This window comes from Bifidobacterium sp. ESL0775, from assembly GCF_029395475.1.
GTDB lineage: Bacteria > Actinomycetota > Actinomycetes > Actinomycetales > Bifidobacteriaceae > Bifidobacterium.
Map to the genome: position 1 here is coordinate 749,729 of NZ_CP113917.1, position 57,671 is coordinate 807,399.

The 57,671-nt window shown below is 60.0% G+C and carries 46 protein-coding genes and 1 other RNA gene (2 of these 47 running past the window's edge); 40 read left to right on the forward strand and 7 right to left on the reverse strand.

The window, feature by feature from the left end:
* The 16 genes from dusB to OZX73_RS02610 all read left to right on the forward strand — a co-directional run.
* Positions 1–165, forward strand: partial view of a tRNA dihydrouridine synthase DusB gene (gene dusB, locus OZX73_RS02535; RefSeq protein ID WP_277150381.1) — the final stretch only. 1,149 nt of this gene lie to the left of the window's left edge; the window shows 165 of its 1,314 coding nt (coding positions 1,150–1,314); its start codon lies beyond the left edge, outside the window; it ends in the stop codon at positions 163–165.
* Positions 166–531: 366 nt separating this feature from the next.
* The gene (gene ftsZ / locus OZX73_RS02540) at positions 532–1,728 is read left to right on the forward strand and encodes a cell division protein FtsZ (RefSeq protein ID WP_277150892.1); all 1,197 of its coding nucleotides are present in this window, start codon (positions 532–534) and stop codon (positions 1,726–1,728) included.
* A gap of 24 nt (positions 1,729–1,752) precedes the next feature.
* Positions 1,753–2,238: a cell division protein SepF gene (locus OZX73_RS02545; RefSeq protein WP_277150383.1), complete on the forward strand. Its 486-nt coding sequence runs from the start codon at positions 1,753–1,755 to the stop codon at positions 2,236–2,238.
* Between the two features lie 6 nt (positions 2,239–2,244).
* Positions 2,245–2,523 carry a YggT family protein gene (locus OZX73_RS02550; protein ID WP_277150385.1) on the forward strand — a complete coding sequence of 93 codons (279 nt, stop codon included), beginning with the start codon at positions 2,245–2,247 and terminating at the stop codon, positions 2,521–2,523.
* 94 nt (positions 2,524–2,617) lie between these two features.
* Positions 2,618–3,886, forward strand: a complete 1,269-nt coding sequence (locus OZX73_RS02555) for a DivIVA domain-containing protein (protein WP_277150386.1) — start codon at positions 2,618–2,620, stop codon at positions 3,884–3,886.
* A 13-nt stretch (positions 3,887–3,899) separates the two neighbouring features.
* The gene (locus tag OZX73_RS02560; protein ID WP_277150388.1) at positions 3,900–4,466 is read left to right on the forward strand and encodes a signal peptidase II; all 567 of its coding nucleotides are present in this window, start codon (positions 3,900–3,902) and stop codon (positions 4,464–4,466) included.
* Positions 4,463–5,389: an RluA family pseudouridine synthase gene (locus tag OZX73_RS02565; protein WP_277150390.1), complete on the forward strand. Its 927-nt coding sequence runs from the start codon at positions 4,463–4,465 to the stop codon at positions 5,387–5,389. Before OZX73_RS02560 ends, OZX73_RS02565 begins: the two co-directional genes overlap by 4 nt.
* Positions 5,390–5,605: 216 nt before the next feature.
* Entirely contained in the window at positions 5,606–9,163 is a 3,558-nt protein-coding gene (gene dnaE, locus OZX73_RS02570) for a DNA polymerase III subunit alpha (protein WP_277150392.1), read from the forward strand.
* A gap of 201 nt (positions 9,164–9,364) precedes the next feature.
* The gene (gene hisD / locus OZX73_RS02575; RefSeq protein WP_277150394.1) at positions 9,365–10,762 is read left to right on the forward strand and encodes a histidinol dehydrogenase; all 1,398 of its coding nucleotides are present in this window, start codon (positions 9,365–9,367) and stop codon (positions 10,760–10,762) included.
* A gap of 212 nt (positions 10,763–10,974) precedes the next feature.
* Positions 10,975–12,138, forward strand: coding sequence for a histidinol-phosphate transaminase (locus OZX73_RS02580; protein WP_277150396.1), 1,164 nt, complete (start codon positions 10,975–10,977; stop codon positions 12,136–12,138).
* Positions 12,139–12,309: 171 nt separating this feature from the next.
* A complete protein-coding gene (gene hisB / locus OZX73_RS02585; RefSeq protein WP_277150398.1) occupies positions 12,310–12,912 on the forward strand; it encodes an imidazoleglycerol-phosphate dehydratase HisB in 603 nt (200 codons plus the stop codon).
* Positions 12,912–13,724, forward strand: a complete 813-nt coding sequence (locus OZX73_RS02590; RefSeq protein WP_277150400.1) for a hypothetical protein — start codon at positions 12,912–12,914, stop codon at positions 13,722–13,724. The genes hisB and OZX73_RS02590 overlap by 1 nt, the downstream gene beginning before the upstream one ends.
* Positions 13,725–13,796: 72 nt before the next feature.
* On the forward strand, positions 13,797–14,495 hold the full coding sequence (gene hisH / locus OZX73_RS02595; protein ID WP_277150402.1) for an imidazole glycerol phosphate synthase subunit HisH: 699 nt from the start codon (positions 13,797–13,799) through the stop codon (positions 14,493–14,495).
* Positions 14,496–14,640: 145 nt separating this feature from the next.
* Positions 14,641–15,369 (forward strand): bifunctional 1-(5-phosphoribosyl)-5-((5-phosphoribosylamino)methylideneamino)imidazole-4-carboxamide isomerase/phosphoribosylanthranilate isomerase PriA, encoded by a 729-nt coding sequence (priA, locus tag OZX73_RS02600; protein ID WP_277150404.1) that lies wholly within the window; start codon positions 14,641–14,643, stop codon positions 15,367–15,369.
* A gap of 207 nt (positions 15,370–15,576) precedes the next feature.
* A complete protein-coding gene (gene pgmB / locus OZX73_RS02605; protein ID WP_277150405.1) occupies positions 15,577–16,233 on the forward strand; it encodes a beta-phosphoglucomutase in 657 nt (218 codons plus the stop codon).
* A 143-nt stretch (positions 16,234–16,376) separates the two neighbouring features.
* The gene (locus OZX73_RS02610; RefSeq protein ID WP_277150407.1) at positions 16,377–17,714 is read left to right on the forward strand and encodes a glutamine synthetase family protein; all 1,338 of its coding nucleotides are present in this window, start codon (positions 16,377–16,379) and stop codon (positions 17,712–17,714) included.
* Between the two features lie 5 nt (positions 17,715–17,719).
* Here the strand turns inward: OZX73_RS02610 and OZX73_RS02615 are convergent, their stop codons facing one another.
* From OZX73_RS02615 to OZX73_RS02625, 3 genes are all read right to left on the reverse strand, one after another.
* Positions 17,720–18,598, reverse strand: a complete 879-nt coding sequence (locus OZX73_RS02615) for a hemagglutinin (RefSeq protein ID WP_277150893.1) — start codon at positions 18,596–18,598, stop codon at positions 17,720–17,722.
* Positions 18,599–18,740: 142 nt separating this feature from the next.
* Positions 18,741–23,078 (reverse strand): DUF3418 domain-containing protein, encoded by a 4,338-nt coding sequence (locus OZX73_RS02620; RefSeq protein ID WP_277150409.1) that lies wholly within the window; start codon positions 23,076–23,078, stop codon positions 18,741–18,743.
* Between the two features lie 177 nt (positions 23,079–23,255).
* Positions 23,256–23,888, reverse strand: coding sequence for a methyltransferase (locus OZX73_RS02625; RefSeq protein ID WP_277150411.1), 633 nt, complete (start codon positions 23,886–23,888; stop codon positions 23,256–23,258).
* A 367-nt stretch (positions 23,889–24,255) separates the two neighbouring features.
* Here OZX73_RS02625 and OZX73_RS02630 point away from each other — a divergent pair, with 367 nt between their 5' ends.
* The 5 genes from OZX73_RS02630 to OZX73_RS02650 all read left to right on the forward strand — a co-directional run bounded on the left by OZX73_RS02630 (position 24,256) and on the right by OZX73_RS02650 (position 29,943).
* On the forward strand, positions 24,256–24,423 hold the full coding sequence (locus tag OZX73_RS02630) for a hypothetical protein (RefSeq protein WP_277150413.1): 168 nt from the start codon (positions 24,256–24,258) through the stop codon (positions 24,421–24,423).
* A 143-nt stretch (positions 24,424–24,566) separates the two neighbouring features.
* Positions 24,567–26,003, forward strand: a complete 1,437-nt coding sequence (gene hflX / locus OZX73_RS02635; protein WP_277150894.1) for a GTPase HflX — start codon at positions 24,567–24,569, stop codon at positions 26,001–26,003.
* Between the two features lie 439 nt (positions 26,004–26,442).
* Positions 26,443–27,402, forward strand: coding sequence for an L-lactate dehydrogenase (locus OZX73_RS02640; RefSeq protein ID WP_277150415.1), 960 nt, complete (start codon positions 26,443–26,445; stop codon positions 27,400–27,402).
* Between the two features lie 348 nt (positions 27,403–27,750).
* On the forward strand, positions 27,751–28,689 hold the full coding sequence (locus OZX73_RS02645) for an AEC family transporter (protein WP_277150418.1): 939 nt from the start codon (positions 27,751–27,753) through the stop codon (positions 28,687–28,689).
* Between the two features lie 381 nt (positions 28,690–29,070).
* Positions 29,071–29,943, forward strand: a complete 873-nt coding sequence (locus tag OZX73_RS02650; RefSeq protein ID WP_277150895.1) for a cation diffusion facilitator family transporter — start codon at positions 29,071–29,073, stop codon at positions 29,941–29,943.
* A 180-nt stretch (positions 29,944–30,123) separates the two neighbouring features.
* Here the strand turns inward: OZX73_RS02650 and lexA are convergent, their stop codons facing one another.
* On the reverse strand, positions 30,124–30,885 hold the full coding sequence (lexA, locus tag OZX73_RS02655; RefSeq protein ID WP_277150420.1) for a transcriptional repressor LexA: 762 nt from the start codon (positions 30,883–30,885) through the stop codon (positions 30,124–30,126).
* Between the two features lie 109 nt (positions 30,886–30,994).
* On the opposite strand from lexA, the gene OZX73_RS02660 reads away from it, so the two are divergent.
* Both OZX73_RS02660 and nrdR read left to right on the forward strand, forming a co-directional pair.
* Positions 30,995–31,324 carry a LysM peptidoglycan-binding domain-containing protein gene (locus OZX73_RS02660; RefSeq protein ID WP_277150422.1) on the forward strand — a complete coding sequence of 110 codons (330 nt, stop codon included), beginning with the start codon at positions 30,995–30,997 and terminating at the stop codon, positions 31,322–31,324.
* Positions 31,325–31,359: 35 nt separating this feature from the next.
* Positions 31,360–31,818 carry a transcriptional regulator NrdR gene (gene nrdR, locus OZX73_RS02665; protein ID WP_277150424.1) on the forward strand — a complete coding sequence of 153 codons (459 nt, stop codon included), beginning with the start codon at positions 31,360–31,362 and terminating at the stop codon, positions 31,816–31,818.
* A 185-nt stretch (positions 31,819–32,003) separates the two neighbouring features.
* Here nrdR and OZX73_RS02670 read toward each other — a convergent pair whose 3' ends face one another.
* Positions 32,004–34,334, reverse strand: coding sequence for an AAA family ATPase (locus OZX73_RS02670; RefSeq protein WP_277150426.1), 2,331 nt, complete (start codon positions 34,332–34,334; stop codon positions 32,004–32,006).
* A 428-nt stretch (positions 34,335–34,762) separates the two neighbouring features.
* On the opposite strand from OZX73_RS02670, the gene mraZ reads away from it, so the two are divergent.
* From mraZ to OZX73_RS02730, 12 genes are all read left to right on the forward strand, one after another.
* The gene (mraZ, locus tag OZX73_RS02675; protein ID WP_277150896.1) at positions 34,763–35,260 is read left to right on the forward strand and encodes a division/cell wall cluster transcriptional repressor MraZ; all 498 of its coding nucleotides are present in this window, start codon (positions 34,763–34,765) and stop codon (positions 35,258–35,260) included.
* Entirely contained in the window at positions 35,260–36,354 is a 1,095-nt protein-coding gene (gene rsmH, locus OZX73_RS02680; RefSeq protein WP_277150428.1) for a 16S rRNA (cytosine(1402)-N(4))-methyltransferase RsmH, read from the forward strand. The genes mraZ and rsmH overlap by 1 nt, the downstream gene beginning before the upstream one ends.
* Entirely contained in the window at positions 36,351–36,869 is a 519-nt protein-coding gene (locus tag OZX73_RS02685) for a hypothetical protein (protein WP_348519461.1), read from the forward strand. The genes rsmH and OZX73_RS02685 overlap by 4 nt, the downstream gene beginning before the upstream one ends.
* A gap of 1 nt (position 36,870) precedes the next feature.
* Positions 36,871–38,670: a penicillin-binding protein 2 gene (locus OZX73_RS02690; protein ID WP_277150431.1), complete on the forward strand. Its 1,800-nt coding sequence runs from the start codon at positions 36,871–36,873 to the stop codon at positions 38,668–38,670.
* Between the two features lie 69 nt (positions 38,671–38,739).
* Positions 38,740–39,627, forward strand: coding sequence for a UDP-N-acetylmuramyl peptide synthase (locus tag OZX73_RS02695; RefSeq protein ID WP_277150434.1), 888 nt, complete (start codon positions 38,740–38,742; stop codon positions 39,625–39,627).
* 171 nt (positions 39,628–39,798) lie between these two features.
* Entirely contained in the window at positions 39,799–41,421 is a 1,623-nt protein-coding gene (murF, locus tag OZX73_RS02700) for a UDP-N-acetylmuramoyl-tripeptide--D-alanyl-D-alanine ligase (RefSeq protein ID WP_277150898.1), read from the forward strand.
* Positions 41,418–42,521 (forward strand): phospho-N-acetylmuramoyl-pentapeptide-transferase, encoded by a 1,104-nt coding sequence (mraY, locus tag OZX73_RS02705; protein WP_277150436.1) that lies wholly within the window; start codon positions 41,418–41,420, stop codon positions 42,519–42,521. Before murF ends, mraY begins: the two co-directional genes overlap by 4 nt.
* Before the next feature lie 54 nt (positions 42,522–42,575).
* Positions 42,576–44,078 (forward strand): UDP-N-acetylmuramoyl-L-alanine--D-glutamate ligase, encoded by a 1,503-nt coding sequence (gene murD, locus OZX73_RS02710; RefSeq protein WP_277150439.1) that lies wholly within the window; start codon positions 42,576–42,578, stop codon positions 44,076–44,078.
* A gap of 232 nt (positions 44,079–44,310) precedes the next feature.
* Entirely contained in the window at positions 44,311–45,474 is a 1,164-nt protein-coding gene (gene ftsW, locus OZX73_RS02715) for a putative lipid II flippase FtsW (RefSeq protein ID WP_277150899.1), read from the forward strand.
* A 51-nt stretch (positions 45,475–45,525) separates the two neighbouring features.
* Positions 45,526–46,692 (forward strand): UDP-N-acetylglucosamine--N-acetylmuramyl-(pentapeptide) pyrophosphoryl-undecaprenol N-acetylglucosamine transferase, encoded by a 1,167-nt coding sequence (locus tag OZX73_RS02720; RefSeq protein WP_277150441.1) that lies wholly within the window; start codon positions 45,526–45,528, stop codon positions 46,690–46,692.
* A gap of 212 nt (positions 46,693–46,904) precedes the next feature.
* The gene (gene murC / locus OZX73_RS02725) at positions 46,905–48,554 is read left to right on the forward strand and encodes a UDP-N-acetylmuramate--L-alanine ligase (RefSeq protein WP_277150900.1); all 1,650 of its coding nucleotides are present in this window, start codon (positions 46,905–46,907) and stop codon (positions 48,552–48,554) included.
* Complete coding sequence (locus OZX73_RS02730; RefSeq protein ID WP_348519462.1) at positions 48,554–49,924, forward strand: FtsQ-type POTRA domain-containing protein; 1,371 nt, start codon at positions 48,554–48,556, stop codon at positions 49,922–49,924. The genes murC and OZX73_RS02730 overlap by 1 nt, the downstream gene beginning before the upstream one ends.
* An 8-nt stretch (positions 49,925–49,932) precedes the next feature.
* Here OZX73_RS02730 and dtd read toward each other — a convergent pair whose 3' ends face one another.
* Both dtd and ssrA read right to left on the reverse strand, forming a co-directional pair.
* A complete protein-coding gene (dtd, locus tag OZX73_RS02735) occupies positions 49,933–50,418 on the reverse strand; it encodes a D-aminoacyl-tRNA deacylase (protein WP_277150443.1) in 486 nt (161 codons plus the stop codon).
* Positions 50,419–50,496: 78 nt separating this feature from the next.
* Positions 50,497–50,891: a transfer-messenger RNA gene (gene ssrA, locus OZX73_RS02740) on the reverse strand.
* Positions 50,892–51,357: 466 nt separating this feature from the next.
* On the opposite strand from ssrA, the gene OZX73_RS02745 reads away from it, so the two are divergent.
* The 5 genes from OZX73_RS02745 to OZX73_RS02765 form a co-directional block, all read left to right on the forward strand.
* Positions 51,358–52,188 (forward strand): aldo/keto reductase, encoded by an 831-nt coding sequence (locus OZX73_RS02745; RefSeq protein ID WP_348519468.1) that lies wholly within the window; start codon positions 51,358–51,360, stop codon positions 52,186–52,188.
* Between the two features lie 187 nt (positions 52,189–52,375).
* Positions 52,376–53,743 (forward strand): extracellular solute-binding protein, encoded by a 1,368-nt coding sequence (locus OZX73_RS02750; RefSeq protein WP_277150447.1) that lies wholly within the window; start codon positions 52,376–52,378, stop codon positions 53,741–53,743.
* Positions 53,744–53,840: 97 nt separating this feature from the next.
* The gene (locus OZX73_RS02755; protein WP_277150449.1) at positions 53,841–54,719 is read left to right on the forward strand and encodes a sugar ABC transporter permease; all 879 of its coding nucleotides are present in this window, start codon (positions 53,841–53,843) and stop codon (positions 54,717–54,719) included.
* Positions 54,712–55,623 carry a carbohydrate ABC transporter permease gene (locus tag OZX73_RS02760; protein ID WP_277150451.1) on the forward strand — a complete coding sequence of 304 codons (912 nt, stop codon included), beginning with the start codon at positions 54,712–54,714 and terminating at the stop codon, positions 55,621–55,623. Before OZX73_RS02755 ends, OZX73_RS02760 begins: the two co-directional genes overlap by 8 nt.
* Positions 55,624–55,714: 91 nt before the next feature.
* Positions 55,715–57,671 carry the 5' portion of a glycoside hydrolase family 38 C-terminal domain-containing protein gene (locus OZX73_RS02765; protein ID WP_277150453.1) on the forward strand. The gene runs 1,064 nt beyond the window's last position, so only the first 1,957 of its 3,021 coding nucleotides appear in the window; the start codon lies at positions 55,715–55,717; its stop codon lies beyond the right edge, outside the window.

Genomic DNA, 57,671 nt, shown 5'->3' on the forward strand with positions numbered 1-57,671 from the left:
GACCCGTCCATCACGTATCCAGAACGTATTACAGATAAGCCCCGCGGCCGTGTTCGCTACGCGAAAAAGGTCCACGTCCCTTACGGCTGGTTCGATTCGCGCACCACCACCCATGAAGAGCGCGAGCAGCTTTTCGGTGACGACCCCATGGATGCCAGTTACTGATTGATGATTAGTAAGAAATAAGTGTGGCGGTGCTTGGGGCTGGGATATACAATGTCCGACACGCTCCGGGCTGAGCCGTGAAGCAGGAAGCCCTGTGGGCTTCTTGTAGGCGAAGTGAGCGCGATGTATTGAGCGCGAAGGTAAAATCTTTGATTTTACACAGGCCGAGTCTTTACGGTCTGACATCGCATATCCCAGCCCCAAGCACATTTATTTTGAATCTGCAAGAAACCTATTGATAAGGTCCGAACAGCAGAAATTGATAAAAATCCAAAAAAGTTGTGGTACACACCGGGAAATAGTCTTAATGTAGGCGTGTTCTGCGATAGAGTAATAGGCATAACCGTGAAGTGACAGGAGACTATGGTGAGCGAGATTGCCCCGAATGACAATTTCAACGATAAGACGAGCATCAAGGTGGTCGGTGTCGGTGGTGCCGGTGGTAACGCCGTCAATCGAATGATTGCCGAAGGCTTGCAGAACGTTGAATTTGTAGCGATTAATACCGACGCGAAAGACCTGCTCCGTAGCGACGCGGATGTCAAGATTTCCCTGAGCGATCACTCCAGTAGAGGATTGGGCGCAGGGGCTGACCCCGAAAAGGGCGCCAAGGCCGCGCAAGACCACCAATCCGACATCGAGGAAGCGCTTAAGGGCGCCGACATGGTCTTCGTCACCTGCGGCGAAGGCGGCGGCACTGGTACCGGCGCGAGCCCCATCGTCGCGCGTGCGGCTCACCAGCAGGGTGCGCTGACCATCGCCGTGGTCACCCGTCCGTTCGCTTTCGAAGGCCCGCAGCGTGCGGCCTCCGCGAAGCTCGGCATCGAGAACCTGCGCAAGGAAGTCGATGCGCTGATCGTCATCCCGAACGACCGTCTCCTTGAGCTTTCCGACAAGACCATCGGCATCGTCGACGCCTTCAAGACTGCCGACACCGCGCTTCTGGCCGGCGTGCAGGGCATCACCGACCTGATCACGATGAACTCCTACATTCACGTCGACTTCTCCGATGTCACTGCGATCCTGCGCGGCGCGGGCACGGCGCTGTTCGGCATCGGCTCGGCGCGCGGCGAGGACCGCGCCACCCAGGCCGCCGAAATCGCCATCAGCTCGCCGCTCCTGGAAGAGAGCATCGAAGGTGCCCATGGCGCGCTCATCAACATCGCCGGCCCGACCGACTTGAAGCTTCAGGAAGCCAGCGACGCCACCGAACTGGTGCGCAAGGCCATCCACCCTGAAGCTCAAATCATCTGGGGCCTCGCCTTGGACGACGCTTACGGCGACGAGGTCCGCGTCACCGTCATCGCGGCAGGATTCGACGCCGAAGGCAAGAAGGACGCCGAGGATTCCGATGATGATGCCGCCAAATCCGCTCCCCATCGCACCGACTCGCCGGCACGCCACTCCTATCATTCCGACGACGAACCGCTCGTGCGCGAGGTGCCGGATCTGGATACGCCGACCGTGTCGCACACCCCGGAAGACACGAGCTACGACGAGCCCGAGCAGTCCGCTTCGCCCGATGACCCCGGCGATCTCGACATCCCGGATTTCCTGCGGTAAGCAAGTAGACGAAAGGATTTTTTGATGGCTGGATACATGAAAAAGGCGATGTCCTATCTGGGCATGACCGATGTCGTCGATGACGATGACGTCGACGCCCAGGACGATGACGAGCCGACGTCCTCCGATTTCGATTCGGACAGCACCGTGACGCCGATCACGCAGCACACCACGTCCGCCGCCTCGCAGGATTCCGCGATGACTTCGCGCGCTTCGAAACCGTTCCCCGCAGGTCGTATGAACCGCATCACCACGATCCACCCGAAGTCATATGAGGACGCCCAGCAGGTCGGCCGCGCCATCCGTGACGGCATTCCCGTGGTCCTGAACCTCACCGACGTCTCCGAGGCTGTGGCCTACCGCATCGTTGATTTCTCGGCGGGCGTCGTTTTCGGCGTGCGCGGCTCGCTTGAGCGCGTCACCCCGAGGGTCTTTCTGCTGAGCCCGGCCCAGGTCAACATCAAGGTCGAGAAGTCCCAGTCCGACGAAGCCAGCGACGGCCTGTTCTGAGGTCCTATGCTCTTTCTGATTCTCTCCATCCTGCGCTGGCTCCTTGGTCTCTACGGGACGGTGCTCTTCATCAGGGTGCTGATCGACTGGGTGTTCGTGCTCGCGCCACGTTGGCGCCCCGGCCACGTGCTTGGCTCGATCATCCGTGTCTTTTATATCTTGACCGACCCGCCGCTGCGCTGGCTGCAGCGTTTCATTCCACCCATCAGGCTTGGCAATATGGGCCTGGACGTCACGCCGATGATATTGTGGTTCATCATCGCCGTGCTTGAAGTGATTATCTGAATTGGCGGTTTCGCAAGGGTACACTGGGTGGTGTAGCATTTATCCGAAGAGTCAATATTAGAGGCATTATGCCCAAAGTGAGGTGTAAAAGTTTATGGCACTGTTAACGCCGAAGGATATCAGGGAACATGCCTTCCAAACCGTACGTTTTAAAGAGGGATACGACGTCGAAGAGGTCGATGATTTCCTCGATCAGGTCACCGAGACCGTAGAGGCTCTCGGCAAGCAGGCGATGGCGAACGGCAACGGCCAGTCGACCCAGTCGCTGGGACCGGATGTCAGCAAGCTCAATTCGAAGATTTCCGACCTCACCTCGCAGGTGCAGGCGTTGAGCCGCGAGAACCAGACGCTCAAGACCGCCAGCCAGCAGACCGGCAGCGCCGACGACCAGGCCGCCAAGGTCGCCGCCTCCAAGCTCGCCGAAGCCGAGGAGAGCAACAGGGGCTTGGCCGAGCAGAACAAGCAGCTCAAGGACCAGGTCGATCGCCTCAACGCGCAGATCGACCAGCTCACCGCCCAGGCCGCGCAGGCCGCGGGCAAGAAGGACGTCGACAACCAGCTCGCCGCCGTCCAGCACGAGCGCGATGAGTTCCGCAGCGGCAACGAGAAGCTTTCCCGTGAGCTCGAGCAGGCCAAGAAGCAGCTTTCCAACGCCAGCGAGCAGTCCCGCCAGCTTCAGGACCTTTCCCGCCAGCTGCAGGAATCCAAGCAGCGCGAGAACGAGCTTCGCGCCCAGGTCTCCAAGATTGAGCCGAGCGCCGAGACCGGCAGCCTGCAGAAGATCGCCGGCGCCGCGGCTGGTGCCGCCAGCGAGCCCGAGCGCGCCACCGCGATGCTCACGCTTGCCATGCAGCTGCACGACCAGTACGTCGACAAGGGCAAGGCCAAGGCCAAGGAGATCACCGAAGCCAGCCAGACCAAGTACCAAGAGCTGGTCAACAAGGCCAACGATTATTCCAACCGCACCCGCAACGAGTCCGACGAATATGCCAAGCAAGCTCGCGGCAAGGCCGATGATTATTCCAAGCAGGTCCGTTCGGAAGCCGACACCTACGCGCAAAAGATCCGTGGCGGCGCCGAGGAATACGAGAAGCAGAAGCACACCGTCGCCGATGCCTACGAGTCCGAAGTGCAGCGCCGTGCCGCCGATTACGATCAGAAGACCCGTTCCGCGGCCGATTCCTACGCCAAGGAAGTGCGCGAGAACCTCGCTTCGCAGTCCAAGGTCGCCGAGGCCAACATCCAGAGCCTCAAGCAGTTCGAGACCGAGTACCGCACTCGCCTGACCGAGTTCTTGGGCCAGCTCGTCTCCCAGGTGAGCGATACGAGCACCTACAACAAGATGGAAGAATCCAAGGACTGATTCGGCCATCGATATGAAGAATGTATCACCCAAACGGCCGCGCACTCGTGTGGCCGTTTTCGTTATCGTGGCGGTGGTGGCGCTCCTGCTTGACCGCCTGACCAAGCTGTGGGCACAGGCCGAGCTGAGTTCACATACCACCGTCGTGGTCATCCCGAAACTGCTGGGGCTGACGTTGGTGCATAACCCCGGAGCGTCGCTTGGTATGGGATCGTCGGTGACATGGCTCATCTCCTGCTTGGCGCTGGTGGCGTGCGTGGTCTTGGTGTATCTGGCGTTGACGACGGTCTCGCTGTGGTGGACCGCGGCGCTGACGCTTGCGTTTGCTGGGGCTTTTGGCAATCTCATCGACCGCGTGATTTTCGCCCATGGGTTCCTCAACGGTTCCGTGGTCGATTTCCTCAATTACGGCTGGTCCGTCGGCAATGTGGCCGATATCGAGCTTGGCGTGGCGGCGGTGATGATCGTCGTCCTGCTGCTGGCCAGCGTGCCATTCAGCAAGAAGGACCTCGCCGTGCAAGACGAGCAAGGCGAAACCCGAACCCAAACTCCCCAAGATAAAGGAGCGGACGGCCGATGAGTCGTCTGGTGCCTGCCCCGGATGCCTTGGTCGGCAAGAGATTCGATGTCGCCGTGGCCAAGATGCTGGGTGTCTCGCGCTCCAAGGCCGTCGAGCTCATCGAGGCCGGTGAAGTATCTGTATTACAACGGCACGTCTCGAAATCGGGAATCCTCGCCAGCGGCGACACCGTTGAATTCGACATCGTGGAGAAGGACCCGGACCCAGAGCCGTTGGCCCAAGGCATGGCCGTGGTCTACGAGGACGAGGACGTCGTCGTGGTCGACAAACCGGTTGGTGTGGCGGCCCACGCTTCCGCCGGATGGACCGGGCCCACGGTGCTCGGCAGCCTTCTGGCACGCGGCACCCATATCACCTCGCTTGGCGCCCTCGGCAGGCAGGGCATCGTCAGCCGGCTCGACGTCGGCACCAGCGGATTGATGCTGGTATGCAAATCCGACCTGGCCTACCGCGAGATGCGCCGTCAATTCGCCCATCACGAGGTCGTCAAGATCTACCACGCGCTGGTGCAAGGCAACCTCACCCACGACAAGGCGACCATCGAGGCGCCCATCGGCCGGGCCAAGGTCTCCGACTTCCGTTTCACCGTCACGCCGTTGGGCAAGAAGGCCATCACCCATTGGGATGTGCTCGAACGCTTCAGCGAGGCCACGCTGGTGAGCGTCAACCTCGAGACGGGCCGTACCCACCAGATCCGCGTGCATTTCTCCTCCATCGGCCACCCGCTGGTGGGCGATTCGATGTATGGCGCGAACCCCGTGCTCGCCGAGCGCCTGGGTTTGACCCGCCAATGGTTGCACGCGATACGCCTGGAATTCCGCCACCCCCGCACCCACGTCTGGACCACGGTCTCGTCCCGCTATCCCGCCGATTTGGCTCATGCCCTCAACGTCGTGCGCGAGGATAAGTGCGAAAAAGAGTAGATGAAAAAGGTTACGCCTACAGCTGTTGTTGAATATTGATTAATTTGGTTAAGGTCGGAGAGGCGGGCATGCGTTGGCCGGGCGTAAGACACGGCCGAGCGGCCAAGGAGCGTCCCGGACAATGTATGCCCGACTCTCCGACCGTCATGAGTTTAACGAGAAAAGTTAATTAGATATTGGTTGGACGAGTCTGACCGAGTCGGTATCGTGGAACTTATGGCTGAATCGGGAAACTTTGTTCAATTGCACAATCACACGCACTATTCGTTGCTCGACGGCGCGTCCAAGATTCCCGACTTGGTCGCCCGCGCCAAAGAGCTTGATATGCCCGCCGTCGGCATCACTGACCACGGCAACATGCACGGTGCTTACGAGATGTGGAGCACGGCCGTAAACGCCGGTATCAAGCCGATCATCGGCATCGAGGCCTACGTCACCCCTGAGACTTCGAGGACGGACAAGGGTCGTGTGCACTGGGGCACCGAATCCCAGCGCAGCGATGACGTCTCCGGCGGCGGCTTCATCACCCACATGACCCTCTGGGCCGAAAACGACGAGGGCCTGGTCAACCTGATGAAGGCCTCGTCCGTGGCCAATCTTGAGGGTCGCGTTGGTAAGTGGCCGCGTATGGATTACGAGGTTCTGGAAAGGTATCACAAAGGCGTCATCGGCACCACTGGATGCCCGTCAGGCATCGTACAGACTCGGCTTCGCTTGGGCCAATACAAGGAGGCCCTGCGTGCCGCGCACCAGCTGCAGGACATCTTCGGGCGTGACAATTTCTATGTCGAACTGATGGACCACAATCTCGAAATCGAAAAGCGCGTCTCCGCCGACCTGCTCAAGATCGCCAAAGACCTCGGCGCGCCCATCATCGCCACCAACGATTCTCACTACGTTCACGAGGCCGACCAAGGCTCGCAGGACGCGATGCTGTGCATCAACTCCGGCTCGCACTTGGACGACCCGGACCGCTTCAAGTTCGACGGCTCCGGCTACTACATCAAGTCGGCCGAGGAGATGCGCGCCCTTTTCAAGGACCTGCCCGAGGCCTGCGACAACACGCTCGAGGTGGCCGAGCGTTGCAACGTGATGTTCGACGACCATGAGGACGGCGCGTTCATGCCGCTCTTCGACTGCCCCGAAGGCTGGGACGAGACCTCGCTCTTCCTGCACGACGTGCAGCAGGGCCTGGAGCGGCGCTATGAGGACGGCATCCCCGAGGAAGTGCGCAAACAGGCCGATTACGAGTGCGGCGTGATCTGCCAGATGCAGTTCTGCGGCTACTTCCTCGTGGTCGCTGACTACATCAACTGGGCCAAGGAGCACGGCGTGATGGTCGGCCCCGGACGTGGATCCGCCGCAGGCTCGATGGTGGCCTACGCCATGGGCATCACCGAACTCGACCCGCTGAAGCACGGCCTGATCTTCGAACGCTTCCTCAACCCGGAACGCGTCTCCTTGCCTGATATCGATATCGATTTCGACCCCGAGGGCCGCCAGAAGGTGCTCGACTATGTGGCCGACAAATACGGACACGACAAGGTGGCGCAGTGCGTCATCTACGGCACCATAAAGACCAAACAGGCCATCAAGGACTCCGCGCGCATCATGGGCTACGAGTTCTCCGTGGGTGACCGCATCGTCAAGGCCTTGCCGCCGAGCAAGAACGGCAAGGACGCCAGCCTCAAAGACATGTTCGACCCGACCTCCAAGCGCTACGCCGAGGCGCGCGAGTTCCGTGATTTGTATGACGCCGACCCGGACGCCAAGCGCATCGTGGAGCAGGCCAAGGGCATCGAGGGCCTGATCCGCCAGACCGGTGTGCACGCCTGCGCCACCATCATGTCGGCCACGCCAATCACCGACACCTCGCCGCTTTTGGAACGCACCGACGGCACCATCACCACGACCTTCGAATACCATACCTGTGAGACGCTTGGCCTGGTGAAGAACGACTTTTTGGGCCTCTCCAACCTCTCCGTCATCCGCGACACGTTGAAGAACATCGAGATCAACGGCAAGGAGCCCATCGACTACACCAAGATCCCGCTGGACGACAAGGAGACCTACGAGCTCTTGACCCGGGGCGACACCCTCGGCGTCTTCCAGCTCGATAGCGACGGCATGCGCGCGTTGCTCAAAAGCCTCAAGCCCGATAACTTCAACGATATATCCGCGCTTATCGCGCTCTACCGCCCGGGCCCGATGGATATGGACTCGCACAACAACTACGCCAAGCGCAAGAACGGCCTGCAGAAGATCACCCCGATCAACGATGAGGTGGCCGAGGCACTCGCGCCGGTGCTTGACGAGACCTACGGCCTCATCGTCTACCAGGAGCAGGTGCAGTCCGCCGCGCGAATACTGGCCGGCTACTCGCTGGGCCGAGCGGACGTGCTGCGCCGCGCGATGGGCAAGAAGAAGCCCGAGGTGCTGGCCAAGGAGCAGGTCCCGTTCTTCGAGGGCATGAAGGAGCATGGCTACTCGCAGAAGGCCGCGCAGGACGTCTGGGACATCCTCGTGCCGTTCTCGGGCTACGCGTTCAACAAGGCGCATTCCGCCGCTTACGGCCTCATCTCCTACTGGACCGCGTACCTGAAGACGCATTACCCCGTCGAGTTCATGGCCGGGTTGCTGCAGAATGAGCGCACCAACAAGGACAAGACCGCGCTCTACCTGGGTGAGGCGCGGCGCATGGGCATCCAGGTGCTGCCGCCGGATGTCAACGAGTCCCGGCTCGAGTACGCGCCTGTCGGCAACATCATCCGTTTCGGCCTGGGCGCGATCCGCAACGTCGGCGACAAGGCCGTTGAGGACATCATCAAGGAACGCGAAAGCAAACGCGGCAAGTTCGTCAACTTCATCGACTTCATCCGCCGCGTCTCGCTGGAGGCGCTCAACAAGCGCAGCGTGGAATCGCTGATCAAGGCCGGCGCCTTCGACTCCATCGACCCGAACCGCCGTGCGCTTTTCCAGATCCACGAGTCCGCCATCGATTCCGTCATCAGCCTCAAACGCAAGCAGGCCGAGGGGCAGTTCGACCTCTTCGCCGACATGGACGGCGATGGGGGAGGCGACGACGCGATGGGCGACGCGCAGGTCACCGTGCCCGATATCGAGGACTGGGACAAGAAGACCCGGCTCAACTTCGAGCGCCAGATGCTCGGCCTTTACGTCTCCGACCACCCGCTTTCCGGCATGACCGCCGTGCTCAACGGCCTGCGCGACATGTCGATCGCGCAGCTGATCAACAGCGCTCCGAACATGGACGAGCGGCGCATGGTCACCATCGCCGGGCTCATCACCGCGGTGGACCGGCGCGTCTCCAAGAAGGGCAACCCCTGGGCCATCGTCACCATCGAGGACATGGAAAGCTCCATCCAGTGCATGTTCTTCGGCCGTGTCTACGCCGCCGCCGTCGAGCAGATGGCCGTCGACGAGGTGGTGCAGGTCCGCGGCTTCGTCGAGCAACGCGACGAGACGGTGAGCCTGCGCGCCACCGAGATGACCGTCCCCAACCTGGAGGCCGAGGACGAGCGCCCGCTGGTTATCACCCTGCCGAAAGCCGCGCTGAACCGGCCGCATGTCATGAAGCTCGGCCAGGTGCTCACCCACCATCCGGGCATTTGCGAGGTCAAGCTCGCCATCATGGATTCCGACGGCAACGCCAAGGTGCTCACCTTCGGCGACAAGTTCCGCATCAAGCGCGACACCTCGCTGTTCGCCGAGATCAAGATCCTGTTTGGGCCGCGCTGCCTGCCTGCGTCGTGAGAGCGTGACGCGCACGATCTTGGATAATGTATTACATATTTCTTGGATTGTTGTTTGTCTGGTTTCAGCGCAAGGCGTGATGGCTTGGGAAAAACGATTTTTGGACGGTTTCGTCTCGCATCGTGAGTGATGGAAGTGACTTATCTCACGATACGAGTGTGAGGGAATACTGGTATCGCCCGTGGCATACGATAGACAAGTATGAGCGATAACACCATGAGAATCATTGACCTGCGCGGAAAGCGCCTCACCAGAGCACAGATGCTTGAAGCCATGCCCAGAGCTGAGATGGGCACGAACGAAGCCAGCAGCGCTGTGCGCCCCATCCTCGACGACGTCAAGGCCCGCGGAGCCGCGGCCCTGCGCGATTTCGAGGAGAAGTTCGACCATATCCGTCCGCACGACCTGCGCGTGCCTGCCGAGGCGATGCAAAGCGCGCTCAAGGAGCTGGACCCGGAGGTCCGCGCCGCCATCGAGGAATCGGTGCGCCGCATCCGCAAGGTCTGCCATTCGCAGGTGCCGAAGGACTTCTACACCGACCTGGCCGAAGGCGCGCGCGTCGCCGAGCGCTGGATTTCCGTCGAGCGCGTCGGCCTGTATGTGCCCGGCGGCAAGGCGGTCTACCCGACTTCCGTGATCATGAACGCCGTGCCGGCCCAGGTCGCGGGCGTCTCCTCGCTGGCCATCGCCACGCCCCCGAGCGCCGACAACAACGGCCTGCCCAACAAGACCATCCTCGCCACCTGCGCTATCCTTGGCGTCGACGAGGTCTACGCGGTCGGCGGGGCACAGGCCGTCGCCATGTTTGCTTACGGCGCCAATGGTTCCGAGCCGCAGGACGGCGAAGTGCTCTGCGAGCCGGTCGACAAGATTACCGGCCCCGGCAACATCTTCGTGGCCACGGCCAAGAGCATGGTCTCCGGCATCGTCGGCATCGACGCGGTCGCCGGACCCACCGAGATCGCCATTCTCGCGGATAAGACCGCCAATCCGAGCTGGGTCGCCGCCGACCTGATCGGCCAGGCCGAGCACGATGAGCTCGCCGGTTCCGTTCTGATCACCGACAGCGAGGAACTGGCCAAGAAGACCCAGGAAAGCCTTGATAAGCGTGTGCCGCGCACCATGTCGCACGAGCGTGTCGCCACCTCGCTGACCGGTCGCCAGTCCGGCATCATCCTCACCGACGGGCTCGATCAGTCCATCGACGCCGCCAACGCCTATGCCGCCGAACACTTGGAGATCCAGACCGAGAACCCGGAAGAGGTCCTGCCGCGCATCAAGAACGCGGGCGCCATCTTCTGCGGCCCGTATTCGCCGGTTCCGCTGGGCGACTACATGTCCGGCTCCAACCATGTGCTGCCCACCGGCGGCACCGCCCGCTTCGCCTGTGGTCTTGGCGTGCACACCTTCATGAAGCCCGTCGAGGTCATCGAATACGACGAGCAGGGCCTGAAGCCGCTGGCATCGCTGATCAACGCCTTCGCCGTCTCCGAGGACCTTCCGGCCCACGGCGAGTGCGTCCTGAGCCGCTTCGTCGACGACCCGTATGACAAGGCCACGCTCAAAGAGCAGGAGCGCAAGGCCGGTCTGCGCAAGTAGCGCGCTTGGTTGAAGTTTTAGCGGTTTTGTCGTTCCGGTCTCCGGTTTCGGCAAAACCGCTTTGTTGTTTACTTGTTTTATGGTATGAACGGCAAATTATTTTATTCCATGAAACCGTGATTTTCTGGTCGTTAAAGGCTTGAAACCACCAATGATATATATTATTTATATTGTCTACGTATATGTGCCGGAAAGTGAAGAGGAAGATCGATATGACCGATACGATTCCACAGGATCTGCCGCTGCGCAACGACCTCATCGGCGAGGTGCCTTACGGGGCGCCGCAGCTCGACGTGCCGGTGTGTCTGAACGTCAACGAGAACCCGTACCAGCCTGCGCCGGATGTGGTCAATGAGATCGCCGAGGATGTGCGCAAGATCGCGCCGACGCTGAACCGTTACCCTGATCGCGAGCACACCAAGCTGCGTCAGGCGTTCTCCGATTACCTTGCGCGTGAGTCCGGCGTCAAGCTCGGCGTCGAACAGTTGTGGGGCGCGAACGGCAGCAACGAGATCATGCTCCAGCTCTTCCAGGCCTTTGGTGGGCCGGGCCGCAAGGCTCTGGGCGCGGATCCGACTTATTCGATGTATCCCGAATACGCGCGTGACACGTTCACGCGTTGGATTACCGTCAAGCGCAATCCTGATTTCTCGCTCAACCTCGAGGCTCTGCTGGAGGGAATACAGCGCGAACAGCCGTCGATCATCCTGCTGACCAGCCCGAACAACCCGACCGGCACCATCCTGCCGATGGACCAGCTTGAGGCGGTGCTGAAAGCCGCGCAGAACGCCAAGGTCGAGGGCGCGGCACAAGGCGTGCATCCCGTGGTCGTGGTGGACGAGGCCTATATCGAATTTCGTACCCCAGGCACGCCGAGCGCGTTGGAACTGTTGGCTAGTTACCCGAACCTGGCCGTGAGCCGCACCATGAGCAAGGCCTTCGCCTTCGCCGGGGCGCGTGTGGGCTATCTGGCTGCGGCGCAAGGCATTATCGATTGCGTGCGCATCGTGCGCATGCCCTACCACCTTTCCGCCGTCACCCAAGCCACGGCGCTCGCCGCGTTCAAACACACCAACGAGCAGCTGAGCCAGGTCAAGCACCTGCGCGAGACCCGTGAAGCGACCGCCGCATGGTTGAAGACCCAGACTTGGCACGGCAAGCCGTTGCAGGTCGCGGATTCCCAGTCCAACTTCGTCCTCTTTGGCGGCTCATTCGAGAATCGGGAACGCGTTTTCGAGGAGCTGTTGAAACGCGGCGTACTGATTCGCGTGGTCGGCCCGGACGGCTGGCTGCGCGTGTGTATGGGCACCGATGACGAAATGGCCCGTTTCCGCGAGGCGCTGACACAAGTGCTGGCGCAACTCGAAAACGAATAGCGGCGTCGTAAATTCATAACCTTGGTATGCATTATGGTTCTGCCTCAATGCACGCCATTCTGTCCAAGGGCCGTTATGGACGTGAGGTATAAGCGATCTCGCTTGACTTCGCGATGAATTATGATGGTGCTAAACGTCGAAATGTGTGTGAATTAGCATAAAGGAGCGGTTATGGCAAGAACGGCGACGATAGTACGCGAGACCAGCGAATCCAAGGTCGAGCTGAGCCTGAATCTTGACGGCACCGGCAAAACCGACATCGAGACGACGGTGCCTTTCTACAACCACATGATGACCGCGCTCGGCAAGCATTCGCTGATCGACCTGAAGATCCGCGCCAGCGGCGACACCGATATCGACGTGCACCACACTGTCGAGGACACGGCCATCGTCTTTGGCGAAGCGCTGAAGCAGGCGTTGGGAGACAAGCGTGGCATCCGCAGGTTCGCCGACGCCACCGTGCCGCTGGATGAGGCGCTCGCGCGTGCTGTGGTCGACATTTCCGGCCGTCCGTACGCCGTGTGCACTGGGGAGCCGGAAGGCTTCGAATACGCCATGATTGGCGGGCATTTCACCGGTTCGCTGGTCCGCCATGTCATGGAATCCATTGCCTTCCACGCCGACCTTTGCCTGCACATGACCGTGCTCGCCGGGCGCGACCCGCACCATATCGCCGAGGCCGAGTTCAAGGCGCTGGCCCGCGCGTTGCGCTTCGCCGTCGAGCCGGACCCGCGCATCGCCGGCATCATTCCCAGCACCAAAGGGGCGCTGTGATGAGCGAACATCGTGATGACAATGGAGCAGACCATACCAACGGTTCCGGCAATGCCGATGACGAGAACGGCGGCCTGTTCAGCGACGAGGAGCTGGAGGCGGCGCTCGCCGGTTTCGAGAAGGAATTCGCGGACGACCCCGATGGCAAAAACGCGGGGAAGGACGACGCCGCGGATGGTGACAATCCTGGCAGCCATAGCGCAACCGAGGACGCGGATTCCGGTCAGGGTGTAAGCGGTTCCGGTTTCGGAGCCCATGACGCTGGCGGCGATTCCGGGCAATCCGACCGCAAGATCACCGATGAGCTGAACAAGATGGACTTCGACGAGGAGCTTGAGGGACTTATCGGCAACCGTGCCAAAGTCGCTGTGCTCATCACCCGTCTGATTTCGGCGGATCTGCTCGCCGCTTTTTGCCAGATCGCCGACATTTCGGCCGATTGCGTGGCCGACGAGAACGGGGCGGTTGCCATCCTCCACAACCTTGACGGCGACGCGCCCGAAGGCGCCGCAAAGGATCTGACAAGCGTGGTCAACGGCATGCCGGCGGTGCTTTCGGTCAATCGTGCCGACAAGCTCGTCTCCACGCTTTACATGTCCGGCGAGCCGGGCCAGCAGTTCGCGCCGCCGGTGCTTTTCACCACCACGCCCAAATGCGTCGAGGACCTGATGCTCGGCATTGTCGATGTCGCCGGTCTTGAGGCGCAGGGCGAGCGTGTGGTGAGGACCGCCGATTTCGACCGCAAGAAAGCCATGGACGTGATCGCCGACCACACGCGTTCGCGCGGACGCGGCAAACCCAACATCGAGTGAGTTGTGGTTTAAGGTATGTGACGGCCGAATAGCGGATTCGCTGAATGCGCTGACGGAAAACGGAGGGGACAAATGACGCAAGTGGTGGTGTTCGATTACGGCTTCGGCAACGTGCGCTCGATGATGCGCGCGCTGGCGCATGTGGGGCTTGAGCCGACTCTGACCAGCAACCGCAGGCAGGCGCTTGAAGCCGATGGGCTGGTGGTGCCTGGTGTCGGGGCTTTCGCGGCGTGCATGGACGGGCTCAAGGCCGTCGGCGGCGACCAGATCATCCTCGGGCGGCTTGCGGCGGGGCGTCCGGTGCTTGGGGTGTGCGTCGGCCTGCAGATCATGTTCGCGCAAGGCACGGAAGGCGGGGCTGCGTCCAAGGGGCTTGGCGTCATCGACGGTAGCGTGGATCTTCTCGACGCGGACGTGGTGCCGCACATGGGCTGGGACACCATCGCGGCTCCCGACGATTCGGTGATTTTGCGCGGACTTGAGGACGAGCGTTTCTATTTCGTGCATTCCTACGCCTCGATGTCAGCTAATATCCCCGAAAGACCTGTAATTCCGCCAAATGCGGGCGTATTGGAACCTGACGGCTATCGCGGCCATGCGCAATCCTCCATTGCTGATGTCGAGACGCAAAAGGTGGGTTGGTGCGATTACGGCCGCAGCCATTTCGTGGCGACCTATGAGCGCGGCCCGCTTTCGGCCACCCAGTTCCACCCGGAGAAATCGGGGGAGGCGGGCGCCCAGCTGCTCAAGAACTGGGCCGCGACGCTGTAAATGCCATAGTCGCGAAATCGTAAGTTTGTGTTGCGCGGACATGGCGAATATGCGTGCAACGTGTGGCGTGCGTTTCTATTCCGACTATCTGTATTACATACTGACCGGTGACTTAAGAATTATTACTTCGTTAAAAGGAGACAAGATGCTGACATTGCTTCCGGCCGTCGACGTCCGAGGCGGCAAGGCCGTGCGCCTTCGCCAAGGCAAATCCGGTTCCGAGACCGATTACGGCAGCCCGTACGAGGCGGCGCGGACGTGGGCCGACGAAGGCGCGGACTGGATCCATCTGGTCGACCTCGACGCGGCGTTCGGCACCGGCGACAACCGCTCGAAACTGCGTGAGATCGGTGAGAAACTGGGCGAGAAGGTCCATATCGAGATGAGCGGTGGCATCCGCGACGACGCAAGCCTTGAAGCCGTGTTCGAGGCCGGTGCCGCGCGCGTCAACATCGGCACCGCTGCCCTGGAAAATCCGGAGTGGACGGCCAGGATTATTGAAAAATACGGCGACAAAGTGGCCATCAGCCTCGACGTCAAAGGCCATACGCTGGCCGGTCGCGGCTGGACCAGCAAGGGCGGCGACCTTTTTGAGACCATGACCATGCTTGACAAGGTTGGCTGCCGACGCTATGTCGTCACCGATGTCGCCCATGACGGCATGATGGACGGGCCGAACCTGACGTTGCTGCGTGAGGTCGCCGAGCGCACGCCAGCTAATGTCACTGCTTCTGGCGGGATTTCCAGCCTGGACGACATCCGCGCCGTCTCGAAGCTCGAAAGCGTCGGAGTGGATGCCGCGATTCTCGGCAAGTCCCTCTATGCCCATGCCTTCACGCTGAGGGAGGCGCTGGAAGTGGTGCGGCCGGAGTAGCGGCTCGGCGACGATACAGCTATGCATGTGTGCCGGCAAGCCGGGGCGTCAGAGCGATGATATCGGTGTCGAACTGACAGTCGTGCCGTGATTAAGACAGGACACGCGAAAATGTAGCGTAAACAACGTGGCCATCGATACTATAATTTAGCGTCGGATATATGAAGGCCGATGCATGCAACAAGGTTTGCAGAGAAAGGGAGAACCATGAAGGGTGCGCTTTTTGATTTGGACGGCGTAATCGCCGATACCGCCGTCTACCATTTCCAGGCTTGGCGCAAATTGGTCAAAGACCATTTCGACCGCGAGCTTCCCGACGAACTGGAGGAGAAGACCAAAGGCGTCAGCCGTGTCGATTCCCTCAAGGTGATTCTGAACTACCTTGGCGTCACCGTGCCGCAGGCGCAGTTCGACGCGCTGGCCGCCGAGAAGAACGAGGCCTACCGCGGGCTTCTGGCCGGTCTCACCTCGGCCGACATCCTTCCTGGCATTCCCGAGCTCATCAAGCAGATGAAGGAGCACGGGGTGAAGCTCTCGCTGGCTTCGGCGAGCATGAACGGGCCATTCATCCTCGAGAAGCTGGGCCTTTCGGGCACCTTTGACGCCATCGCCGACCCGAGCAAGGTTGCCGCAGGCAAGCCCGCCCCTGACATCTTTCTGGAGGCGGCCGCCGAAATCGGTGAAAAGCCGGATGATTGCGTCGGCCTTGAGGATTCCGTCGCTGGCATCACCGCCATCAACGCGGCCGGTGCGTATTCCGTGGGCGTGGGCAGCCCCGACGAGCTCGGCCATGCCAAACTCTTGGTGCCGAACACCGCCGCGTTGAAATACGACGAGATCGAAAGTGCGTGGGAACGTCGGTAATTTTGTAGCGGAGCCAAAAGGTCGGTCGATAACAAATCGGAAATGGCGGAATATCAACAAAGCGAAATTGTTATCGACCGACCTTTTGGTTGGCCAACTGAGGTTTAACTGGAATGTAATAATGCCGTGAGACCATGGTGCTTATGGATAAACAGCAAGAATTCGCCTTGCGCACCGTCGAGGAACGCGATGTGCGATTTATTCGTTTGTGGTTCACCGACGTGCTGGGGACGCTGAAGTCCGTGGCCATCGCTCCCGCCGAACTCGAGGACGCCTTTGAGGAGGGCCTTGGCTTCGACGGCTCGGCGATCGAGGGCATGACCCGCGTCTCCGAGGACGACATGATCGTGCGTCCGGACCCGTCCACCTTCCAGCTGTTGCCGTGGCGCGATGGCCCGCAAGGCACCGCCCGCATGTTCTGCAACATCCTGACCCCCGACGGCGAACCCTCGCTCGGCGATCCGCGCCACGTCCTGGAGCAGGAGCTGCAAAAGGCCAAGGAGAAGGGCTTCACCTTCTACGTCCACCCCGAGATCGAATTCTATCTTTTCGAGCAGCAGGACGATTGGGGCAAGCCGCCCACGCCCGTCGACTACGGCACCTATTTCGACCATGTGCCGCGCAGCCCCGGGATGGACTTCCGCCGCGCCGCCGTCAACATGCTCGAACAGATGGGCATCTCCGTCGAGTACTCGCACCACGAGGTCGGCCCCGGCCAGAACGAGATCGACCTGCGCTACGCCGACGCGATGGCGACCAGCGACAACATCATGACCTTCCGCACGGTGGTCAAGGAGATTTCGCTGGAACGCGGCATCCACGCCAGCTTCATGCCCAAGCCCCTGACCGACGAGGCCGGAAGCGGCATGCACACCCACCTGAGCCTTTTCGAAGGGGATTCCAACGCCTTCTACGAGGCCGGGCAGGAATTCAACATGTCGCTGATCGCCCGCCAGTTCGCCGCCGGCATCCTCTACCACGCGCGCGAGATCAGCGCGATCACCAACCAGTACGTCAACTCCTACAAGCGCCTGTGGGGCGGCAACGAGGCCCCGAGCTACGTGTGCTGGGGCCACAACAACCGTTCGGCCCTCTTGCGTATTCCGCAGTACAAGCCCGGCAAGGGCAACTCGGCGCGTATGGAATACCGTGCGCTCGACCCGGTGGCCAACCCGTATCTGGCGTTCTCGGTGCTCTTGGCCAGCGGCCTGGACGGCATCGAACAGAAGATGACGCTTGCCGAGCCCACCAGCGACGCCGTGTGGGACCTCACCGACGCGGAACGCAAGGCCATGGGCATTGAGCCGTTGCCTGAGAGCCTCGACGAGGCGCTCAAAGTGATGGAGAAGTCCGATTTCGTCGCCGGCGTTCTGGGCGAGCATGTCTTCGAATACTTCCTGCGCAACAAGCGCCAGGAGTGGGACGATTATCGCCGCCAGGTCACCCGCTACGAGCTGGAGAAGTTCCTGCCGAAGCTCTGATTGCTTTACTTGCGCGGGTCGCCGAACCAGTTGTTGTAGATTAGGGCGAAGTTGCGGTTGCCGTAGCTGGAGCAGGAGTCGCCCTCGCCGAAGTTCGCCTTGAGCGCGGCGGTGTTGGGCTGGTAGGGCGTGTAGACGTAAAGCAGTGCCGTGGCTTGGTTGCGGATATAGACCTGGGAGCCGCCGCAGCTTTTGTTCGGATGGTATTGCACGTAGTTGAGCGTGCCGACGTGGTAGCCGTACTGGCTTTCGTGGGCCTGATAATACTTGAAGCGTTTCGCCGAGCCGTAGACCTGGTTGAAGAAACCGGCGTATTGCGGGTCGCAGTCGGCGTCGTCGGGACAGCTCAGGCCCATGGCGGCCTTGTATTGGAAGTCGGTTGGATTGGCGGAGCCGATGAGGTGCTGTTCCTTTTGCATTACAGTCAGGAGCACTTTCTCGCTGACGCCGCAGGCCTGCGAGGATTTGTAGATGATGGCGCTCGCGGACTCGGCTTTGGCGCCTTTGTAGGCCTTGCAGAGGTCATTGGCGGGGATGTCCGTGGTGTCGAAGGTCTTGACGGGCAGGCAGTTCGGCGAAGTGCAGTTCGGGCCATGCTTGATGATGAAGGCCTGCACTTCGGCCTGGCTCATGGCGTCCGCGTTGAAGAACTGCGCGTCGGAGATGATATTGCCGGGGTCGAAATCGTATTTTTGGACCAGCTCTTCCTGCCGTTTCTGCGCGTTGGCCACCTCGATATGCCACTGGACCATGCGCACCAGCCCCATCACCAGCGCCATTACGCAGATCACCGCGACGATGCCGCCGAGCACCACCCCGACCTTGGCGGGTACACCGGCCTTGCGCCACTTGCGCTTGCAGGTCGCGACGAACTTGGATGGGATATGGGAACGGTTGCGGGACTTAGAAGATGAGGTCACAATGCCAATGCTATCGTCCGCCCCTGAACGTTTTCCCGCAGAAAAAGTCGGGGCTAGGAAGTTGCCTGCATCATGGTGACGATATCATGATGACATCATGATGACATCATGACAACAATTTGCGGATGCGCTTGAGGCTGGTGGGGGACTTGGTGCCCAGCTCCTGCGCCCACAGGGAGACGTAGAACTCCTCGAGCATCCAGCGGGCCTGCTCCACTTGCTTGCCGAATGCCTCGCGCCGCGGGCCGGCGGGTTCGGCCTTGAGCTTTTCTTGGGCCCTGGTGACCAGGTCTTTGGCCTCGTCGGCCTCCCACGCCCAGCGCACGTCGCGGTTCTTGTCGGTCTTGGCCTTTTCCAGGCGCATCAGATCGGCGTGCAAGTAGCGTTCGATGTTTGGTAGCGCTTCGGGCGGAGTTTTGCCGATGAATCCGGGATAGACGAGCGTGGCGATGTGGTCGCGAACTGATTGTAATACAGCTAGCATTGTCAAGTCGGCCCTGCCTCCGACCGCAGAATCGACGGCCGCGTAGCGCTTGAGGATGGCGATGACGTCGTGTGCCACGGCGTAGACCGTGTCTTCGAAGGTCTGTGTCACCCCACTTACGGCCTCGGCCAGTGCGGTGTCGTCGGCGAGCTTGTCGATATGGGGGAGCAGACGCTTGACGGCGGCCAACTCGAGATCGTCGACCAAGAGTTTCGTGGACTTGTAAGGCGCGCTGGCCAGCATTAGCGCCTCGCTGCCGAGCCAACGCGAGGAGATGCGGTCTTCGGGAAGTTTCAGCTTCTCGTATGCCGCCTGCCAGAGCATTTCGGCGCGGGAGACCGTGGTGGCGCCGGCCTTGTTCAGAAGGTTCGCCTGCGCGACCACTTTGCCTTGCGACTTGGCCTTGTTGGCTTGGCGCTCCACGGTTTTGCGGGCGCTGGCCTGTGCCTGGCGGGCGAACTTGCGCTGCAGTTCGACCAATGATTTGCCGGTGCCCAGCACCCGATAACGTTGGGCTTTGCCGTGGCGTTGGGCGCGGAAGGTTGCGTCGTCGATGATGGTCGGATTGTCGGCGGTATTGGCTGAATTGTTTTGATTGTTCCGTCCCGCGCCGCCATTGACATTGCCGTTGTTCTTTCCGGAATTTGAACGGGAACTGCTGGCGTACTTATTGTAGGAAATTGTGGAGCTGCTGGCATTGGCGGCATCAACGTGGTTGTCCTTGTTTTTGCCATTCCGTTTGCCGCCATGCCGTCCCTTGCCGGGTGCTGGAGGCAATGGTTCCTCGACGCTGAACGTGACGCGCAGATACGGCGAGAGCTTGTCGAGTTGGTCGTTGTTGAAGTCCTCGGGGTGGATGGTGGCGTTGACGCTGGTGATGGCGGCGTAGGTGAAGGCGTGCGCGAAATCGGGCCAGCGTGTGGTGCCGGTCGCCTCGTCAACCGGTGGCAGATTCGGCTTGCCTTCGGCACCCGAGCCGGGGAGGTTGAGGTAGCGTTCGTCGATGGCGGCGCGGATTGTGCGGGCGGTGTCGGGCGCGGGCACGAACTGGACGCGCAACGACTTCGGCAGCGACTTGATATAGCCCAGAATCAGCTCGTTCAAAAGTCCCGGAACATTCCAAGTAAATTGCTCAGGTGTCAAACGGGACAAGGCTTTGACGGGGATATGCACCGTCACGCCATCGGCCGGGTCGCTGGGATTGTAGATATAGCTCAGGCGCAGGTCGATGGGGGTGCCGTCGCTGCCGAGCGTGTGCCACTGGTCGGGATAGTCGCGCAGGTCCACGGATTCGTGCGACTGCAAACGTTCGACTTTGTCGGGGTCGAAGTCGAGCAGATGCGGCTGGGTGTCGTGGATGGACTTGACCCATTTGCCGAGGTCGGCAACGCTAGTGACGTCCTGCGGAATGACGGTGTTGTAGAAGTCGAAAAGGTCCTCGTCGCTCACCGAATCAGAGATCTGGCGGGTGCGGTTGGTGTCGTCCACCGCGTCTTGGAGGATATCACGGTTGGCCTCGACGAAATCGTCGTAGGAGAAGCGCTGCTGGATATCGCCTTCGACCAAACCCTGACGAATCAGAAAATCGCGAGCTTCGGGAGGATTGATACGGCCCCATTGCACCGGCCGGTCCTGCACGATTGGCAGGCCGTAGAGCAGGACTTTCGAACTGGCAATGGCGCTGCCGCGTGAACCCGACCAATGCGGCTCGGCGTAGGTGACGCGGGTGAGGCTTCCGGCCAGCGGTTCGGCCCACGCCGGGTCGATGGCGGCGGAATAGCGTGCCCACAAGCGGGAGGTTTCGGTCAGGTCAGTCGACATCACCCACGGCGGGGTCGACTTGGCCACCGACGAGGCGGGGAAGAGTGCGAACCGGGTACCTCGGGCGCCTTGGTATTCGTTCTTCGACTGCTTGGCCGCGCGTTTCATGGCTCGTGCCTTCGCGGCTCCCTTGAGCCCGGAGAAGTCCGAGGCCTTGGGCTCGCGCACCACCTGCATGCCCATCATCGAAAGCAGGCCGGCGAGCATGGAGGAGTGGATACCCTGTGCGTCCCATGAGCAGCACAGGGAGTGTGCCGCCTGCTGGTTCAACGGCAGCGCGAGAATTTCCGGTGCGGGGCGTGAGATCGGGGCGGGCTTGCCGACCTTGAAATGCATCTGCCGGCACATCTGCCGTAGCTGGGAAACCAAATCGCGCCATTGGCGAAGCCGAATGAAACTGAAATATTCGCTCTTGCAGATCTTGCGTAGCTTGGCGTTGCCGGTGTGGTTGCCGTCGCTGCCTTCGTCGGGGCCGAAAATGTGGTCCCACATGCTGAGTGCAGTCAGGAAATCGCTGGTCTCGTCGGCGTAGCGGTTGTGGATACGATCGGCTTCGGCGCGGATTTCGTCGGGCCGTTCGCGCGGGTCCTGAAGGCTGAGGAAAGCGACGATGACCAGCACTGCGGCGAGTGTGTTGGGCGTGGCCTTTTGCGCGGCCTCGAGAATCATACGACCCAGCCTGATGTCGATGGGAATGCGCGAAAGCTGACGGCCGGTGTGGGTCAGCCGTACCTCGCCGTGCTTGCGAGCGATGGCCTTGAGCTCGGTCAGTTCGTTGAAGCCGTCGGAGACGGAACGGGTATCGGGCGGATCGATGAACCCGAAATGGGTCACGTCGTCGGCTGTACGCGCGACGCCCACCGAAAGCATGTGTAATACAACAGCTCCAAGTGAGGTGCGCAGGATTTCCGGCTCGGTGAAGCGGGGGCGGGACTCGAAGTCTTCCTTGGAATAAAGGCGGATGGCGATGCCGTCGGCGATACGTCCGCAACGGCCGCTTCGCTGATCGGCGCTGGCTTGGCTGATGGCCTCGATTGGCAGACGCTGCACCTTGGCGGACTTGGAATAGCGGGAGATACGTGCCTCACCGGGGTCGACCACGTAACGGATGCCAGGCACGGTCAGCGAGGTCTCGGCCACGTTGGTGGCGATGACGATGCGCTGGTGGGAATGGTGCTCGAAGACGCGGTGCTGTTCCTTGGAGGAAAGGCGGGCGTAGAGCGGCACGATTTCCAGCGCGTCCGGTCGGCGCATATCGGCGGCTCGGGGGCCGAAATGATGGCGGATTGCATCTTCGTACTCGTGGATGTCGCGCTCTCCGGAAGCGAAAACCAGGATGTCGCGCGGTCCGCGGTCGTGCGAGGAATGGATGACCAGTTCGGCGCAAGCTCGTGCCACCGCGCGTGGCATGTCCTCGCTGCCAGTGTTGCCTCTACTGCCATCGTTGTCGCCGGCTCCCGGAATCTCACCATTTTCATCAGGCAGTGACCCATCGGCGAAGCCTGGCACATGACGCATCAGCGCGGGCATGCCGCCCAGCGGCTCGTAGACGATTTGCACGGGGTAGGTGCGTCCGGAAACTTCGATGACCGGCACTTTCGTATGCAACGCGTCCTCGAAATGCTCCTTGAATTTCACCGAATCGATGGTGGCCGAGGTGATGATGAGCTTCAGATCACGGCGCTTTGGAAGCAACGCCGTCAGATAACCGAGCAGGAAGTCGATGTTCAAGCTGCGTTCGTGCGCCTCGTCGATGATGATGGTGTCGTAGCGTGACAGGCTTGGGTCGTGCTGAATCTGGGCCAGAAGGATGCCGTCGGTGACGATGCGCAGGCGGGTCTTGGGCGAGCTTTCGTCGGTGAAACGCACCTGATAACCGATTTCCTCGCCAAGCTTAACGTCCATTTCGTCACAGATGCGCTCGGCCACGGTGCGTGCGGCCAGACGGCGTGGCTGGGTGTGCACGATCTGATGACCATGGGTGCCGCGACCCATTTCCAGAAGCATTTTCGGAATCTGGGTGGTCTTGCCCGAACCGGTCTGTCCGGAGACGATAACGACCTGTGAATCCCGCACGGCGCGCTGAATCTCGTCGCGCGCGGCGCTGACCGGCAGATCTGATGGATAATGGTATTTCATGTGTTTCTCTATTGTACGCACACCCTAAGTTGAGCATTGGAAGAGCGGGCATAACGTCAAGACCGGTGTTGGTGTGCCTGGTCTTGTGCGGGCTATTGAGCGCGAATGCGACGGTTCCATTGGCTGAAAGCCGTGGCTCATTGTTGTTTTCTGCGTTCGATCGGTTTTATGTGCTGCTCAGCGTCGAACCTCGATAACGCGATAGCCCTTGGAACTCGCATATTTCATAACGGAGAAATCGTCGCCGAGTTGGGCGGAAAGCCACTTGATCAGCGAATCGCTGCCAAGGTTCTTCTGCACGACCAAGTAGGCGTATCCACCGGTTTTAAGCCGTGGAAGCCAAGACATGAGTAACGTATGCAGCTCATCCTTGCCTATGCGGATAGGCGGGTTCGACCAAATGAGGTCGAAGGTCAAGTCCGCCGGTATGCCAGCGGCTTTTACCGCGTGAATACGTTCGCCGAGCCTAAGTTTTTCCGCATTGGTTTTCGTCAGTTCCAGCGCACGTTCATTGACGTCAAGCGCCCAGATGTCGGCTTTTGACGATTCCAAGCCCATCGCCAACGCAATGGGCCCCCAACCGCATCCGATGTCAAGAAAAGTCCCGCTTTCCGGCGCTTCCGGCGCGTGCCGCAGCAATACGGAAGTGCCTAGATCCAGCCGGTGCCCCGAAAACACTCCATTGGAGACCTCAACGTCCACATCATGCCCACGCAATGAAACGTGCAGATTCCGCCGCACGTCGCGCGAGGCCGGTTCGGCCGAAAAATACTGTTCCGAATGTGTCCCCTTGCCGTTATTCTCGCCCATATCGTCCATTCAATTCATCCCATCACGGCCCGTGGCCAGCGTTGATATCAGGCTATCAATACTATTCCCAGACCGGAACAGAAAGAATACGAAGATGGCCTCCGATTGTTTAAGTCAGAGGCCATCCATAAATGAAAGAGGATGCAGTTAGAAACACCCTATCGTCTAAAGAACACGTTCCTATAAAAGTCGTTGCGCACCGCCTTGCATATCAGGAACGTCAGCACGTCTTCAGCCGACGTATCTATTGTAACCGATATAATCGGACATGTCGAGAAACCTTCTCAGCCGAGGGCGGATTGACCGCGCGACAACAGTCGTGGCGACGAAGCCACGTTTTTGTGGCTATAGAAGAAAGGTGCGTGAAATGACGCACAAGTTAGATGGAGAGCCGCGAAGCGACTCGATTATGAAGTTCCTGATGGTGATGGTCATCGTCTTGTCAGCGAAAGTCGATGCGATGGTGGCCGATGTCATCTGTCTGGCTCTCGCGAGCTGGTCGATGTGGGAACATCATGTGACGAGCCGCGTGTAACGGCACACTCAGCCTCCCGCTGTAAAAGGTGGGAGGTCACCTAATCTTGATATACCTTAGATACAGAATACCGATTTACTGAAAAGGTTGACTTATTGGATACTGACGACGCGCGTAAGGACGAGCAACACGAGCAGGACGAGGTGTTGGGGCGGAAGTCTGACATCTTGCAGGAGCACACGGACGGTGCGGCTCCGGGGGCCGAGGAGTGGAGCGAGCGCGAGTCGCGCAACGAGCTCAAGCATGTCACTGGGCTTGGCGAGATGCAGGACGAGACGGACGTCGAATACCGCAAGGTTCGCCTCGAACGCGTCGTCTTGGTGGGGGTGTGGTCGAACGTCGACACCACCATCGAGCAGGCCGAGGAATCGTTGCGAGAGCTGGCGGCGCTCGCGCACACGGCTGGTGCCGTGGTCTGCGATGGTGTATTACAGCATCGTCTGAAGCCTGACGCCGCCACCTATGTCGGCCGTGGCAAGGCCAAGGAGATCGCAGGAATCGTCGCTCAATGCGAGGCCGACACCATCATCGTCGACGGCGATCTGGCCCCGAGCCAACGCCGTGCGCTCGAGGACGCCACCAAGGTCAAGGTGGTCGACCGCACCGCCGTCATCCTCGACATCTTCGCCCAACATGCCACCAGCCGCGAAGGCAAGGCGCAGGTGGAGCTGGCACAGCTGGAATACATGCTCCCGCGTCTTCGTGGTTGGGGTGGTTCGCTGTCCCGTCAGGCCGGTGGACAGGTCGCTGGCGTCAACGGCGGCATCGGCTCGCGTGGTCCCGGCGAGACGCAGATTGAGATGGATCGTCGTGTCATCCGCACCCGCATCGCCCGCCTCAAAAAGCAGATTCGCGCCATGGCACCGGCGCGTGCAGTCAAGCGCGGTTCCCGCCATCGTTACGGGCTGCCCACCGTCGCCGTGGTCGGCTATACGAACGCCGGCAAATCCTCGCTGGTCAACCGCCTGACCAATTCCGGCGAACTGGTCGGCAACGCGCTCTTCGCCACCCTCGACACTGCGGTTCGCCGTGCCAAAGCCGCCGACGGACGCCTTTACGCCTACGTCGATACGGTGGGTTTCGTGCGCCGTCTACCCACCCAGTTGGTCGAGGCGTTCAAATCCACTCTTGAGGAGATCGGCGAGGCCGATGTGATTCTTCACGTGGTCGACGCCTCCACCACCGACCCGTTCGCGCAGATCGAGGCGGTCAACGATGTGCTCGCCGGCATTGACGGCGTTTCGGACATCCCGCGCATCCTTGCCTTCAATAAGGCCGACCAGGTCGACCAAGGCACGCTGGATCGTCTGCATAACATCCGTCCCGACGCGCTCATCGTCTCCGCGGCCGATGAAAGCGGTATGGATGACCTGCGTGCCGCCGTCGAAAAGGCGTTGCCCGTCCCGTCGGTCCATGTCGAGGCGTTGCTGCCGTATACCGACGAGGCCGGCTCCCTGCTTTCCCGGGTGCGTGAATACGGCAAGGTGGAGAAAGAGGATTATCGCGCCGACGGTGTCGCGTTGCAGGCCGATGTCGACTCGCGTTTGGCGGCCCAGATGATGGACCAGGCCGTCGACTGAGCGATGCATACGCACCGTAGGATTTTGTTGTAATACGTGAAATTCTTGATGTGCGCTCTGAATAAAGCTGATGATAATAGACGGTTTTGGCCGTTTTCTCGCGTTCTATAGGCTTAAATGCAACAAAATCGAAAACGTGACGAATTTGCGGTTTTATGTTATGCCTCCTGATAAAATGAAATGAGTCACAAATTCCGTTTTGCTGCCGATTGGAGTTCGGCAGGGCGGTAACCGCCGGTACCGGGGACATGCGATTAGTCGCTCTCCAGTTGGGCCGGCAAGGTTTGTGGCGATCACAATGACGAGATGCTTGGCGTAGCCATATGGCCGCGTTGGGCATGCCCTCATGATTGTGCCAAGGAGGTTGTGCGTATGTCGGAATCGGTTCGGCGCGTCGAAAGCCTGCTTGCGAACACTGATTTTGAAAGGTCCAATACACATGGCCAATTCGATTAAACCCACCAAGCTTGCCATCATCGGAGCCGGGGCCGTCGGCTCCACGCTCGCCTTCGCCGCCGCCCAGCGTGGCGTCGCCCGCGACATCGTGCTCGAGGACATCAACAAGGAGCGCGTCGAGGCCGAAGTCCTCGATATGCAGCACGGCTCCAGCTTCTATCCCTCCGTCTCCATCGACGGATCCGACGATATCGAGATCTGCCGCGACGCCGATATGGTCGTCATCACCGCCGGTGCTCGTCAGAAGCCGGGCCAGACCAGGCTCGACCTTGCCAACGCGACAGTCAAGATGATGAAGTCCATCGTTCCCGGAGTCATCAAGGTCGCCCCGAACGCCATCTACATGCTCATCACCAACCCGGTCGACATCGTCACCTACGTGATGTTGAAGCTCTCCGGCCTGCCGGCCAACCAGATCTTCGGCTCCGGCACCAACCTTGACACCGCCCGCCTGCGCTTCCTCATCGGCCAGCAGACCGGCGTCAACGTCAAGAACGTGCACGCCTACATCGCCGGTGAACACGGCGATTCCGAAGTGCCGCTGTGGGCCTCCGCCACCATTGGTGGTGTCACCATGTGCGACTGGAAGGCGCTGCCCGGCCATGAGCCGCTCGACGCCGCCAAGCGCGAGGAGATCCACCAGGAAGTCAAGAACGCCGCCTACCGCATCATCAACGGCAAGGGCGCCACGAACTTCGCCATCGCCATGTCCGGCGTCGACATCATCGACGCGGTCCTGAACGATTCGAACCGTGTGCTGCCGGTCTCCTCGCTGCTGCAGGACTTCCACGGCATCTCCGACATCTGCATGTCCGTGCCTACCCTGGTCAACCGCTCCGGCGTCAACTCCCACATCAACACGCCGCTTTCCGATCATGAGCTCGCGCAGCTGCGCCGTTCGGCCGACACGTTGAAGGAGACCGTCTCCAAGTTCGGTTTCTGATCGATTGGTGCCTTGCCGTCATCGTTCTCGTTGCGTGTAGATGAATGCGATTTCAAGTATCGAATCGGCAATTGATGATTAGCAAATGATGTCAGGTGATTGGCATTTCTGGCTGTATGCCGTCTCCGCTCTCGAATGGAGTGGAGACGGCATACTTGTTTTGGGTGAGTGTGGAAGACACGATGTCAGCGGGTCGGTGTCCGTTCATCGAGACATGGCTTCTTGGGAAAACATGGATTGTGTATAGTATCTATAACTCACGCCAGAACGTCTACTTCCGATGTCGCGGTTCAACGATGTGCGCCTAGACGCTTTTACCAGGGGATAGGCGTGTTCGGATGGAAGTGAATGATGCTCAAGACCGTTATATTCGCGTTGTTGCCGATTCTCGTCACCATGCTGCTCGGCGCGTTCGCCGCCAAGCGTGGTGATTTCGACAGCACGGACAGCAGCAGGCTCATCAAGTTCGTGATGAACTACGCCCTGCCCATGCACGTCTTCGGCGGCATCTGGGCCACCAAGCGCAAGCTGATCGTCGAGGACATCCCGCTGGCCCTGTGGATGCTCGGCGCCATGCTTGTCTCCTATCTGCTGCTCTACTTCATCTATTGGAAGATCGTCAAGAACACGAGCGGGCTTTCCTCGTTGCGCGCCCTTTCGGTGGCCGACCCCTCGATTCCCTTCATCGGATCGGCGGTGCTGCCGCTCTTCTTCGACGAGACCATCAGCGCCATCGACATCGGCATCGCCAGCCTCATCATCAACGTGATTTTGGTGCCGTTCGTCTTCGAGGCGCTCGCCGCGGAGGTCAACAAGGAAGACGGCCCGAAGATCTCGGTCGGCAAGCGCTTGCTGAAAGGGCTCACCAAACCCTTGGTGTTGGCGGCGTTCCTTGGCTTTATTCTTTCGATCTGCGGCTGGTCGATGCCCAGCATCCTTGAACCCACATTCACCGTGCTCGGCAAATGCGCAGGCGGCGTGGCCATGTTCGCCACCGGCATCGTGCTCGCGACCCGCAAGATCTCCTTCAACCCGCAGGTCTGGATCACCGTGGGCCTGAAGAACATCGCCTACCCGGCCATCATCTGGGTGCTGATGGTCGCCACGGGCATGCCGAGCGTGTTGACGCGCATCGTCGTGATCACCATGGCGATCCCCACCGCCACATTGCCGACGAACCTGGCCATCGATTACGGCATCCACGAGTCGGAGATGGCATCGACGCAGTTCCTGAGCACCGTGCTCTCGTTTGTCACCCTGAGTTGTGCCATGCTGCTGCTTCAGTGATGGAAAACGTTGGTATTCTAGGATTTTCCTATGTTTCATATCGTATTGGTGAATATGAAAACAATTGTCGGTTTCGGTGTCAAGAAAACGTGAAGCGAACAATATTGTTTGACCTGTTTTCACTTTGGCTCTGAGCCGTAAAACCCAACTCCCGCATACGTTTTGGCGGGTATAGTGTCCTTCGTGGAGTGGTGCGTGCGACATGCGCCACACGGGAATATGAACCGCTGGAAGCGCGGACTGGCGAGATGATCGCTCGTCTGTCCGCCACGGCGTTGCAGGCAGTTGGGAGAAGGCATGGGTTCGCAAGCACAGGAATCTGCGACACCAAAGGGAAACGCGAATGGCCAGGGCAAGGCGAAGGAGCATCAGACCAGGCTCATGGTGACGTTGGGGCTCACCCTGACGATTTTCGTGGTCGAGGTTGCCGGAGCCGCCATCACCGGCTCATTGGCATTGCTGGTCGATTGCGCCCACATGCTCACCGACGTCGCGGTGCTCACCGCCTCCACAATCACGGCGGTGCTGATGCGCAGGAAACCCGACAAGGAGCGGACTTGGGGTTGGGCTCGGCTCGAGCCGATCACCGCCGGCTTGGGCGCCTTGATTCTGATGGCCGTGGGCGTCTATGCTTTGGTCGAGGCCGTGCTGCGCTTGGCTGGCGTCTCCGGCGAGGAGGTGCAGAGCGTGGGCATGCTGCTCGGGTTCGGCATCCTGGGCTTGGTCTTCAACGTCATTTCCGTGCTCGTGCTTTCCGGGCAGCACAAGGACAACATGAACATGCGCGCTGCGTTCTTGGAGACCATGAACGACGCGCTCGGCTCGTTCACCGTGGTGGTGTCGGCCGTTGTCATCATGACCACTGGCTGGCACGGCTTCGATGCGGTGGCGGGCGCGGTCATCGCGCTGCTCATTGTGCCCCGTGCGTTTGTGTTGATGAAGAACGCCATCAAGGTCCTGCTCGAGGAGACCCCGGACGGGCTTGATTTGGATGAGGTTCGCAAGCACATGAAAAGCGTCGACCACGTCATCGATGTCCACGATGTGCACGCCTCGACGGTGGCCACCGGCATGCCGATCCTGACGGCGCATGTCGTGGTGGAGCCCGGGCTTTCGATGGCGCAGGGCGCCGATATCCTGCACCAGCTGCACACCTGCCTGACCGACCATTTCTCGGTCTCGATTCCCCACACCACCTTCCAGCTCGAGCCGCGGGGCTTCAGCTCGGCGCAAAGCGAGAAAATCCATCGCTGAATGGGTGTTTTCCGGCGCTTCCCACAGATTGATGCTGGAAAACACCTAAAATAAAAGTTTAAATGCGTCTTTCCCAGCATAATAATCGTGGTTAGTGCTGGGAAAAACGCATTTTGGCCTTGTATTGTGGCATTCAGGTTATGTGTTGTATCAGTGCTTATCGGCCTGGATGGATTGGGTTCAGATCTTGCGCAACACGGTGACGACCTTGCCCATCACCTTGGCGTAGGTGCCGTCGATGGGGGAGTAGGACGGGTTGTGCGGCATCAACCACACATGGCCGTGGTCCTTCTGGAAGGTCTTGACCGTGGCCTCGCCATCGAGCAGCGCCGCCACGATGTCGCCGTTCTCCGCTGTCTCCTGTTCGCGGACCACCACGAAATCGCCGTCGCAGATGGCTGCGTCGATCATCGAGTCGCCATGGACCTCAAGCATGAAGAGGTTGCCGTTGCCGGTGAGCCGCTCCGGCAGGCGCATCACGTCTTCGACGTGCTGCTCGGCGGTGATGGGCGCGCCCGCGGCGATGCGGCCGACCAAGGGGATGTCGTGCGATTGCGCGATGGCCTCATCCATCTCCTCATCGGAGGCGAAGGGAAGAATCGTGGAGGTGCCGTCGTCGGCCATGTTGGGCTCGGCCTCCACCAATTCGATGGCACGGCCCTTGTTGGCGTTCATCCTGATGTAGCCCTTGTCTTCAAGGACCTCGAGCTGGTGCTTGACCGAAGACGGGCTCTTGAGCCCGGCCGCCTCACCTATTTCACGGAAGGAGGGCGCGAATCCGTAACGGGAGACGTGCCTGCGGACCGCATCTAGGACTTTCTCCTGGCGGTCCGTCAGCTGCTGCGAAGGCGTAGCCTGGGCGAAGTTGCCATGCGGGTTATGGATAGGTGGGAGGGTGCTCACGATGCTTCCTTTCGGCGTTTGACTTACAGCATAACCCATTTTCGCCGCAAAATCAAACAGATGTTCGATTTTGACTTGCTTTTTTCGAACAGGTGTGCCAATATAGAACAAACGTTCGTTAGTACAGATGTTCGAAGGAGTGCAGAAGATGAGTGGAAAAGCCAATAATGCAAAAGTCCGCAGCGCGGCCAAGCGTCGTCAGATTGCATTTCATCGCTTCGTCGCGGCGATGGTGCTGGCGGCGGTCGTCTTCTTCGGCTGGCAGATCGCCGCCCCGCATGTGGCGAACTCCGCGCAAGGCGACGTCAACGTCGTCAGCTACACGGTCCGCCCCGGGGACACCCTGTGGTCGTATGCCAAGAAGATCACCCCGGCCAACAAGAACGTGGGCGACACGGTCAACCAGTTGATCGATTTGAACCAGCTGGATTCCGCCCAGCTGAAGCCCGGACAGAGGATTGTCGTTCCTGAGCGGTAGTGGTCATTTTCGCGCCCTTTGGTTATGGTGTCAGTATGCATTGTCCTTTTTGCCAGAATAATGACACCAAAGTCGTGGATACGCGTATCAGCGAAGATGGTCATTCCATCCGTCGTCGCCGCGAGTGCCCGGAATGCGGTCGTCGGTTCACCACAGTGGAGACCACCATGCTTCTGGTCACCAAGCGGTCGGGCAACCTCGAGCCCTTCAATCGGCAGAAGGTCATCGATGGGGTGCGCAAGGCGTGCCAAGGCAGGCCGATTGAAGAGGACGCGCTGAAGCAACTGGGCCAGCAGGTCGAAGAGGACTTGCGCAGCCAAGGGCTTGCCCAGGTGAAGTCGGAGGATATCGGCAAGGCCATCTTGAGGCCGTTGCGCGAGCTTGATGAGGTCGCCTATCTGCGCTTCGCCAGTGTTTATCAGAATTTCAATGGACTCGATGATTTCCAAACTGCCATCGACAATCTTAAGCGCGACCAGGCCGCGAACAAGTAGTTTTGCTTGCTGAATGCTCGGACGTCAAGTCTGATTCCTAATCTGAGCATTCGCCAACAGATTGTTCCTCGTATGCATGGCGTTGATGAGATTGGTGCTTGCGCAGGATAAGCTCTGGCAGTGTTTTTATGCTTAGTAGTTATGGATCGGTAATTCACCTAAGCGTTTGCGATATTTTCCGGCTTTTATATGGTCAGCAACTGCCGGTCGGAAGGCGTCTGGACGATGACCAGACGTTGCGTCGGCCGGGTGATGGCCACATAAAGGTTCGCGGCACCGGAAAGCCGTGAGAGCGCGTCCTGCGCGATTGTTCCGGGCTCGGCGAGGATCACGGCGTCATATTCCAGTCCCTTGATCATCTGTGTATTGCAAACACTCAATGGCGCGTCGCTGAAGTTGTCCTCGGTTTCCTCGACATCGTCGCCTTGGCGGGTTTCGGTGGGGATGCCCATCATCGCCGAAGCCTGTTTTGCCCCGACTTTTTCGGTGAGGTGGCGGAAGAGGCTCTGGCGGATCGGCTTGACCAGTTCATCCGGCGCGATCACCGCGACGCGGCCGGTGCCGTCGGCGGCGATGAATTGTCTGGTCAGCTCAAAAGCCTCACGCTCGATGGTGTCTAAGAGGCCACTGGCGGATTCGTCGTTAGAGCTCACCCGTCGCACGGAATCGGTCATCGTACGCACGCCTTCGGTGGTGGAGACGTAGAGCCCCTCGTTTTCGGCGAAACGCGTCGCGAGCTGCGAGACCTCCTTGGGATTGCGGTAGTTGATGGTCAGCTCCTTCAGGTCCCAGCCATCGGCGCCGAAGAGCCGGTTCATGGTCTTCTCCCAGCGATGGGTGCCACCCAACGCCGAGGTCTGCGCCACATCGCCCACGATGGTGAAGGAACGCGAGGGGCAGCGCCGCATCAGCATGCGCCAATCCATCGCCGTGAGCTCCTGCGCCTCGTCGATGACGATGTGGCCGTAGGTCCATTCGCGGTCGGAGCCGGCGCGTTGCGCCACGGCCTCGGCGTCCAAGCCGTTGATGTTGTCCACCAGCATCGAGGAGGAGACGATGCCTGAGCCGATGCCGGCCTGGGCCAACGTGTCCTTGGCGAACTGCTCCTCCTCGTCGCGCTTGGCCTTCGCCGCGGCTTGAAGCGCGGTCACTTTCGGGTCCGGCCCGAGCAGTTCCATGGCCTCGTCAAGAAGCGGGATGTCGGAGACGGTGAGAGGAGAGTGCTTGGGCCTGGTCAGCGCCTTGATGTCGTCGTCGGAAAGCCAAGGCGCGAAACGTCTCAGCTGCGCGGGCTTGGCGAACATCTGGTCGATGAGCCACGAGGCGTTCATAGGCAGCCAGGCGAGGTTGAGGGCCTTGCGGATGTCGTCATGCATCTTTAGCTGCATGGCCACATCGGATATCTCCGACTGCTCGGGCGTGTAATCGAGATTGTCGACATACCGGTTGCGCATGGCGCTCAGCACGCTGCGCACGAAGGTCTCGCGCGCCTTGTTGTGCGGGGAACGCGTGCGCTTGGCGTCCTCGATCGCCTGCTGGATGTCGCCTCGTAGCATGCGCACGTCCATGCCGTTGATGCGCACGGTGGGCAGATGCTTGGGCACGCGTTCGCGCGCCGCGACTGCGTTGGCGATTGCGTTTGCCATGCGCGCCTCGCCTTTGAGCTTCGCCGCATACGGCTTGTCCATTCCCGCCGCGCTGAAGCCGGGAACCAGGTCGCCGATGGTGCGCGAGACCACGCCGGTCTCGCCCAATGACGGCAGCACCTGGTTGATGTAACGCAGGAAAGCGGAACTCGGCCCGATCACCAGCACGCCGGAGCGCTCGAGCCTGCGGCGGTGGGTGTAGAGCAGGTAGGCGGCGCGGTGCAGCGCCACGGCGGTTTTGCCGGTGCCGGGGCCGCCCTGCACCACGATCGCGCGGTCGAGTGGTGCGCGGATGATGCGGTCCTGCTCGCCTTGGATGGTGGCCACGATGTCGGTCATCTTGCCGGTGCGCTTGGAGTTGAGTGACGCGATCAGCGCGCCTTCGCCGGTCAGCGTGCCGGCCTGCTGGGCCTGCCCTACCTGCCCGGAATTGACGTCGAGCACCTCGTCTTCGATGCCGACCACCTTGCGGAAGCTCAACGTGATATGGCGACGCATGACAATGTCGCCGTGGTGGGAGGGCGTCGCCTCGTAGAACGGCCGTGCCGCCTCGGCGCGCCAGTCGGTCAGTATCGGCTCGTGGTTTTCGCTGGACAATCCCATGCGCCCGATGTAGCATTTCTCGCCTTTGTCGTTGTCGATGCGGCCGAAGACGAGCCGGTCCTCGACCCCGCGCAGCTGGGTGAGTCTGTCCTCATACATCGTGGCGAAGGAGTCGCGTTCGGTACGCATGGTGGGGGAGCCGTGGGCGCCGGCGGCACGGACGGTATCGAGGCGCTCGCGTGTCTGGGCTCTTAGGGAATCCAGTCTTCCGTAAGCGCGATCGACCGCGTGCTGTTCGTCGCCGATTTGTGAGGAGTAGCTCGACATGTATTACGTTCCCCTTTTATACGGATTGTTCTGATTCCGATTGCGTCTGAAAAACTCGAATTTACAATTCTAGCCCGCGCTCCCTATTTTCGCCGTCCTGATTGTGCTCTTGGGCGATGCTGAAATTCTCAAGGCGAGACGGGCTGCGTCAACAAGACGTCAAATTGTCTTTCTAACTCGTCATTGCCTAGTCATTATTGACAGCTAAATGATGAAGAAACGTCGCAATACAGATTTTTTTCAAGAAAGTGCAAGGTTTTTACGTTTTCGTGGGGAAGAATGGGGATTAGTGGGGTAAAGTGGTGAACTAGTTGGAAGACTTGTAGATTTTCGAGATTCATGCAAGGGGGTGGCAGATGATCGGACGCAATGAAAACCCAAGCGAAAACGGGGCATTTGCCGCCTCGCCGAACCTTTCGACGCAAGCGATGGACGCCGGCCAAACACCCCAATCTGATGGCGCCATCCCTGCCATGGCTCAGCCTGAACCGCTGCTGCTCGGCACCTACACCCCGAAAATCGACAAAAAGGGTCGCATGGCGTTGCCCGCCAAGATGCGCGCCCAGCTGGGAACGGGCATGGTGATGGCCCGTGGCCAGGAAAAATGCGTCTATCTGCTGCCGCAAACGCAATTCCGTCGTATAGCGGCGCGAATCCAGCGTGCCTCCATGGGCGACAAGGCGACCAGAAGCTACCTGCGTGTCTTCCTTTCCGGAGCCGTCGAGGGCGAACCGGACAAGCAGGGTCGCGTGCTGGTGCCCCAGAATTTGCGTAGCTACGCCGGATTGGGCGACGACATCGTGGTCATCGGCGTGGGTACCCGCGCCGAGATCTGGAACAAGGAATCGTGGGATGCATATCTCGCGGCCCAGGAGGAAGGCTATTCCGACATAGCCGATGATGTATTGCCGGCGATGGAGTGGTGATGGCAGAACTCGCGAACATTCATCAGCCAGTGCTTTTGCCGGAGTGCGTGGACTTGGTCACCCCGGCGTTGCAACACCCCGATGCCGTTGTCGTCGATTGCACGCTCGGCCTTGCCGGTCACGCCCTCGCGTTCCTCAAAGCCTCTCCCCAGGCCCGTCTCATCGGCATCGACCGCGACGAAGAGGCCCTGGGCATGGCCGCCGAACGCATGGAAGAGGCCGGTTTTCAAAACCGGTTCACCCCGGTGCACGCCGCGTTCGATGAATTCAGTGACGTGCTCGACGATCTGAAACTGCGTCGCGTCGACGCGGCTTTCATGGACCTGGGGCTTTCCAGCCTGCAGATCGACGAGACCGACCGCGGTTTCTCCTACTCGCACGACGCCCCGCTCGACATGCGGATGGACACCACCCAAAGCCTCGACGCCGCGCAGATTTTGGCGCAATACTCAGAAGGCGACCTGGTCCGCATTTTCCGTGAATACGGCCAGGAACGGTTCTCCAAGCCCATAGCCCGTGCCATCGTCCGTCAGCGCGAGACCGAGCCGTTCAAGACCTCACGTCAGCTCGACGAGCTGGTCGATCGCGTCGTGCCTAAATCCCATCGCGCCAAAGGCAACCCGGCCAAACGCGTCTTCCAGGCGTTGCGCATCGAGGTCAACGGTGAGCTTGACAAGCTCAAGCGCACCTTGCCACAGATCGCCAACCATCTGGAGCTCGACGGCAGGCTGGTGGTCGAGTCCTACCATTCGCTGGAGGACCGCGCCGTCAAGACGTTCATGGCCCAAGGCCTCACTGTCGACGCTCCGGCAGATCTGCCGGTGGTTCCCGCCGACGCCCAGCCCTTTTTCAAGGAGCTCACTCGGGGCGCGATCAAGGCCGACGAGGCCGAGATCGCGCGCAATTCGCGTTCGGCACCGGTGCGTCTGCGTGGCGTCGAACTTTCCCGCGAGCTGCCGCGGCGCTGGCGCAACCGTTTCGAGAAGGACGCCGAAGAGGAACCAGAATCATTGGAGCACATTCATGGCGGAAACAGGCATGATGTGCATGACAAAAAGCGTAATGAAGACAACCATAAGGAAAGGAGGGCATGATGGCAAGCACCGCAGCGGCAAGATCCGTCCGTTCCCACGTCGCCCCCGCCGGCCGTGAGGACGACAACCACGCGATCTCCTCACGCCCCCGATTCCAGGTCGTCACCGGCGGCAAGGCAGGCAAGGACAAAGGCCAGGACCGCGCCGCCTTTGGCATCTTCAGCCATATCAAAACGGTTTCGGTGGTGCATATCATCGTCGCCGTCGTCTTCCTTTTCGCGGCGTTGCTGGGCTCTCTGGCCCTGCGCACGCAAATGGTGCAGAATTCCTTCGAACAGGCGCAGATACAGACGAACATCAGCAAGCTGAACCAGGACGTCGAGGACGACCAGGCCCAGCTCGACGGCTTGCAGGCCAGCCTGCCCGACCGCGCCCAGAAGATGGGCATGGTGCCCCAGCAGGGCCCGCTTTCCATTGATTTGCAAGGCTACCAAGCGCCGAGCCAACCGAACCAGCAAAGTCAACCAACCCAACCGACCAATCCGACGACAAAAACCACAAGCAAGGGCCAGTGACATGCGCACACCTGCCGACAACGCCAAAGCCAAGCAATTCGTGTCACGGTGCACCGTCATCGCCACGGTGCTCGCGCTCGTCTTCGTCGTCTGCTTCGGCCAATTGGCCAACATCCAGCTGTTGAACGGGCGCTCCATGGCCGAGGCCGCCACCGCGGGCCGCACGCTTAAGGTGCCGGTGCACGCGATGCGTGGCAAGATCCTCGACGTCAACGGCGCGGTGCTCGTGCAAAGCGTGGAACGCTACACCATCATCGGTGACCCCGAGGCCGCGCAAGCCTACGAGCCGATCTGCAGCAAACAGGTCACCGACAACTGCACGCAGCCGAAAAGCAAGGGCGGCCAGACGCTCGGCGTGATCGGGGCGGCCCGCGTGGCGAGGATGATCGCCCCGATACTGGGCATGGACGCCATGGAGCTCGGCGGCAAGCTCGCGGGCCCCGGACGCTATGTCGTGCTCAAGAAGGATGTGGAGCCGGCGGCAAAACGCAAGCTCGACAAGCTCGATCTCGGCGGCATCGTCTATGGCGAGCTTTCGCAGAACCGCGTCTATTCCGATGGCGCGCTGTTGGGCGCCTTCCTCGGAGGCGTGGACGCCAAGGTCAACGGCGCCTCGGGCATGGAGCAGGTCGAGAATAAGGCGCTTTCCGGAACCGACGGCTACAAGATCTACCAGCAGGGCAACAACGGGGTGGAGATCCCCGGCACGTTGACCGACGCCAAACCGGCGCAGAACGGCAGCGACGTCAAACTGACCATTGACGCTGACGTGGACTGGTTCGTCAAGAAGGTCCTGACCGATGGCAAGGCGCAATATAAGGCCGATTGGGCCGTTGCCTGCGTGATAGACGCGCAGACCCACCAGGTCATCGCCCTCGACGATTCGGACGACATCCAGGCCGGCAGCGACCAGGCCAAGCTCAACGTCTCCCGCGCCGTCTCCGAGACCTTCGAGCCCGGCTCGATTGGCAAGACGTTTTCGATGGCGGGCCTGATGCAACATGGCATCCACCAGATGGGCGACCGGTTCCAGGTGCCCGACCACTTCACCAAAGACAACCAGCTTTTCCACGATTCCGATCCGCACCCGGTCTCGAACTGGACGTTGGCGGGCATCCTCGCGGAGTCTTCGAACGTCGGCATGGTGATGGCCTCCGACAATTACCAGGACCAGGACCGCTACGACATGCTCACCAAGTTCGGCATCGGGCAGCCCACCGGCCTGAACCTTCCGGGCGAATCGCGCGGCACGCTCACCAATCCCAAGGCTTGGGACAGGCGCACCCGCGACACGATTCTCTTCGGCCAGGGTTACGCCACCAACGCGTTGCAGCTGACCAACGCCATCGCCACCGTGGCCGACGGCGGCGTGTACCGCAGGCCGTCCATCGTCGCCTCGCGGACCGACTCCGACGGCCATGTCATCGCCCAGCCGCAGGACCAGGGCACGCGCATCCTCGACCCGAACGTCGACGCGCAGCTGATGAACGCCATGGAATCCGCGGCCGACCATTACCAGAACACGGTGGGGATCAACGGCTATCGCATCGCGGGCAAGTCCGGCACGGCGCAGGTGGCTGGGCCTGGTGGCGGCCTCAACGGCATCATCGGCGACTGGACGGGCATTCTTCCCGCCGACAACCCGCGTTTCGTGGTCACCGTGGCGATGAAGAACCCGCAGGGCATGTACGGCGGCATCACCAGCGGCGCGCTGTTCAAGCAAATCGGTGAATTCCTTATGCAGAAGTACGAAGTCCCCGCCTCCGCCCCGCGCAACGGTGCTATTCCTGTGTCATGGTGAGGGCGGTATGCGGCAGAATCAGATGGCGGCGTTTGTATTACACGTCGTCAAGCAGAAGGGCTTGAGGCTATGAGTGCGGTAAGCGAATCGATTTCACGGCGTGTGACCTTGGGCTACATCGCCAGCCATTACGGATTCGAGCTCGAGCCACGTTTCGCCGATGGCGTCACGGTGACCTCCGTGGCCGACACGCCCGATTCGGTGCGTCCCGGCGCGTTGTATGTCCTGCGCGACGACGAGGAGCCGTCATGGCTTTCGGTGGCCGTCAGCCGTGGTGCTTACGCCGTGCTTGTGCCGCCTTCAATGGCGGCTTCGGCGCGATCCGCGGGTGTTCCGGCTTTGCTGGCCACACCCGACAAAGCCACTCTTGGCGCTTTGGCCGCCGACATCGCGGGCACGCCGGCCAACACGATGGCCGTGTTCGTGGTCTGTGGTGTTGAAGACGATGAGATCCAGGCCGACGTGGTGCGCGTGGCCGATTTCCTGCACATGCTCGGCAATCCGGTCGGCATCGTCAGCGCCTCCGGTTCGAGTTCCTTGGAACGCGAATTGGACATGTCCTATCCGTTGGGGATCCTCGATATCCAGCACCTGCTCGCTGTCTGCTCGGAGGACGGGGCTGCGGCGATGGTCATTTCGGCAGACAGCCAGACTTTGCGTCCCGGCGCGCTCGAAGGCGTCAACGTGGATGTGCTGGGAACCATCGAACAGCTTGACCGTGGCGGAAGCCAACGGGCGTTCAAGGAGACCCGGCAACGCTACGGTTTTTCGATCGACGAGCAGAAGCGTCTGGTCACCTGCACCGAGGAATCCGGGTGGTTGGCCGGCCAGGCCTCGGCCTCCCGCGATCTTCAGAGTCAACGCAGGCTTTCGCTGGCGATTGCGATGGCGATGGACGCCGGCGTGCGGCGCAGCAATATCCGCAACGCCCTGCGCGTCTCGAAGGAGATGCGGTGAGGCATTCCTTTTCTGATTTCTTTCTGATTTCTTTCTGATTTTGATTTGACTATCGATTATTGATTATTGCTTGAAGGTGTAGTCCTGAGGTTGTGGCCTTGGACAAACGGTGATGAAGGAGCGCATACGTTGGATGACAACAAAACCGAGGCGCAGGGTGATGCCGGCATGATGATGCCGATGACGGTCGATGAGATCGCCAAGGCCGTCAGCGGACGTTTGGTCGCCGGCCCTTCCGGTGATACCTGCGCCGAGCCGGTGGCCACCTCGACGGTGAGCGATTCCCGCCAGATCCGTGTGGGATCGGTATTCGTTGCCATCCCAGGCGAGCGTGTGGACGGCCATGATTTCGTCGCCGGTGCCGCAGGCCTTGGGGCGGTGGCGGCCGTGGTCGACCACGTCGTCGATGGCGCGGACGACATCGCGCAGATCGTGGTGGATGACACCGTGCAGGCGCTGGGTCGTCTGGCGCGCCATAACATCGTCCGCAGGCGCGAGTTGGGTACGGATTTCTCCGTCATCGGCATCACCGGTTCCGTCGGCAAGACGACCACCAAGGACCTGTTGCGGTTCCTGATGACGCAGCTCGGCGAGACTGTCGCGCCGGTCGGTTCGTTCAACAACGAGATAGGACTGCCGCTGACGGCGCTGAAAGTGGGGGAGGGCACCCGGTTCTTCGTCGCGGAGATGGGCGCCAACCATGTCGGTGAGATCGCGGGGCTCACGCGAATCGTGCCTCCCGACCTGGCCGTGGTCTTGAAGGTGGGTGTCGCGCATCTGGGCGAGTTCGGCTCGGTGGAGCGCATTGCGCAAGCGAAAAGCGAGATCGTGCAAGGCCTGGTGCCTGGTGGCGTCGCCGTGCTGAACGCCGATGACAAGCGTGTCGCGGCGATGACGAAATTCGCGCCTGGTGAGGTGCTCTGGTTCGGTTTGAACGGTGATGCTCAGCCGGAAGCCGCGAGAATGAGCGCCCTTGATGTCACCGTCGATGCCTTGGACCGCCCGAGCTTCACCATGGTGGCTCCCAGTGGTGAAAAGGCCCAGGTCCATCTGGGCATCGGAGGAGCCCACAATGTCATCAATGCCCTCGCCGCGGCCACCGTGGCCTCGTATTTCGGCATGCCGCTTACGGACATCGCCGTGGGGCTTGGCGAGGTGGAGCACATCAGCCCGCATCGCATGGCCGTCTCGTCCGTGGTTTTGGACGAAGGCGCGGCCCCGTTCACGCTTATCGACGATTCCTTCAACGCGAACCCCGATTCCATGAGGGCCGGGTTGGATGGACTCGCCCGCTGGGAGGTGCCGGATGGCCCCGAAGGTCAAAAGGCCCAGGATTCCAACGAAAACCAGCCAAAGCCATACCGTGTGGCCGTCTTGGGGGCGATGCTCGAGCTTGGGGGCGACGAGCTCAAGCTGCATCGGCAGACCGGCGCCTACGCCGCCTCGCTGGGCCTTGATGAGATCATCACCGTGGGCAACGAAACCGACCGGCATTTCGACGAGCTGGCGTCGGCTCTGTCGCAAGGGGCCCGTGGTCAGGAAGATGAAGACAGGAACGGCGACACTCCCGTTGCTGCCGCCGACGGTTCCGACAAGCCGTCGCGTACCCCCGTCGTGGTGCAATGGGTACATAGTGCCGATCAGGCCGAGCGCTTGGTCGCCGAAACCGCCCGTCGGCATCAAAACACCGTCGTGCTGCTCAAAGGTTCGCATCTTTCCGGGCTTTCCACCCTGGCGGAACGTTGGGCGCACGCGCGAAAGCAACAGCGTACAGAAGTGGAGCCGAAACATTGATTTCCCTCATCATCGGCATCGTCGTCTCCCTGGTGGTCACGATGGTCGGCACCCCGGTCATGATCAGGGTGGTGCACCGGTTGCACTATGGCCAGTACATCCGGCAGGACGGCCCGCAATCGCATCTCTTGAAGCGCGGCACGGCCACGATGGGTGGTGTGGTCATCATCTTCGCCGTGCTGTTCGGTTGGGGCGCCTCAGCACTCTACCGCGGCTTGACCGGCGGGCAAAGTGTCTCGTGGTCCGCGGTTTTGGTGCTGTTCGCCATGGTCTCCATGGGGGCCTTGGGCTTCATCGATGATTTCGCCAAAGTGCGCAAGAAGCAGAACACGGGCCTGAGCGTTGGCGGCAAGTTCTTCGGCCAGTTCGTCTTCGCCACCATCTACGCCGTCCTCGCGTTGCTGATTCCCACCAAATCCGGGTTCCCCTCCGCGCAGGCGGGCATGAGCTTCATCGAGCACCCGTTCTTCAGCTTCGAGTTCGCGGGCAAGGCCGTTGCCATCGTCATTTTCGTGATCTGGGTCAATTTCCTGATGATCGCGTGGACCAACGCCGTCAACCTGACCGACGGGCTCGACGGCCTGGCCACCGGCTCCTCGATGATCTCCTTGGCTGGCTACACCATCATCGCGTTCTGGGAAAGCTACCATGTCAAGGGCGGCCCCAAACCCGGCTATGCCTACGCCGTCTCCGATCCGCTGGATCTGACCATCATCGCCGCCTGCGCCGCCGTGGCCTGCTTCGGCTTCCTCTGGTACAATTCCAACCCCGCCACCATCTTCATGGGCGACACCGGCTCGCTGGCCTTGGGTGGGCTTTTCGCCGCGCTTTCCATCGCCACGCACACCGAATTCCTCGCCGTGATCATCGGCGGGCTTTACGTCATTGAGGCGATGAGCGACGTCATCCAGGTCGGATGTTTCAAACTCACCCACAAGCGCGTCTTCAAGATGGCGCCGATCCACCATCATTTCGAGCTGATGGGGTGGAGCGAGCAGAAGGTCGTCGTGCGTTTCTGGATGATCGAATTCATGTTCGTGCTGATCGGGCTCATGATCTTCTACACCGATTGGGCCTCGCGCACCGGTCTTCTGGTCTAGGCAAGGTTTCGCATTGAACGGTTTCGCGGGCTTACAAGGAAAGGTTGCTGGCAGATGAAGGCGACGACGGATTCAGGTTTCTCCCATATTCACCGCGGGGACGTCGGCGGCGCCTCGCCACGTTTCGATTTGAGCGGCAAAACCGTGCTGGTGGCAGGACTCGGGGTTTCGGGCCTTGGCGCCGTCGAAGCGCTTAAAGGCCGCGCCGGCCGCGTGGTGAGCGTCGACGAGAAGAAGCCGGAGGCCGACCTCGATTCATTCGCCGACATCGATTGGGACGGCGTTGACATCGTGGTCGCCTCACCCGTTTTCAATCCCCGCACGCCGTTCATCCTTGAGGCCCAAAGCCGTCATGTCCCGGTCATCAGCGAAGTCGAGTTGGCTTGGCTGCTGCGCGTGCCCGCCGAGCATTCCGCCTCGCACAAGCCCGCGCCATGGATTGGCATCACCGGTACCAACGGCAAGACCTCGACCACGCAAATGGTCTGTGCCATGCTCACCCATTGCGGCATGGACGCCCCGGCCGTCGGCAACATCGGCAAATCCGTCAGCCTCGCCGCCGTCGACCCGAAGCACGACGCGCTGTGCGTGGAGCTCAGCAGCTTCCAGATGCATTTCACCGATTCGCTTGAGCTTGATTGCGCCGCCATCACCAACATCGCCGCCGACCACCTTGACTGGCATGGCGGCATGGCCAACTACGCGGCCGACAAATCCAAGGTCTTCCGCAACGCCCAACGCGTGTTGGTGTTCAACGCCGATGACGCACGGGTCTCCGACCTCGCCGAGGCCGCGCAGACCGGGCCGGAATGTCGTAAGATCGGATTCACGCTCAACGCCCCACAGCCCGGCCAGATTGGCGTATCCGACGGCTGGATCGTCGATGCCAGCGGCTTGGCAGGCGCCCCGGCCGGCGAGATGAACGCGTTGGCCAAAGTCACCGAATTCTCCCACCTTTGCGAGCCGGACGGCACGGTCTACCCGCATCTGCTGGCCGATTCCATCACCGCGCTGGCCTTGGCGATGGGCCTGGGAGCCGACCCCGGCCATTGCCTCGACGCCCTGCGCTCCTTCGCGCCGGGAGGCCACCGCATCCAGACCGTCGCCACCGCGCACTTGAAGGACGGTGGCACCGTGCGCTTCGTCGATGATTCCAAGGCCACCAACGCCCATGCGGCCCACGCCTCCCTGTCCAGCTACAAGCCCAAATCCGTGGTCTGGATTGCGGGCGGACTGGCCAAAGGCGGCCATTTCGAGGATCTGGTCGTCAACCAGGCCAAAACCATCAAGGCCGCCGTCATCATCGGCGTCGACCAACAGCCCATGCTCGAAGCCTTCAAAGCCAGCGCTCCAGACATTCCGCTGACGATTATCGACCCGAACGACAAGGCTAACGTGATGGCCCGTGCCGTCGAAGCCGCCGGTCACTATGCGACGGACGGTGACGTGGTGCTGATGGCGCCCGCCTGTGCCTCGATGGACCAGTTCGCCTCGTACGCCGACCGCGGCGCGCGGTTCGCTGATGCCGCCCGCCAGTGGGTGCGTGCCCATGGCTAGACGCGTGTATGACAATGAAAACGGAAAGCGGGCGAAAAAACGAGGTGACTCCGGCATAAGCCGCGTGGGCCTGGTGGGCAAGGCCGTGAAATCACGCGTTTCCAAACGGGAGAAAAAAGACAAGGCAAGTGGTGGGAAAGCAAGATCGCGCCTTGACGTTTTCTACAGAAGGGCCTCGCCGTCCTCCTCAGCGTCGCAGCCCGTGGCGGCCGATTCGTCGGACACCCTCGACATGCCCGACTATACCGGCATCCGCGCGTTGATGAACCCGCTGTGGTGCTACTACGGCTTCCGGATCGCCGTCGTCGCGCTGACCTGCTTCGGTGTCGTCATGGTGTTCTCGGCCTCATCGGTCACCATGATCGCCGCCAAGCTTTCGCCTTGGAAGCAGGCGCTGAGTCAAGGATTGTATTGCATCATCGGCCTCGTCGTCTGCCTGGTGGCGATGCGGGTGCGTTCCGAAACCTATCGGAAAATCTCGTTCTGGTTTGTGGTCTTTTCCATCGCCCTGCAGCTGCTGACGATGACGCCTCTGGGCGTGGAGGTCAATGGTAACAAGGGCTGGGTCGGCATACGCAACGTCTTCACCATGCAGCCGGCGGAGGTCATGAAGCTGGCGCTGTGCATGTGGATGCCATGGGCCATTTCCGCCGCCGCGAGACACTATAAGGCCGAAGGATTCAAGGCCTATCTGCCCGCTGTTTTCGTCTTCCTCGCCTGCCTGGGCGCGGTCATGCTCGGCGGCGACCTCGGCACCGCGCTCATCCTGGTGGCGATCGGCGTCACCGCCATGCTCGTCGGTGGATTCCCCACCAAATGGCTGATTGGCTCGGGTCTGGTCTTGGTGGCGGCGGTCGTCCTGTTCGTCATCACCAGCCCCAACCGCATGTTGAGGATCACGGCGGCCTACCGCCCCTGCCCGGTTTCGGCACTGCAAGGCGAATGCTACCAGTCCATGCACGCCAAATACGCCATGGCCTCCGGCGGTTTCTTTGGTGTCGGCATTGGCAACAGCCGCGAGAAATGGAATTACCTGCCCGAGGCGCACAATGATTTCATCTTCGCCATCATCGGCGAGGAGACCGGCTTCATCGGCGCCGCGGCCGTCATCATCCTTTTCGCCATCCTCGCCTGGTGCATGTTCGCCATCGCCTTGCAGACCCCCGACAAATACGCCTCGCGTGTGCTGATCTGCATCGCCATCTGGATCGTCGGCCAGGCCTTGGTCAACATCATGGTGGTCATCGGCCTGCTTCCGGTGATGGGCGTGCCGTTGCCGTTCGTCTCGGCCGGAGGCTCCAGCCTGGTCATGTGCCTCTTCGCGGCAGGCGTGGCCACCAGTATGATGAAGATGCAGCCGCAGATCCAGGCCAATGTCGCGTCATTGAGCGTCTGAGATCACGCACGCAAGGCGTGCACAAGTTGTAGTGCAAACGAGGAAGAGAATATGAAGCATATCGTATTGGCCGGAGGCGGTACCGCCGGGCATGTGAACCCGTTGCTGAGCGTCGCCGCAGCCATCAAACGCGCGGATTCGCAGGCCGCGGTCAGCGTTATCGGCACCGATGTCGGCCTCGAGAAGGATCTGGTGCCGCAGGCCGGTTTCGAGCTCGACACCATCGCCAAGGTGCCTTTCCCGCGTCGGCCCAACATGCAGGCGCTGCGTTTCCCGTCCCGTTGGAAGCGCGAGCAGCGCAAGGTCCGTGAAATCCTCGAGCATCGTCAGGCCGACGTGGTGGTGGGCTTTGGCGGCTACGTCTCCGCTCCCGTTTACACGGTGGCGCATTCCATGGGACTTCCCATCGTCATTCACGAGCAGAACGCCCGGGCCGGGATGGCCAACAAGCTTGGCGCCCGCTGGGCCACCTTCATCGGCACCGCCTACGACGACACGGGTTTGAAGGCCCGCGATGGCGCGGAAATCCGCCGTGTCGGTTTGCCGTTGCGTCCGGTGATGGCGGATCTGTGCGAAAAACTCGAGCGGGACAAGGCTTCAGCTCGACAAGTCGCCGCCCGCCAGCTGGGCATCGACCCGAAGCGTCTGTTGATGGTGGTCACCGGTGGCTCATTGGGCGCGGTGAGCCTTAACGAGGCGGTCAGCGACGCCGCGGCGGAGCTTCTGAAAACCACGCAGGTCATCCATCTGACGGGAAGAACGAAAAGCGCGGAGGTGCGTGAGCGTGTCGCCAAAAGCGCGGGCGAGCAGGTGCTGACCGACCTTGACCCAGCGCATGCCGGCCACGGCGACTACCACGTCGCGGAATATCTGGAGCGCATCGACCTGGCGTTCGCCGCCGCGGATCTGGTGGTCTGCCGTTCCGGGGCGGGCACCGTCAGCGAACTGGCCGCCATCGGCATGCCCGCGGTCTATGTGCCGCTGCCCATCGGCAACGGCGAGCAACGCTTTAACGCCCAGCCGGTCGTCCAGGCCGGAGGCGGGCTGATGGTCGCCGACGATGATTTCACGCCGGATTGGGTGCGAGGGCATGTTCCGGCGCTTCTGGCCGATGCCGAACGCCTTGAGGCCATGGGTCACAAGGCTTACGGCTATGGCATACGCGATGCGGCCGAGACGATGGCCACGGTGGTGCTCGATTTGGCGGACGGCCAATAACATGGCATTGTAATACGTCCGTCTGTGCCGATGAACTGGCTTTGGATTCCGTGTTCGGTTTGTCTTTGCTACGCCGCATGTCATTCGTTGTCTGGCGTGTCAATTGCAAGTAGTCTGCGTGGGTTTGGCGTTCCGGCTTCGTGTGGCCCCGATATCGGGTATAACGGTCATCAAATAGTGCTTTCATCGCAACGCAAACGTCCAAGGAGCGTATCGTGCAGTCATCAACCAGCTCTGAACCCATCGTGCTTGATCCGACGGCGGCCGCGTTCGGCCCGTCGGACACCGTGGCGTCGCTCGGACACACGCATTTCATCGGCATCGGGGGCGCGGGCATGAGCGTGCTCGCCGAGATGCTCCACGAGGAAGGCGTCGAGGTCTCGGGCTCCGACCGCGAGGCCAACGCTAAAACGGACCGGTTGACTTCGCTGGGCGTCAAAGTGTATTACGGACAGCGTGCGCAAAACGTCGAAGGCGCGCGGACCGTCGTCTATTCCAGCGCCATCAAACCCGACAATCCAGAGATCGTGGCGGCCGCAAGAGCTGGAGCTCGTATCGTCCACCGCAGCGACATCCTCGCGTTGCTGATGGCGAGCAAACGCGCCGTCAGCGTCGCCGGCGCGCATGGCAAGACCACCACCAGCTCGCTGATCGCGCATATCCTCGTCAACGCGGGAGCCGAGGCCGATAAGAGCAGCCAGGTTGAGGCGAACGGGGAATCCGGGACATCCGCCAAACTGGCCGACCCGAGCTATGCCATCGGCGGGTCGATTCAAGGCCCTGACGGTGTCGCGATCGACGGAGGCCATGCCGGGCGCGGGGATGTCCTCGTTGCCGAGGCCGACGAATCCGACGGCAGCTTCGAGAAATACCGTCCGCTCGTCGCGTTGATCACCAACGCCGAGGCCGACCATCTCGACCATTATGGTGACGCCGAGCACTATCAGCGGGCGTTCGTGCAATATGCCGGCCACGCCAAGGGCCATGTGGTCATGTCCATCGACGACAAGGGGGCACAGGCCATCGTGCGTGCGCTGCCTGCCGAGGTGGCTGCGAAGACCATCTGCTATACCACCAATCCAACCGATGATATCGCCCAAATCGTCGGCTCAAATAATACGAAAACCGGTAATGCCGGCGGCCCGCAGCTTATCCGTATCCTGTCGGAACAGGAAAGCGCAGGGGACGGCACGGAACGGTTCACCATCGAATTTCCCGCTGGGTTCGCCGGATATGACAAAGTTCGTCGCGTCCCCGTCAAGCTTGGTATCCCCGGCATTCACAACGCACGCAACGCAGCCGCCGCGATCATCACCACGACACTGTTGGGCATGGACCCGGCGCTCGCCGCACGCGCGGCCTCCACGTTCAAAGGCGCCTCGCGTCGCTTCGAGGTCAACGGCGTGGAAAATGGTGTGACGGTGGTCGACGATTACGCCCACCATCCCACCGAGATCGCCGCGTTGCTCGACGCCGCGCGTCGTCGGTACCCCGATTCCACCATCCGCGTGCTCTTCCAGCCCCACCTCTTCAGCCGCACCAAGTTCTTCACCGATCGTTTCGCCGCGGCGCTGGCCAAGGCCGATGATGTCGTCATCGCGCCGATCTACCCCGCCCGTGAACGGCAAGAGGATTTCCCTTCCGTCACCTCACAGGTCATCGTGGACGCCGCCCACGGTTTGGCGCACGAGCCGGTCGAGGGGTGGATCTCGGCTTCGAAGGATCTTCAGGAAGGTGCTGAGACCTTGGTCACCCATACTCAGCCGGGTGACGTCCTCATCACCGTAGGGGCAGGAGATGTCACCACGATGGATGACATCATGCTCGCCATGCTCAAGGCCAGAGCGAAAGAGTCGTGCTGATGGCCGGACGACGCATCGCCAGCGGTGGCGGCAGGAGTGGCAAGGCAGGCAGGAACAATTCCCGCCGCGCCTCCGCCGGTTCCACCGCGCCAAACGAGGTGGAAGCCGAAGTCAATGACTTCGGCGTGCCCACAAGGAAGCATACGGGAGACCACGGCTCCGTCTCCCGGACTTCGGCGTCAGGACGGAGGCGGTCATCGCGTGGTGATGCCGCCAATGGTGACTCGCCCCGCCAACCGCGCTCGATAAAGTCGGAATCCACCGGTTCCGGTGACGGGCAACATGGGAAAAATGGCGGGAGAGAACAATCCTCGTCGACGCGTTCGGCCTCGTCGTCCGCTGGCGCGTCTTCCAAAACCAAGACGTCGCGCAACGGCAAATCCGTAAGCGTTTCCCGTGCTCGCCGTTCCAAGCGCCGGTACGGGATAGACGAACCGCTGACGGACGGCGGGAACGCGGATTCCCCAAGATCGGTGCGGTCGGCCCGCTCCGGTGGTGCGGCGACCAAAAGCGCGCCCGGCGGCTTCGTCGACGCGCGGCGGTTGCAGGACGAGGATCTCATCGGCGAGACGTTGGAGCAGACCACCGGCCCGCTCGGTGTCGCCGCGCGTCCGAAAGTCATCGATTTCGACGCTCGTCTCAAAGAACGTCGTCGGATCAGCGCTTGGAAGGTGACGACCCGGGTCTTGGTGGCATTGATGATTGTGGCCGCCATCGTGGCCATGGCCTGGATACTGTTCTTCTCGCCCCTTTTCCGGCTTGACGCGCGTCAGATCGCGGTCTCCGGGGAAAACGAGTGGGTCGGTAAGGCCCAGATCGTCTCCATCGCCGACAAGCAGGCCGGCAAATCGTTGCTCTTGGTGTCTTCTGGGGACGTCGAGCAGGAGCTCAAAGGCATTCCTGGTGTCTCCCATGCCAAGGTCGACAAAGTCTATCCTAAAGGACTGAAAGTCAGCATCACAGCGCAGGAGCCAGCAGCGATGCTCAAGACCCCCGATAACAGCGAGACGGCCGTGGATGGTTACGGGCGTGTGCTCAACAAGGTCGGTAATGTCTCCGCCCAAGGCATCCCCGTCATCGAGGTGGACGACGTGCAGAACAGCCTGCATGACCGTTCCGTCCAGCAGGCGCTCAAGGTGCTGAATCTCCTGCCGCATGACATGCGCGCCTCGATCACCAAGGTCACCGCGAAAACGCAGGATTCCATCACCACCGAACTCAACGGTGGACAACGGGTCATCGTCTGGGGCGACGCCTCCGACATGAAGCTCAAGAAGGCCGTGGTCGACAAGATCATCAACGACCCCACCAAAATCGGCGACAAGCACCAGGTCGACGTCTCGGCCCCGCTGCGCCCGATCATCAAGTGATTGGCTTGTCAGCGTTTGGCCATGAGCTCATCGGTATCGAAGAGAATGGTCACCGGGCCGTCATTGGTCAGGCTCACCCGCATGTGCGATCCGAAACGGCCCTCTTTGACGTTGATGCCTTGCGCCCGCAGCGCGTCGTTGAAGTCCAGCCAGATGTGTTTGGCGTGTTCCGGTTCGCCGGCGTTGATGAAGCTCGGCCGGTTGCCTTTTCGTACATCGCCGAAGAGCGTGAACTGCGAGACCGACAGTATTTCGCCGCCCACCTGTGCCAGCGAGAGATTCATCTTCCCGTTCTCATCTTCGAAGACGCGCAGCTTGCTGATTTTGCGAGCCAACCAATCGACCTGTTCCTGCCCGTCCTCGTCGCTGACCCCTGCAAGCAGCACGTACCCGATGCCGATATGCTGTGGCTCGAATGTGGTATCGACCTCGCCACTGACTTCATCGACAACGTCGATATCCGCTTTACTGACTTTCTGCAATACGATTCTCATGGCTTCAAGTCTAGCGCGCCCTGATTCGTTTATTGATAACGAAAAACGCCGCCAAGGATACCCCTGGCGGCGTTTGCAGAGTGGAGCTGCGGGGAATTGAACCCCGGTCCGATGGCCGAACCCTCAGTCTTCTACGTGCGTAGGCCGCTGGCCTTTTGGCAGTTTTTCTGCCCCCATCCGTGTCGCGGACAATGGATGGCGAGCATATCTACAGTTAAAGTCCCTGAGTCACCCTGTGGTTCAATGGCTCAAGCAAGTCCTCTAATAACGCTCAGCATCTCCCCGAAGACAATGGAGAGTGAACGGAGCAGCAGCTCACTGGTTAATCCTGGCGCGAAGCTCAGGCAGCGAGTGCGAACTCAGTGCGATTAGATTTAGCACTTGTTGTTTCGTGGAGGTCATCTCGAGTGGACTCCACATTCTCGGCACGCTTCCCTGCGACGAACAGGTCACCGTCGAAACCGATCAGCCCCTTTTTGAATTTTCAAACCCCGATTTGCACCGGACTTATCAGTATATCCCGTTTCGAGGACCGTGGCCTGGTTCTATGTCCTGAGAGCAGAAATGCGGTGCTTCGGATTCGGGTGATTTGCGAGCCGCAGGAAGGCGTCGGTGACTTGTCGTGCAGAATTTGACGCCCGGGAGAAGGAAAAGCAAAATATTGCTGGTGATTTTGACTTGGTTGTCGAGCCGACGATACGACGAAGAATTACACGGAATAGCCTAAGGGTAGAGTATTGATTTGAGATGCGCCGGATGCTTGGGGTGAGCCAATCGAAGGCCTCAAAAGTCCGGAAAGCAGTATTGAAGGTCTTTGATAATGGTAGACCAAGGATATTTTCGCAAAACGAGGAGACGGCAATGACACAGGACGATAGCGATGCGATGAATCGGTCCGTGAGGACAATGGGAAGTGATGAGGCCGGCGAACAGATTGACATGCCACTGCGTCGGGCGCATAACGGTTTCACCCTGCCGGCCATTGGTTTCGGGACTGGCGGGCTCAATGGTTTCGCTGGCGTTGAGGGCATCAAATCCGCGCTGAGCGTGGGTTATCGGCTTTTGGACACGGCGTTCAATTACGAGAACGAGGGCACGGTTGGGCGCGCCATTCGTGAATCCGAGGTGCCCAGGGAAGAGATCATCGTCACTTCCAAGCTTCCGGGCCGTCACCACGCTTATGACGAGGCCCGGATATGCATCGAGGAAAGCGTCAATCGGATGGGACTGGATTATATCGACCTGTATCTCATCCATTGGCCCAATCCCTCGCAAGGCCAGTATGTCGAGGCCTGGCGTGCTTTGGTGGACGCTCAGCGGCAGGGCATCGTCAAGCAGATCGGCGTCAGCAATTTCCTGCCCGGCCATATCGACATGCTGGAGCGCGTCACCGGGGTCACGCCGGTTGTCAACCAGATCGAGCGTCACCCTTATTATCAGCAAGCTGAACAGATGGCCTACGACCAGGAGCATGGCATTATCACCGAGGCGTGGTGCCCGTTGGGCCGGGCCAACCGGATGCTTGAGGATAAGGACATCGTCGCCATCGCGCGCAAGCATGCGGTGACACCGGGGGAGGTCATCCTGCGTTGGCACATGCTCACCGGCGATGTGGCCATCCCGAAATCCGCCTCGCTGGAGCGCCAGCGGACGAATCTTGCGGTCTCGCGCATCAAACTCGACGAGCTGGACATGGCCCGGCTCAAGGCGTTGGACAATCCGTTGGGCAGCATGTTCGGCTTCGATCCTCGTTTCCATGAAGAGGATTGATATTTATTTAGGATTTGCTTTTTTAAGTGTATGTGTAATCAGATAATTCTTTGATAAAGTTATAGTTAAAAAGTTTATTTCTGCTTGACAATCTTATTTCAATATGATTTAATAAATATGTCAGTTTCCGCAGGCCTTGCGGTGTAGCTAGGGGAAGCGGATGCCAACAACATTGTAAAGGAGCAATATGAAGAGCAGAGTGAAAAAGTACGTTGCGGTTGCCGCTGCGGTTCTGGCCTCGTCCATGGTCTTTGCGGGCTGTGGCTCCAGTTCTTCTTCTTCGGAAAGCAAGACCATCAAGGTCTTTTATCAGAAGACTGACACGTTCAAGTCGTTTGATTTGATAGCGAAGCCCACGAAGGCGGCGTTCGAGAAGGCCCATCCTAATGTGAAGGTCGAGTTGCAGCCGGTTTCCGCACAGGAATCCGACTACAAGACCAAACTCGCCTTGGCTGAGCGTTCTCCGGAAACAGCTCCGGATGTTATCTATCAGGATTCCGATAGCATTCAGGCAGATGCCGATGCCGGCTATCTCGCCAATCTCAATAAATATGTGAACAAGTGGGCGGACTGGAGGCAGTATCTGCCTACGGCCAAGCAGATCGGGCAAGGTAAGAATGGCTATTATGGCGTGCCGCTGAACACCGACACCCGAGTCATCTGGTACAACAAGACGATTTTCGCAAAGGCTGGCATCTCAATGCCGTGGCAGCCTAAGACTTGGGATGACGTGACGGCTGCCGCTCAGAAGATTCACGACAACGTTCCCGGTGTCATTCCGCTGAACATGTACGCAGGCACCCCTCGAGGTGAGGGAACCTCTATGCAGAGCTTCTATGAGCTTCTTTTCGGAACCAAGCAGAAGAATGACGCGTTGCGCGTCCAGAAGACCGGCAAGTGGGTTATCGGTTCGCAAGGTTTCAAGGATTCGCTAAAGTTCCTGAAGAATCTTTATGACAAGAAGTATGCGCCCGCGCCTTCCGAGGAACTTGATTCCAACATCACTAACAAGGTGAGCACCCAGTGGATGCCACAGGGCAAGCTTGGCATGATGGTCGACGGCAGCTGGATGCCACAAAATTGGGTTAAGGGTGGCCCTGCCGAATGGCCTGATTATACCAAGACTCTCGATGTCGCGTTCTTCCCGACCCAGAACGGCCAGGGTCCCCACTACGTCAGCGCTTCTGGTGGCTGGAACGTGTCCATCGGCGCCAAGTCTAAGAACCAGGATCTTGCCTTCGAGTACATCAAGATGCTCAACACCAAGGAAAACAATGTGAAGTTCCTGCTTTCCTGCGCCAACACCGCGGTTCGTAAGGATGTCGCCGCCGATCCCCGTTATAAGGCGATCACACCTTTCACCCCGAAGCTGACTGAAGCTGTCAAGTATACGCACTTCCGTCCGTCGGTGACCGAATACACCAAGGTTTCCGCCGAAATTCAGAAGGCCACCGAGAAAGTCATCACCGGCACGTCTGTCGATGAGGCGGCTCAAGGCTACGACCAGGCGGTCCAGGACATCGTCGGCCAGGGCAATTACGTCAAGAAGGATTGAGACGTGAGCCTATGAAGTAACAAGCTGGTTGCGGGGCAAGAGAGGACACTCATCGACGCCGTGCAATCAGCTTTCGCAAACTTCGGGAAGGATTGTTATGAAGGTGTTTGCAAAACGGTATTGGCCCGTGCTGCCTGGTCTTATATTGATGGTGGCATTCATGTTGGGGCCGATTCTATGGGCTTTTTATGGATCCTTGACCAATGTCGCCTTGACGGGTCCAAAGGCCACGAATCCAGACTTTGTGGGGATGAAGAACTACGCGCGTCTGTTCACAGACCATGATTTTCCAAAATCGATCTGGCTGACGATAGTCTTCGTGGTGGTGAGTGCCATTATCGCCCAGAATTTCTTGGGGTTGGGATTGGCCATTCTTCTGCAACGCAGCAACCGCATCATCGGAAGGTTCGTCTCCGCCGCGGTAATGACGGCGTGGGTCGTTCCTGAGTTGGTTTCCGCATTCGCGTGCTACGCGTTCTTCTCGAAGAACGGTACATTGAACCAGATTCTTCAGATGCTTGGATTACATGGCGTTGAATGGCTTTATCTGATGCCTATGTTCTCCGTGATACTGGCAAATATATGGAGAGGAACCGCGTTCTCAATGATGAATTATCAGGCGGCCATAGGCGAGGTCGACAGCTCGTTGACTGAAGCGGCCGTTGTCGATGGCGCCAATGGCTGGCAGGTTTTCATCCATGTGACGATGCCTGTCATTAAACAGACCGTATTGACCAATTTGATGCTGATCACCTTGCAGACCATGGCGTCCTTCACGCTCATCTTCGTGATGACCGCTGGAGGTCCAGGCACGAACAGCACCACATTGCCTGTGTTGGCTTACAAAGAAGCCTTCAAGTTCGGTGATATCGGCTATGGCTGCGCGATAGCTGTGGTCATGCTCATCATCGGCGGCATTTTCGGTGTCATATATGTCCGCGGCCTTCGAGACGAGAAGGGAGTCACCAATGAGTGAAGCGACAATGACGGCAACGTCTTCCGGCAAAACCAAAGACGAAAAGAAGACGAAGGGCAACCAGCATTTCACCACTCCGACCTCACCGAGGCATGGTGCTTCGGCCTTCTTTGCCTACTTGGCAATGGGTGTGGTGTTCGTGGTGTTCCTGCTCCCGATGCTGTGGGTCTTTTTGGCGGCGTTCGATTCGGACGCGTCTTTTGAGACCAAAATGCCCACGCACTGGACTTTGCACAATTTCAGTTCGATTCTCAATATGGACACAACGTTCAGACCATTGTGGAACAGCGTGATCCTTGCGGGCATTTCCACGCTCATCGTCATCATCTGTTCGGTGTTGACCGCGTATCCCATGTCCCGCTACCAGTCGAAGTTTAACAAGCCTTTCATGTATACGGTGCTGTTCGGCACCTGCCTGCCGATCACCTGCTTGATGGTGCCTGTCTACGCCTTGTTCGTTTCCTTCCACATGATCGATTCGATGATCGGCACGATCTGCTTCCTGGCCGCCTCCTCATTGCCCATGGCGATTTGGATGACCAAGAACTATATGGATGCGGTGCCCTTGGAACTTGAGGAAGCGGCGTGGGTTGATGGTGCCGGAAGAATGAAGACGCTGCGCACGGTGGTCGTGCCTCTTATGAAACCCGGGCTTGCGGCGGTGAGCATTTATGTGCTCATGCATACTTGGGGTAACTTCTTCGTTCCATACATTCTTCTGATTTCTCCGAGCAAGCAGCCTGCGTCGGTGAGTATCTACACCTTCTTCGGCCAGAACGGAATGATTGCTTATGGGCAGCTGGCGGCATACTCGCTGCTGTATTCGATCCCCGTGGTCGTCATGTATATCATCTCCAACCATGTCCTCGGTACATATTCGTTGGCTGGTGGTGTCAAGGGGTAGCGAAAACAAAATGGGTGCGTCGCCGATGCGATGCGGCGCACTCTTGGAGAGAAATGCGACCTTTAATGTTCATCACAAGGAGTATTGAGCCGTGACAACAACAACCGAAAATGAGAAAACAATGCAGCGTGCCGAGCGCGTGTTGCGAGAATACCTGCCGGATGCCTTGTATCGTAATACAGAGCCTGTCTCGATCGAGGCGTGGAAAGTTGGGGGCGAGCCCGTTGATTTCAAAACCGCGAAGGCGGCGACATATCAGCCCTTCAATATAGGGGATACTTGGGGGGCTCCTTGGGACACATGGTGGATTCATGTTTCCGGTACCGTTCCCGCCTCATGGGTCGATGAAGGCACCCAGCCCGAACTCGTCGTTGATTTGGGCAAAATCGGCCGGGGACCCGGGTTCCAGGCAGAAGGTCTGGTACGTGATGCCGATGGTACGGTGATCAAGGCGGTCGAGCCATACAACGATCGCGTGCCTCTGCCCGCTCCGGGGCAATCCTTCGAGTTCTACATCGAGGCTGCGGCCAATCCGCAGATTGGCCAGGGGGGGCGTCATACTCCTACTGAGATGGGCAATGAGGGCGTGCAGGATGGACCGGAACTTTACCGTCTTATGCGTCTGGAAATGGGCCAGCTTGATCTTGAGGTATGGAATCTCATTCAGGAGTTGCAGGTTCTTTGCGGCTTGAGCAATGAGCTTGATTCGACACGCACTCGTCATGCTGAGATCATGGCAGCCATTTCCGACAGCCTTGATGCCATAGACATCGCGGATGTCAAGGATAGCGCCAAAGACGCACGCAAGGCTTTGGTAGACGTGCTTGCCTCGCCGGCGGTCAATGATGGGCATACGGTCTATGCCATCGGGCACGCCCATATCGATTCGGCATGGCTATGGCCGTTACGCGAGACGAAGCGCAAAGTGGCCCGCACTTTCAGCAACGCAGTGGAGCTGGGAGACGAGGATCCAGACTATATCTTTGCGGCTTCCTCGGCCCAACAATACCAATGGCTGAAGCAGAACTACCCGGGCGTGTTCAAGGAAGTGCAACGCAAGGTGCGTGAGGGCCAGTTCATTCCTGTTGGCGGTATGTGGGTGGAAAGCGACGCCATGCTCACCGGAGGGGAATCGTTGGTTCGTCAGTTCGTGCAGGGCATGAAATTCTTCAATGAGAACACCGGAGGGGCCGCTCCTATTGTGTGGCTACCTGACAGCTTCGGCTATTCCGGGGCGTTCCCGCAGATTGCCCGGCTTGCCGGTATCCAATACTTCCTGACGCAGAAGATTTCGTGGAACGACACCAACGTCTTTCCCCACCACTCCTTCTTGTGGCAGGGGATTGATGGCACGGAGATCTTTACCCATTTCCCGCCTTCCGATACATACAACGCCCATATCAGCCCAGCCGAAGTCGCCCTTTCCGAACGACAGTATTCCGAGAAGGGCAATGGCGGCAAATCAAGCCTTATGCTCTTTGGGTGGGGTGATGGCGGCGGCGGCCCTACCCGTGAGATGATGGCTGCGGCAAGGTTGCAGAGCAACCTCGAGGGATCTCCGAAGGTCAAGGTGGCTTCCCCGATCGAGTTCTTCGACAACGCGTCTTCCGAGATACGTGAGATGCCGCGATGGAACGGTGAGCTTTATCTGGAAAAGCACCGCGGAACCGGTACTTCCGAATCCAACACGAAACAGGGCAATCGGCGTTGTGAGGCCCTGTTGCGTGAGGCCGAGATGTGGGCGACCTATGCTACGGTGGAAACAGGAGTGGCCTATCCATATGACAAGTTACAGGATATCTGGCAGAAGGTCCTGCTTTACCAGTTCCATGACATTCTTCCAGGTTCCGCTATCGCGTGGGTCTATGCCGAGGTGGAGCGCTCGCAGCGTCAGCTCATCAGTGAGTTGAACGATATCATTCATGAAGCGATCGTGTCGTTGTGCGGCGAAGGAAATCTGGAGCTGAAGGCGAATGCCGGTCCGTTACCTCAAGAGGGTATCGCCTCCACTGCCATTGATGAACCCCATTTGGATGGACGGATAAGCG

Bases quoted from the DNA above. Each gene is read 5' to 3' on its own strand.
- nrdR (WP_277150424.1), top strand. From the start codon at position 31,360: ATGCATTGTCCTTTTTGCCAGAATAATGACACCAAAGTCGTGGATACG.
- OZX73_RS02730 (WP_348519462.1), top strand. From the start codon at position 48,554: ATGGCCGGACGACGCATCGCCAGCGGTGGCGGCAGGAGTGGCAAGGCA.
- ftsW (WP_277150899.1), top strand. From the start codon at position 44,311: ATGCCCGACTATACCGGCATCCGCGCGTTGATGAACCCGCTGTGGTGC.
- murF (WP_277150898.1), top strand. From the start codon at position 39,799: ATGATGCCGATGACGGTCGATGAGATCGCCAAGGCCGTCAGCGGACGT.
- OZX73_RS02660 (WP_277150422.1), top strand. From the start codon at position 30,995: ATGAGTGGAAAAGCCAATAATGCAAAAGTCCGCAGCGCGGCCAAGCGT.
- lexA (WP_277150420.1), bottom strand. From the start codon at position 30,885: ATGGGTTATGCTGTAAGTCAAACGCCGAAAGGAAGCATCGTGAGCACC.
- OZX73_RS02630 (WP_277150413.1), top strand. From the start codon at position 24,256: ATGACGCACAAGTTAGATGGAGAGCCGCGAAGCGACTCGATTATGAAG.
- OZX73_RS02760 (WP_277150451.1), top strand. From the start codon at position 54,712: ATGAGTGAAGCGACAATGACGGCAACGTCTTCCGGCAAAACCAAAGAC.
- OZX73_RS02645 (WP_277150418.1), top strand. From the start codon at position 27,751: ATGATGCTCAAGACCGTTATATTCGCGTTGTTGCCGATTCTCGTCACC.
- OZX73_RS02610 (WP_277150407.1), top strand. From the start codon at position 16,377: ATGGATAAACAGCAAGAATTCGCCTTGCGCACCGTCGAGGAACGCGAT.
- OZX73_RS02745 (WP_348519468.1), top strand. From the start codon at position 51,358: ATGCCACTGCGTCGGGCGCATAACGGTTTCACCCTGCCGGCCATTGGT.
- hisB (WP_277150398.1), top strand. From the start codon at position 12,310: ATGGCAAGAACGGCGACGATAGTACGCGAGACCAGCGAATCCAAGGTC.
- OZX73_RS02590 (WP_277150400.1), top strand. From the start codon at position 12,912: ATGAGCGAACATCGTGATGACAATGGAGCAGACCATACCAACGGTTCC.
- OZX73_RS02720 (WP_277150441.1), top strand. From the start codon at position 45,526: ATGAAGCATATCGTATTGGCCGGAGGCGGTACCGCCGGGCATGTGAAC.
- OZX73_RS02695 (WP_277150434.1), top strand. From the start codon at position 38,740: ATGAGTGCGGTAAGCGAATCGATTTCACGGCGTGTGACCTTGGGCTAC.
- OZX73_RS02750 (WP_277150447.1), top strand. From the start codon at position 52,376: ATGAAGAGCAGAGTGAAAAAGTACGTTGCGGTTGCCGCTGCGGTTCTG.
- OZX73_RS02550 (WP_277150385.1), top strand. From the start codon at position 2,245: ATGCTCTTTCTGATTCTCTCCATCCTGCGCTGGCTCCTTGGTCTCTAC.
- OZX73_RS02545 (WP_277150383.1), top strand. From the start codon at position 1,753: ATGGCTGGATACATGAAAAAGGCGATGTCCTATCTGGGCATGACCGAT.
- murD (WP_277150439.1), top strand. From the start codon at position 42,576: ATGAAGGCGACGACGGATTCAGGTTTCTCCCATATTCACCGCGGGGAC.
- mraZ (WP_277150896.1), top strand. From the start codon at position 34,763: ATGGACGCCGGCCAAACACCCCAATCTGATGGCGCCATCCCTGCCATG.
- OZX73_RS02685 (WP_348519461.1), top strand. From the start codon at position 36,351: ATGATGGCAAGCACCGCAGCGGCAAGATCCGTCCGTTCCCACGTCGCC.
- OZX73_RS02640 (WP_277150415.1), top strand. From the start codon at position 26,443: ATGGCCAATTCGATTAAACCCACCAAGCTTGCCATCATCGGAGCCGGG.
- OZX73_RS02625 (WP_277150411.1), bottom strand. From the start codon at position 23,888: ATGGGCGAGAATAACGGCAAGGGGACACATTCGGAACAGTATTTTTCG.
- OZX73_RS02690 (WP_277150431.1), top strand. From the start codon at position 36,871: ATGCGCACACCTGCCGACAACGCCAAAGCCAAGCAATTCGTGTCACGG.
- OZX73_RS02580 (WP_277150396.1), top strand. From the start codon at position 10,975: ATGACCGATACGATTCCACAGGATCTGCCGCTGCGCAACGACCTCATC.
- dtd (WP_277150443.1), bottom strand. From the start codon at position 50,418: ATGAGAATCGTATTGCAGAAAGTCAGTAAAGCGGATATCGACGTTGTC.
- OZX73_RS02670 (WP_277150426.1), bottom strand. From the start codon at position 34,334: ATGTCGAGCTACTCCTCACAAATCGGCGACGAACAGCACGCGGTCGAT.
- hisH (WP_277150402.1), top strand. From the start codon at position 13,797: ATGACGCAAGTGGTGGTGTTCGATTACGGCTTCGGCAACGTGCGCTCG.
- OZX73_RS02565 (WP_277150390.1), top strand. From the start codon at position 4,463: ATGAGTCGTCTGGTGCCTGCCCCGGATGCCTTGGTCGGCAAGAGATTC.
- pgmB (WP_277150405.1), top strand. From the start codon at position 15,577: ATGAAGGGTGCGCTTTTTGATTTGGACGGCGTAATCGCCGATACCGCC.
- OZX73_RS02560 (WP_277150388.1), top strand. From the start codon at position 3,900: ATGAAGAATGTATCACCCAAACGGCCGCGCACTCGTGTGGCCGTTTTC.
- OZX73_RS02755 (WP_277150449.1), top strand. From the start codon at position 53,841: ATGAAGGTGTTTGCAAAACGGTATTGGCCCGTGCTGCCTGGTCTTATA.
- hisD (WP_277150394.1), top strand. From the start codon at position 9,365: ATGAGCGATAACACCATGAGAATCATTGACCTGCGCGGAAAGCGCCTC.
- OZX73_RS02555 (WP_277150386.1), top strand. From the start codon at position 2,618: ATGGCACTGTTAACGCCGAAGGATATCAGGGAACATGCCTTCCAAACC.
- rsmH (WP_277150428.1), top strand. From the start codon at position 35,260: ATGGCAGAACTCGCGAACATTCATCAGCCAGTGCTTTTGCCGGAGTGC.
- OZX73_RS02620 (WP_277150409.1), bottom strand. From the start codon at position 23,078: ATGAAATACCATTATCCATCAGATCTGCCGGTCAGCGCCGCGCGCGAC.
- priA (WP_277150404.1), top strand. From the start codon at position 14,641: ATGCTGACATTGCTTCCGGCCGTCGACGTCCGAGGCGGCAAGGCCGTG.
- dnaE (WP_277150392.1), top strand. From the start codon at position 5,606: ATGGCTGAATCGGGAAACTTTGTTCAATTGCACAATCACACGCACTAT.
- OZX73_RS02650 (WP_277150895.1), top strand. From the start codon at position 29,071: ATGGTGACGTTGGGGCTCACCCTGACGATTTTCGTGGTCGAGGTTGCC.